At 35.4% G+C, this 57,671-nt stretch carries 47 protein-coding genes and 3 tRNA genes (2 of these 50 running past the window's edge); 30 read left to right on the top strand and 20 right to left on the bottom strand.

The features are described from left to right. The 5 genes from AAC601_RS12635 to AAC601_RS12615 form a co-directional block, all read left to right on the top strand. A protein-coding gene (locus AAC601_RS12635) for a TonB-dependent receptor (RefSeq protein ID WP_303269323.1) crosses the window boundary here: on the top strand, positions 1–1,752 show its 3' portion. Its footprint begins 699 nt before the window's first position; 1,752 of the gene's 2,451 nt are visible here — the last part of the coding sequence; its start codon lies beyond the left edge, outside the window; the stop codon is at positions 1,750–1,752. Between the two features lie 124 nt (positions 1,753–1,876). Further along, a complete protein-coding gene (locus AAC601_RS12630) occupies positions 1,877–2,788 on the top strand; it encodes an ROK family protein (RefSeq protein WP_303269322.1) in 912 nt (303 codons plus the stop codon). Between the two features lie 35 nt (positions 2,789–2,823). Next, entirely contained in the window at positions 2,824–3,480 is a 657-nt protein-coding gene (rpe, locus tag AAC601_RS12625; RefSeq protein WP_303269320.1) for a ribulose-phosphate 3-epimerase, read from the top strand. Positions 3,481–3,497: 17 nt separating this feature from the next. Then, positions 3,498–5,849 carry a TonB-dependent receptor gene (locus AAC601_RS12620; protein WP_303269319.1) on the top strand — a complete coding sequence of 784 codons (2,352 nt, stop codon included), beginning with the start codon at positions 3,498–3,500 and terminating at the stop codon, positions 5,847–5,849. Between the two features lie 4 nt (positions 5,850–5,853). Next, positions 5,854–6,342 (top strand): hypothetical protein, encoded by a 489-nt coding sequence (locus AAC601_RS12615; RefSeq protein ID WP_303269317.1) that lies wholly within the window; start codon positions 5,854–5,856, stop codon positions 6,340–6,342. 6 nt (positions 6,343–6,348) lie between these two features. Here AAC601_RS12615 and AAC601_RS12610 read toward each other — a convergent pair whose 3' ends face one another. After that, a complete protein-coding gene (locus tag AAC601_RS12610; RefSeq protein ID WP_303269315.1) occupies positions 6,349–6,702 on the bottom strand; it encodes an ArsC/Spx/MgsR family protein in 354 nt (117 codons plus the stop codon). 116 nt (positions 6,703–6,818) lie between these two features. On the opposite strand from AAC601_RS12610, the gene AAC601_RS12605 reads away from it, so the two are divergent. Further along, a complete protein-coding gene (locus tag AAC601_RS12605; RefSeq protein ID WP_340153474.1) occupies positions 6,819–7,298 on the top strand; it encodes a hypothetical protein in 480 nt (159 codons plus the stop codon). 194 nt (positions 7,299–7,492) lie between these two features. Here AAC601_RS12605 and AAC601_RS12600 read toward each other — a convergent pair whose 3' ends face one another. The 6 genes from AAC601_RS12600 to AAC601_RS12575 form a co-directional block, all read right to left on the bottom strand. Beyond that, the gene (locus AAC601_RS12600) at positions 7,493–8,851 is read right to left on the bottom strand and encodes a transglutaminase domain-containing protein (protein ID WP_340153473.1); all 1,359 of its coding nucleotides are present in this window, start codon (positions 8,849–8,851) and stop codon (positions 7,493–7,495) included. A 6-nt stretch (positions 8,852–8,857) separates the two neighbouring features. Next, a complete protein-coding gene (locus tag AAC601_RS12595; RefSeq protein ID WP_340153472.1) occupies positions 8,858–9,229 on the bottom strand; it encodes a PIN domain-containing protein in 372 nt (123 codons plus the stop codon). Continuing rightward, positions 9,226–9,441, bottom strand: a complete 216-nt coding sequence (locus AAC601_RS12590) for a DUF2191 domain-containing protein (RefSeq protein ID WP_303269307.1) — start codon at positions 9,439–9,441, stop codon at positions 9,226–9,228. The genes AAC601_RS12595 and AAC601_RS12590 overlap by 4 nt, the downstream gene beginning before the upstream one ends. Positions 9,442–9,514: 73 nt before the next feature. After that, positions 9,515–11,836 (bottom strand): PAS domain-containing protein, encoded by a 2,322-nt coding sequence (locus AAC601_RS12585; protein WP_303269305.1) that lies wholly within the window; start codon positions 11,834–11,836, stop codon positions 9,515–9,517. Positions 11,837–11,877: 41 nt separating this feature from the next. Further along, complete coding sequence (locus AAC601_RS12580) at positions 11,878–12,255, bottom strand: hypothetical protein (protein ID WP_303269303.1); 378 nt, start codon at positions 12,253–12,255, stop codon at positions 11,878–11,880. Further along, positions 12,252–13,496 (bottom strand): sterol desaturase family protein, encoded by a 1,245-nt coding sequence (locus AAC601_RS12575; RefSeq protein ID WP_303269302.1) that lies wholly within the window; start codon positions 13,494–13,496, stop codon positions 12,252–12,254. Before AAC601_RS12575 ends, AAC601_RS12580 begins: the two co-directional genes overlap by 4 nt. A gap of 132 nt (positions 13,497–13,628) precedes the next feature. Here AAC601_RS12575 and AAC601_RS12570 point away from each other — a divergent pair, with 132 nt between their 5' ends. The 5 genes from AAC601_RS12570 to AAC601_RS12550 all read left to right on the top strand — a co-directional run bounded on the left by AAC601_RS12570 (position 13,629) and on the right by AAC601_RS12550 (position 20,188). Beyond that, positions 13,629–14,090, top strand: a complete 462-nt coding sequence (locus AAC601_RS12570; protein ID WP_303269300.1) for a hypothetical protein — start codon at positions 13,629–13,631, stop codon at positions 14,088–14,090. Positions 14,091–14,314: 224 nt separating this feature from the next. Then, positions 14,315–16,174: a DNA topoisomerase IV subunit B gene (locus AAC601_RS12565; RefSeq protein WP_303269298.1), complete on the top strand. Its 1,860-nt coding sequence runs from the start codon at positions 14,315–14,317 to the stop codon at positions 16,172–16,174. 82 nt (positions 16,175–16,256) lie between these two features. After that, a complete protein-coding gene (locus AAC601_RS12560) occupies positions 16,257–18,860 on the top strand; it encodes a DNA gyrase/topoisomerase IV subunit A (RefSeq protein ID WP_303269296.1) in 2,604 nt (867 codons plus the stop codon). Between the two features lie 6 nt (positions 18,861–18,866). Next, positions 18,867–19,559: an RNA methyltransferase gene (locus AAC601_RS12555; protein WP_303269294.1), complete on the top strand. Its 693-nt coding sequence runs from the start codon at positions 18,867–18,869 to the stop codon at positions 19,557–19,559. Then, complete coding sequence (locus tag AAC601_RS12550) at positions 19,559–20,188, top strand: ElyC/SanA/YdcF family protein (protein WP_303269293.1); 630 nt, start codon at positions 19,559–19,561, stop codon at positions 20,186–20,188. Before AAC601_RS12555 ends, AAC601_RS12550 begins: the two co-directional genes overlap by 1 nt. A gap of 90 nt (positions 20,189–20,278) precedes the next feature. Here AAC601_RS12550 and AAC601_RS12545 read toward each other — a convergent pair whose 3' ends face one another. Further along, positions 20,279–21,685, bottom strand: coding sequence for an alpha-amylase (locus AAC601_RS12545; RefSeq protein ID WP_303269292.1), 1,407 nt, complete (start codon positions 21,683–21,685; stop codon positions 20,279–20,281). 234 nt (positions 21,686–21,919) lie between these two features. Between AAC601_RS12545 and AAC601_RS12540 the strand changes: the two genes are divergently transcribed. From AAC601_RS12540 to AAC601_RS12530, 3 genes are read left to right on the top strand one after another with little or no spacing between them, the layout of a single operon-like run. Then, a complete protein-coding gene (locus AAC601_RS12540) occupies positions 21,920–22,417 on the top strand; it encodes a hypothetical protein (RefSeq protein WP_303269291.1) in 498 nt (165 codons plus the stop codon). Next, entirely contained in the window at positions 22,414–22,983 is a 570-nt protein-coding gene (locus AAC601_RS12535) for a pyridoxamine 5'-phosphate oxidase family protein (protein WP_303269290.1), read from the top strand. Before AAC601_RS12540 ends, AAC601_RS12535 begins: the two co-directional genes overlap by 4 nt. Before the next feature lie 11 nt (positions 22,984–22,994). Continuing rightward, entirely contained in the window at positions 22,995–23,483 is a 489-nt protein-coding gene (locus AAC601_RS12530; RefSeq protein ID WP_303269288.1) for a DUF427 domain-containing protein, read from the top strand. A gap of 1 nt (position 23,484) precedes the next feature. On the opposite strand, the gene arfB is transcribed toward AAC601_RS12530, so the two are convergent. Continuing rightward, the gene (gene arfB / locus AAC601_RS12525) at positions 23,485–23,904 is read right to left on the bottom strand and encodes an alternative ribosome rescue aminoacyl-tRNA hydrolase ArfB (RefSeq protein ID WP_340153471.1); all 420 of its coding nucleotides are present in this window, start codon (positions 23,902–23,904) and stop codon (positions 23,485–23,487) included. Between the two features lie 197 nt (positions 23,905–24,101). Between arfB and AAC601_RS12520 the strand changes: the two genes are divergently transcribed. The 6 genes from AAC601_RS12520 to AAC601_RS12495 all read left to right on the top strand — a co-directional run bounded on the left by AAC601_RS12520 (position 24,102) and on the right by AAC601_RS12495 (position 30,719). Next, the gene (locus AAC601_RS12520; protein ID WP_340153470.1) at positions 24,102–25,436 is read left to right on the top strand and encodes a HAMP domain-containing sensor histidine kinase; all 1,335 of its coding nucleotides are present in this window, start codon (positions 24,102–24,104) and stop codon (positions 25,434–25,436) included. Positions 25,437–25,522: 86 nt separating this feature from the next. Then, positions 25,523–25,831 (top strand): helix-turn-helix transcriptional regulator, encoded by a 309-nt coding sequence (locus tag AAC601_RS12515; protein ID WP_303269285.1) that lies wholly within the window; start codon positions 25,523–25,525, stop codon positions 25,829–25,831. Between the two features lie 77 nt (positions 25,832–25,908). Further along, entirely contained in the window at positions 25,909–27,093 is a 1,185-nt protein-coding gene (locus tag AAC601_RS12510) for a hypothetical protein (RefSeq protein ID WP_303269283.1), read from the top strand. Continuing rightward, on the top strand, positions 27,093–28,268 hold the full coding sequence (locus AAC601_RS12505; protein ID WP_340153469.1) for a ChbG/HpnK family deacetylase: 1,176 nt from the start codon (positions 27,093–27,095) through the stop codon (positions 28,266–28,268). The genes AAC601_RS12510 and AAC601_RS12505 overlap by 1 nt, the downstream gene beginning before the upstream one ends. A 10-nt stretch (positions 28,269–28,278) precedes the next feature. Continuing rightward, a complete protein-coding gene (locus AAC601_RS12500; protein WP_340153468.1) occupies positions 28,279–30,129 on the top strand; it encodes a hypothetical protein in 1,851 nt (616 codons plus the stop codon). Positions 30,130–30,251: 122 nt separating this feature from the next. Further along, positions 30,252–30,719, top strand: a complete 468-nt coding sequence (locus AAC601_RS12495) for a nucleoside triphosphate pyrophosphohydrolase family protein (RefSeq protein ID WP_303269280.1) — start codon at positions 30,252–30,254, stop codon at positions 30,717–30,719. Between the two features lie 55 nt (positions 30,720–30,774). Here AAC601_RS12495 and AAC601_RS12490 read toward each other — a convergent pair whose 3' ends face one another. Then, a complete protein-coding gene (locus AAC601_RS12490) occupies positions 30,775–32,007 on the bottom strand; it encodes a glycosyltransferase (protein ID WP_340153467.1) in 1,233 nt (410 codons plus the stop codon). After that, entirely contained in the window at positions 32,008–32,649 is a 642-nt protein-coding gene (gene pdxH, locus AAC601_RS12485; RefSeq protein WP_340153466.1) for a pyridoxamine 5'-phosphate oxidase, read from the bottom strand. 109 nt (positions 32,650–32,758) lie between these two features. Between pdxH and AAC601_RS12480 the strand changes: the two genes are divergently transcribed. From AAC601_RS12480 to AAC601_RS12460, 5 genes are all read left to right on the top strand, one after another. Further along, complete coding sequence (locus tag AAC601_RS12480; protein ID WP_303269277.1) at positions 32,759–33,343, top strand: tRNA-(ms[2]io[6]A)-hydroxylase; 585 nt, start codon at positions 32,759–32,761, stop codon at positions 33,341–33,343. Between the two features lies 1 nt (position 33,344). Further along, entirely contained in the window at positions 33,345–33,923 is a 579-nt protein-coding gene (locus AAC601_RS12475) for a YqgE/AlgH family protein (protein ID WP_340153465.1), read from the top strand. A gap of 66 nt (positions 33,924–33,989) precedes the next feature. Next, complete coding sequence (locus AAC601_RS12470) at positions 33,990–36,032, top strand: DUF349 domain-containing protein (protein WP_340153464.1); 2,043 nt, start codon at positions 33,990–33,992, stop codon at positions 36,030–36,032. Positions 36,033–36,166: 134 nt separating this feature from the next. Then, positions 36,167–36,239, top strand: a tRNA-Thr gene (locus AAC601_RS12465). Between the two features lie 419 nt (positions 36,240–36,658). Continuing rightward, positions 36,659–37,495, top strand: a complete 837-nt coding sequence (locus AAC601_RS12460; RefSeq protein WP_303269273.1) for a M57 family metalloprotease — start codon at positions 36,659–36,661, stop codon at positions 37,493–37,495. A 185-nt stretch (positions 37,496–37,680) separates the two neighbouring features. On the opposite strand, the gene AAC601_RS12455 is transcribed toward AAC601_RS12460, so the two are convergent. The 3 genes from AAC601_RS12455 to AAC601_RS12445 form a co-directional block, all read right to left on the bottom strand. Beyond that, complete coding sequence (locus AAC601_RS12455) at positions 37,681–39,636, bottom strand: DUF3352 domain-containing protein (RefSeq protein WP_340153463.1); 1,956 nt, start codon at positions 39,634–39,636, stop codon at positions 37,681–37,683. 119 nt (positions 39,637–39,755) lie between these two features. Continuing rightward, positions 39,756–42,881: a DNA polymerase III subunit alpha gene (gene dnaE, locus AAC601_RS12450; RefSeq protein WP_340153462.1), complete on the bottom strand. Its 3,126-nt coding sequence runs from the start codon at positions 42,879–42,881 to the stop codon at positions 39,756–39,758. Positions 42,882–43,593: 712 nt separating this feature from the next. After that, positions 43,594–44,733 (bottom strand): DNA polymerase IV, encoded by a 1,140-nt coding sequence (locus tag AAC601_RS12445; protein ID WP_303269270.1) that lies wholly within the window; start codon positions 44,731–44,733, stop codon positions 43,594–43,596. Positions 44,734–44,884: 151 nt separating this feature from the next. On the opposite strand from AAC601_RS12445, the gene AAC601_RS12440 reads away from it, so the two are divergent. Continuing rightward, on the top strand, positions 44,885–46,234 hold the full coding sequence (locus AAC601_RS12440) for an NAD-dependent epimerase/dehydratase family protein (protein WP_340153461.1): 1,350 nt from the start codon (positions 44,885–44,887) through the stop codon (positions 46,232–46,234). A 27-nt stretch (positions 46,235–46,261) separates the two neighbouring features. On the opposite strand, the gene AAC601_RS12435 is transcribed toward AAC601_RS12440, so the two are convergent. Beyond that, the gene (locus tag AAC601_RS12435; RefSeq protein ID WP_340153460.1) at positions 46,262–46,939 is read right to left on the bottom strand and encodes a hypothetical protein; all 678 of its coding nucleotides are present in this window, start codon (positions 46,937–46,939) and stop codon (positions 46,262–46,264) included. Positions 46,940–47,319: 380 nt separating this feature from the next. On the opposite strand from AAC601_RS12435, the gene AAC601_RS12430 reads away from it, so the two are divergent. Then, the gene (locus AAC601_RS12430; protein WP_340153459.1) at positions 47,320–48,819 is read left to right on the top strand and encodes a lipid A-modifier LpxR family protein; all 1,500 of its coding nucleotides are present in this window, start codon (positions 47,320–47,322) and stop codon (positions 48,817–48,819) included. Positions 48,820–49,203: 384 nt separating this feature from the next. On the opposite strand, the gene AAC601_RS12425 is transcribed toward AAC601_RS12430, so the two are convergent. Beyond that, a complete protein-coding gene (locus AAC601_RS12425; RefSeq protein WP_340153458.1) occupies positions 49,204–49,587 on the bottom strand; it encodes a hypothetical protein in 384 nt (127 codons plus the stop codon). A 906-nt stretch (positions 49,588–50,493) separates the two neighbouring features. Here AAC601_RS12425 and AAC601_RS12420 point away from each other — a divergent pair. Both AAC601_RS12420 and AAC601_RS12415 read left to right on the top strand, forming a co-directional pair. Further along, positions 50,494–50,568, top strand: a tRNA-Glu gene (locus AAC601_RS12420). Positions 50,569–50,597: 29 nt separating this feature from the next. After that, positions 50,598–50,671: transfer RNA gene (locus AAC601_RS12415), tRNA-Asp, on the top strand. A 130-nt stretch (positions 50,672–50,801) separates the two neighbouring features. Here AAC601_RS12415 and AAC601_RS12410 read toward each other — a convergent pair. The 4 genes from AAC601_RS12410 to AAC601_RS12395 all read right to left on the bottom strand — a co-directional run bounded on the left by AAC601_RS12410 (position 50,802) and on the right by AAC601_RS12395 (position 54,281). After that, positions 50,802–51,230: a hypothetical protein gene (locus tag AAC601_RS12410; protein WP_340153457.1), complete on the bottom strand. Its 429-nt coding sequence runs from the start codon at positions 51,228–51,230 to the stop codon at positions 50,802–50,804. After that, on the bottom strand, positions 51,181–51,657 hold the full coding sequence (locus AAC601_RS12405) for a hypothetical protein (protein ID WP_340153456.1): 477 nt from the start codon (positions 51,655–51,657) through the stop codon (positions 51,181–51,183). Before AAC601_RS12405 ends, AAC601_RS12410 begins: the two co-directional genes overlap by 50 nt. Positions 51,658–51,808: 151 nt before the next feature. Next, complete coding sequence (locus AAC601_RS12400) at positions 51,809–52,393, bottom strand: hypothetical protein (RefSeq protein ID WP_340153455.1); 585 nt, start codon at positions 52,391–52,393, stop codon at positions 51,809–51,811. A 10-nt stretch (positions 52,394–52,403) separates the two neighbouring features. Continuing rightward, the gene (locus AAC601_RS12395) at positions 52,404–54,281 is read right to left on the bottom strand and encodes a hypothetical protein (protein ID WP_340153454.1); all 1,878 of its coding nucleotides are present in this window, start codon (positions 54,279–54,281) and stop codon (positions 52,404–52,406) included. Between the two features lie 430 nt (positions 54,282–54,711). On the opposite strand from AAC601_RS12395, the gene AAC601_RS12390 reads away from it, so the two are divergent. Beyond that, positions 54,712–57,671: the 5' portion of a type I restriction endonuclease gene (locus tag AAC601_RS12390; RefSeq protein ID WP_340153453.1), read on the top strand. Its footprint extends 103 nt past the window's final position; the window shows 2,960 of its 3,063 coding nt (coding positions 1–2,960); its start codon is at positions 54,712–54,714; its stop codon lies off the right edge, out of view.

Raw genomic sequence — 57,671 nt, 5'->3', positions numbered from 1 at the left:
AAGAAGGGTGGTTTTAATGGGAGTGTAAGTACTAATCTGGGATATCCATATATAGGTGGAATAAATAGTAATCTTAATTATAGAAAGGGTAGCCTTAATCTCTTTGGAGCTTATGGAATAACTTACAGAGAAAATTTTGGCGGTGGTTACATTGATCAAGAATTTACTCCTGAAGATACTACCTATTCTACTTACGTGGATCGTCAAAGAGAAAGAAGTGGGATATCACAAAATGCTAGATTTGGTTTAGATTATAGTTTTGATGAGAGCACAACAGTTACTGGATCATTCTTGTATAGAATTTCAGATGAAAATAATTTAAGTAACAATTTTTATGACGATTATGATGGAATTGACCGCAGCACTCGTGAGTTGGTAAGGCGCTCTGTTCGAATTCAGGATGAAAAAGAAGATGAAGAGGTTCTGGAATATGAGCTGAATTTCACTAAAACCTTTGGTGGTAACGATGAACATAAATTGACAGCTGATATTCAGTACAGGAACAATACGGAAACCGAAGACTCAGATTTGAGAAATGAAAGGTTTGTAATTTCTCAAAATCAATTTGTAGACAGCATTCAGCAAAGGTCATTGATCAATGAATTTTCCGAAAATATTCTACTACAAGCTAATTACGTTAAACCAATTGGTGAAAATAGGTCATTCGAAGCAGGGTGGAGAAGTACTTTAAGAACTATTACTAATGAATATGAGGTTACTCAAGAAGTAGAAGGGCAAGAAGCAGATAGTATTTTAAGTGATTTTACTAACGATTTCATTTATAATGAAGATGTACATGCTTTGTACGCAATTTATAATAGTGAACTTAATAAGTTTACGTATCAAATAGGCTTGCGAGCAGAGTTAACAGACATTAGTACACGCTTAAAATCTCCTGTCGATACCACAAACGCAAGAGATTATTTAAACTTGTTCCCGAGCGTTTTTATGACTTATGAATTCAATAAATTACATTCATTGCAAGCCAGCTACAGCAGACGGTTTGACCGTCCGGGATTTAGGTCTTTGAATCCTTTTTCAAACTTTAACGATGATAGAAATATAAGAATAGGGAATCCAAACTTAAACCCGGAATTCACGGATTCCTATGAGGTAGGTTTAGTGAATAATTTTAGTGATGCTACACTATACAGCGGATTGTACTACAGAAGGACTACTGGAGTAACAGAACGAATAAACACTGTGATTGATGGTATTACTTATGCACAGCCACAGAATTTGGCAGAACGCAATTCCATTGGGATAGAAAATAATTATTCTCATGATTTAAATGATTGGTGGAGATTGAATGGAAACTTAAATGTTTTTTATTCAGAAACCTATGGTGTAGTAAACGAGCAAGTTTTCTCTGCTGAAACCTTTACTGCATCAGGTAGAGCTACTTCTCAAATGTCGTTCAGTAATGATTTTAATATGCAATTAAGTGCATTTTATAGAGCTCCCCAACAAACTACACAAGGAACTCGAAAAGCATTCTATATGGTTGATTTAGGCTTTAGCAAAGAGGTTTTGAATAATAAGGGAACCTTAGCTCTTAATGTGAGGGATTTATTAAACTCTAGAAAATGGAGAACAACCACAGTCGGAGAAGATTTCTTTTATGATTCTGAATTTCAATGGAGAACCACGACAGTAACACTTTCTTTTGATTATAGAATTAATTCTAATAAAAAGAAAAAGGAAGGGAATAGAGAAGGTGGTGAATTCGAAGGTGGTGGAGACGAGTATTAGAAGAATTTGGTTATAATTTAGTTTTAAAAGGTGCGAAATTTGATTTCGTGCCTTTTTTATTTCATATTCTCTTCCAAAATTTAGATTATAATCCCATATTAGATTTCAACAAAAATTTGGTGAAATGACGCAGTCGAAGGCACTTTGGGGTATTGATTTAGGAGGTACAAAAATTGAAGGAGTAGTTTTAAAATCTAAAGCAGAGCCTGATGTTTTGCTGAGAAGGAGAGTGGCTACAGAAGCAGAACAGGGCTATGAACATATCAAAGAAAAGATCCGATTATTAGTTGACCAAATGGCAGAGGAAATAGGATTTAGACCATATTCGATTGGTATCGGCACTCCAGGTTCAACAGATCCTGAAACTGGGTTGTTAAAAAATAGCAACTCCACCAATCTTAATAAGCAAACTCTTCACAAAGATTTAATTGAACTTTTAGGGATTCCTGTTTTTATAGCTAATGATGCAAACTGCTTTGCAGTTGCAGAAACACAAATGGGTATCGTAAAAGAGAAATTTCCTAATGCAGAGGTAGTTTTTGGTGTTATTATGGGCTCTGGAGTGGGAGGCGGATTGGTTATAAACGGGAAAGTTTGGAATGGAAAGCATGGCATAGCAGGTGAGTGGGGCCATATATTTTTGGATGAAGATGGAGAGGACTGCTATTGCGGAAAACATGGATGTGTGGAAACCATATTGGCTGGCAAAGCTTTGGAGAGATTTTATAAAAAAAATTCCGGAGTGAATAAAAAGCTAAAGGATATTATGGCTGATCGATCAGAAGATGAATATGCACAAAAAACATATGAACGATTAATTCATTTCTTTGGAAAAGGCTTAGCAGTTATAGTAAATGTCATTGACCCTGATGTAATTATTATTGGTGGTGGCGTTGGGAATATACCTTATCTGTATGATGAAGGAATTGAGTCAGTACAAAAATTCACATTTAACCCAGACTTGAAAACACCTATTGTGAAACCGAAATTAGGTGATAGTGCTGGAGTTTTTGGGGCTGCTTTTTTAACTGCATAAGTGGTGGGTAAATTCAATTTTTATATCTTTGTCAAATGAGTCATTTAATAGCCCCTTCAGTTTTAGCCGCAGACTTTGCTAATTTGCAAAGAGATGTGGAAATGTTGAATGAAAGCCAAGCAGATTATATCCATGTTGATATCATGGATGGTGTTTTCGTTCCCAATATTTCATTTGGATTGCCAGTTTGTGAAGCTATCTACAAACATGCTAAAAAGCCGTTAGACGTACATTTGATGATTGAGAAGCCTGAAAATTATATTCAAGCTTTTCATGATGCAGGTGCTGCAACCATTTCAGTTCACTACGAAGCTAGCCCTCATTTACATAGAACTCTGCAAAGCATTAGAGATTTAGGTTTAAGAGCAGGCGTGGCCATCAATCCGCATACAAATGTGTCTTTATTGGAAAATGTGATTCAGGATACGGATTTAGTCTGTATGATGTCCGTGAACCCTGGCTTTGGGGGACAAAAATTTATTGAGCAAACTTATACAAAGGTTCGCCAATTAAAAGAATTAATAGCTGATCAAAATGCTACTACCTTAATCGAAATAGATGGTGGTGTAAATATTGAGAATGCCCCTAAATTATTGCAAGCGGGTGCTGATGTGTTAGTGGCTGGAAATTTTGTATTTAAATCAGAAAATCCAATACATACTATACAAGAGCTTAAAGACGTTTCTTTCTGAAAAATAGCTGGCAGTACATGCGTCCAATCTTTATTCTAATTCTAACATTATCAATACCTATTTTAACCTACGGGCAAAGTCAGCACTTAAACGGTAGGGTAGTGGATGCAAGAAACAATGAGGGAATTGCCTCTGCAAGCATTGAATTAATTAATTCTGAATTTAATACCCAAACTGATAGTCTGGGTTTTTTTACTTTGAAAGTTCCTAATTCTAGCGAGTACAGTTTAAGAATTTCACACGTGAGCTTCATAAATCAAAGTATAAATATAGATTCAGAAGACTCTATTGTGATTCAAATGGAAGTGGATAATCTTTTACTTCAACAGGTGGACGTAAGTGGACAAACCAATAATTTGCCAAGAAACGGTTTGCAAAAAATTGAACCTCTTTCTATAAATGAAACAGCGACTCCCTTTAATGAATTTAATCAATTACTTACAACTTTGCCTGGGGTTGTTTCCAATAATGAATTGAGTAGTTCCTATGCTGTTAGAGGCGGAAATTTCGATGAAAATCTAGTATATGTAAATGGAATGGAAATCTACAGACCTTTCCTTGTGCGAGCTGGGCAACAGGAAGGTCTAAGTTTCATTAATCCTGACCTTGTGGGCAATGTAGAGTTTTCAGCTGGTGGATGGGAGGCAAAATATGGAGATAAATTATCTAGTAATCTTCTAATTGATTACAAACAAACCGAAGAAACAGAAGGTAATATTAATTTAGGATTACTGGGTGCCTCAGGCTATGTATCCACTCAATTTAACGAAAATGATAATTTATTACTTGGGTTAAGATATAAGAATGCCAAATATCTGTTTAATACCTTTGAAACTGCAGGAGAATACTTGCCAAGGTTTTTGGATTTTCAAGCATTCTACAATTACCGTTTTTCTGATAAAACAACTCTGGATTTATTGGCAGTTATTGCTCAAAATGATTATCGTATTGAACCTGCCTCAAGGGAAACCGATTTTGGCTCATTTCAGCAAAAGTTAAGATTTTTTGTAGCTTATGAAGGAGCAGAGTCCTTAAGCTATAGTAGCTTTCAGGGAGGTGCAAGATTACGCCATTTATTTACGGACAATTTCAGGACTTCGGTAATTTTATCTGCTTTTTCCACATCAGAGTACGAATATATTAATACGGAAGGCTTTTATAGGTTGTGCGATGTAGATAGAGATTTTTCTTCCGATACTTTTGATGAATGTATAAGTCTTAGGGGGATTGGAGCTAACTATAATTATGCTCGGAATTTTCTATATGCCCAAGTTGCACAAGCTATAATTCGCAATGACTGGCAGATTCAGAAAGAGCACCTACTTGCATTTGGGGTCGAATATAAGAGACAGTTTGTAAATGACTATTTAGATGAGTTTGAATTCAGGGATTCTGCTGATTTTGCACATGTTAATAGAGTGGTAAAGCAAGAAAATAACTTAGTGGCTGATTTTGCTAATGTTTATGTGCAACATGAGTGGGAAATAACTAGCCGACAATCCTTAAATTCAGGCTTACGATTGAACTATGGATCAAACACTGGGGAATGGCTAGTTAGTCCACGAGTTCAATATCAATTGATTTTACATCCTGATAAAAGTGGTCAGTTCAATTTTTCCATGGGGCTTTACCGCCAGTATCCGTTTTATAGGGAATTAAGAGATTTTTTTGGAAATATCACACCAGATGTTAGGGCGCAATCTGCTTTGCATTTTGTAGGTACCTATTCAAAAAATTTGAAAATTTGGGAAAGACCCTTCCAAATAAATTCAGCTGTTTACTATAAATACTTATACAATATTATTCCATTTGATGTAGATAATATCAGGTTACGATACAGACCTGAACTTTCTGCTGATGGCTATGCCTATGGGGCAGATTTTAGATTTAGTGGGAATTTTATTCCAGATATGGAATCTTGGTTTAGTCTTGGTTTTTTGTCTACTAAGGAGAATGTTGATGAAGACAGTCGAGGATATATCAGAAGACCAACTGATCAAAGAGTGACTGCATCAGTCTTTTTTCAAGACAACTTCATCAATGATCCAACTTTAAAAGTAAATTTAAAATTGCAAATAGGCTCAGGACTTCCATTTGGCCCACCCAATAGCTTAGACAGCAGAAATATCTTTACAGGGGAATGGTACAGAAGGATGGATGTAGGTTTTTCAAAGCAGTTTATGGGGGGTAAACTTAAAGATCTGCAGTATATTGATTCTTTCTGGTTAGGCTTAGATGTTTTGAATGTGCTGGGGGTTAGTAACACAATTTCCTATTCATGGATAGAGGATGTGAATGCTCAAACATTTGCTGTACCTAATTCGTTATCGGCAAGGTTTTTGAACCTAAAAGGTATTGTTAAATTCTAAAAATATGAAATATACATTCTTTCTTCTATCCTTTGTGATTCTTTCCTCATGCAGTACACAAAAAGTATTGAAAACAGACAGTCAGGATGATATTGACTTAAGTGGGAGATGGAATGATACAGATGCGGAGATCGCTACAAATGAATTGTATAATAATCTATTAGCATCGACTTGGTTAAAAAATCATAAAGCTCAATTTGATTTAATTCCACGAGTAGAAATAGACTCCTTCGAAAGCAATTTTAAAGGGGGTGGAGAATCACTAGAAAAGTTTTTCTCAAAGTATATACATGATGATCCTTCGCTAAATCTCATTGAAAAAGGTGATCGCAAATCTGCAGAGTTTCAAGTAACTGGGGCAATTACAGCTGAGGAATTTATAAATGCAGACCAGAATTATATTGATTATGTTTTACAAGTACAGCTCAAAGATTTAAATGGAATAACCTTATGGGAGGATACCACCACAATAAAAAAATACATCAAAAATTGAGTTGATCTATTTCCCTAGTCTCTCTACGAGTTGCTCCACAGTTTTTTTAGCATTCCCAAGAAAAAGTTCACCATTAATTAAAAATACGGGTCTTTTAAGAAAAGTATATTCTTCCAGTAAAAGCTTTTTGTATTTATTTTCAGTCAATTCCTCTTTATTTAAGCCTTGTTGACGAAATTTTATAGCCCTTTTGTTAAATAGTTCCTCGTATGATTCAGTAATCGCATATAATTCAAGTAGCTGAGGCTCAGTAAGTGGGTTGTTCTTAATGTCAATTCTATCGAAACTTTCTAAGTCCAGTTGTCCCATAATTTTCTTACAAGTGTCACAAGAGCTTAGATAATACACGACTTTTCTCATATTTGTTACTTTTTGATGATAAAATAAGCAAAAAATTTGCGTCATGCCAACAAAAAGCGTTAATTCGGGTTTCTATAATATGTAATCAATTCAAAAAATCAAATATATTAACAATTATGAAAAGAATAGTGAGACAAGGAATGTTGGCTTTAGCTGCATTAGTATTATTAAATTCTAATGTTGCAATAGCGCAAGATTCAGAAATTACGGACAAGGATTTGTATAATTTTGCATTAGTGGTGCAAGTTGTAGAACAAATGAAAGCAGAGGTTGGACCCGCTATTCAAGGTTTAATTGAAGAGCAGGAAGGCTTTGATGGTAAAAGATATAATGAATTGAAAGGTGCTGGAGATAATGAAGCTAAATTAAAGGAATTAGGAGCTAATGAATTTGAAATCAAGTTTATGGGGCTACTTGTGAAAGAGCAAGAAGAAAAAATTGATGCCATTAAAGATGCACTAAACACTTTGGTAAAAGGTATGATAGGCGTTCAAAAATACAAAACTATTAAATCTACTCTTTCTGTTGATCCAGATTTGAAAGCTAAATACGAAGAAGTACTAAATAGAATTGCACCTGTTGGAGCAGATGCTTAATTATATAGATTAAGACTTTTTATAGAGCCACTTTATTAATTTAAAGTGGCTTTTTTGTTTTTGAAAGTTTGAATTACAATGATGCTGCTTTTCTAAAAGCCAAATGAGAATTGATAACATTCTGAAAAATCCTTTAGCACTTGTTAGCCTCAAAAGTCTCTTTCCGTTTGCTTAGTAATTTCTTCTATCTGAATTTATTTTGTGTTCAGACGATTAAAACTAAATTTCGCATTGCTAACAATACTTTCACCGTCAACTTCAAAAATTGGGTAGGCCATGAATTTTACAGGACTCGACTGAGGTGCAGGCTCAAATTTCAAATCTCTTCCTTTCGTAAATTCAATTCTATTTGCGGGATGTCTACCAAAATAGTAGGTAGCTAGAGCGGTGTACTTATTGCCTTCGCTGATATCGACTGGCCACCATTTTTCATCTGCATAAAATTCGGCCCAACAATGATACCCGTCTATTCCACCTTCATCTCTGTCGGATGGAATCCCAGCTCCAATTGCAAATCGAGCAGGAATATTGGCTGTTCTGGCTAAAGAAATAAATAGGGAGTGAAATTCAGTGCAATTCCCTGTTTTTGAATCGCATGCATATACGGCATCACCGGTCCCGTACTTCTCGTTTTTTGCGTAGCGCATATTGTCAATTATGTAATCATAGATAGCTCTAGCGTGGACAAGCTTGCTTTGGTTTTCTTTCCCTGCTAGTGCTTCTGCTACTATCTCATTAAACCTAGTATTTCCAACGGGCATTAGAATATTTTCACTTAAATATCTATTTAAATCTGGATTTTTTTCTGAGTAGGCACCTTTCTCTTTTCTCTTTACATGGTAAGTAATCTTTAGCTGTTGATTACTATGGTCAGAATTGAGGCTTAAGAACAAGATTTTATTACCGTATGCTGTTTCCGTCAAAATTTCATTCTCATCAGGGATTTGCATGTTCACAATTTCAATTTCTTGAAACTTGTCAGATTGTGCTATTGGAATCCAGACCTTGGCATCAGTTTGAATTTTGGGTAGTTGGGTCTCGTAATAAAATTCAAATTCATCTTCGCCTTCCACTATCCCTAATAATTCATTGGAGGCATTTTCCATAGGGACTCTGTGCCAAGTCTTGTCGGACTTTTGCTTCCAACTATAGAATGGCCGACCGTTTAATTTATGTACTGTTGTTTCTGTAACATCCATCGCACCTGAAGGTCCCTCCAAAAAGAAATCTACATCATATACGTCTCCGTTTTCATCAGCTAAATCCACGCAAGCGAAATGTCGGTTTGGGCCAAGATTGGAGAGATATTCTGTATGGACCCGTACCAGTTTTAACCTTAATTCCTTGTTGTCATCTCTTAAATGGAAATAACCATCCATTTCTTTGGTTTTGCTGTCAATATAGGATCTGATTCCCAATTCAATATCCGCTATATCAACTTTTGGCGTTGACGCAGATTTCTTTTCTGTGCCGGTGGATTGTTTTTCTTCACTAGTTTGGCACGAGGTGAATAACAAAGAAAAGATGAGTAGGAATGACGTAATTTTAAGCATTAAATTTTATTTGTTTTCAATAATGTCAATGGCTTCAGTTAATTTGCTATCTAAGCTCCAAAGGGCAAGATCATTATTAAGAGCCGCTGCTAATAAATAAGTATCAATTAAACCAACTACAGCAGTGTAAAGTTTATACTCATGAGAAAGTTTACCGGCTTTAATGAATAGTGCTTCTTCATTTATTTTAGGTAAACTTTCCCAGAAGCCCATGATGATCTTATGTTCCCTTGAGTTCTTGACTCCTTGGAGTAGTTCTCCAAAAACAGCACTAATGGCTATTACATGTTTTTCTATTAAATATTTGGGTAAGATATTTCTATAGTGTTCGTTTCCTTTCAAATATTCAATCCAAACGGAAGTATCCACTAAAATCATCTGCTTCTATTTATTTTACGTATTCCATCTGCCGTGTACTGATCATTCCAAACCAAAGGTTTTTCATTGACTTGATCAATAAGGTCATCAACGTTCTTTTCCTTAAGATACTCCGTGAGAGCTATAATCAAGCTTTCAGTGATGTTTTTGCCACCACTTTTTAACTTTACTTTATTGATCAGCTCGTCTGGAATTATGGCAGTTACTTTCATAATTTATAGTAATTTGATTACAACTGAAAATATACGATCACGTATCGTATACTCAAAATCTATCTGCAGCTGATTATTTTTTACTTTTTATCTTATCTAACTCTTTTTGAAGATTTTCTTTTGCTTCTTGCGCTTTTTTGAGTTCTGTAATATCTCTTGAAACAGTTGAGACGCCAATCACTGCACCTTCATCATTATAAATAGGTTCACATCGAGTTTCAATGGTTAGATTACCAGTTTTTAATTCCCTAATTTCCTCAATTCTCAATTTTTCACCTGCAAGAGCTTTGTCGTAGCGGGCTTTCCATTTTTCAAGTTGTTCTTTGGGCAAAATACTTAAAATGCTTAAACCAGCCTTCAATTCGACTCCTGATTCTTTAAATCTGTTTTTTAAGACCTCATTAACTACAAGAATTTCATAATTGGTATTGATCGCAAAGAAAGTGTCATCTGTATTATTGATCATACCATTTAATACAAATTCCCGTTGCGCTAATTTTTCAGCATTTTCTTCACGTTGCATTTCCAATTGTTTCTCTTTGGTAATATCACGCGAGAATACAGATGCACCAGTTATTGTACCATCTTTCTGTTTGATAGGGTGGATGTCATAATGACGATAGGAATCCTCACCTTGCACACTACTTTTGATAGTGAAGGAAAGAAATTCGCCTTTGAAAACCCTGTCATAGTATGCTTTCCATTCATTTCTCACCTCTCCAAGCATGTCAAGGGCATTGCTACCTTCTTTCATTTGTTCGTATTGGGTCCCTTTGTATCTGTTTTTAATCACGTCATTCATCAAAATGATTTTATAATCAGAGTCAATAAGGATTATGGAATCAGTAGTATTATTTATTAATGCATTCAGATTAGCCTCTTTTTCCGCCATTTCGGTCTGAGCTCTGCCCATTTCTTCTTGCGTTGCTTCCATTTCTTCCATGTTCTGACGCATTTCCTCTTCTTGCGAACGCATTTGTTCTGTCATCTCTTGAGATTCCATCAAGAGCTTTTTGGTACGTTCATTGGTTTTGGTATTGGCAATGGTGGAAGCAATATTTTCACCTAATTTTTCAACGAAATCAATTTTATAGGGAGGGATTTGCTGTATTGAGGCTATTTCAACTACTCCCTTGGTAACGTCATTGATTTTTAATGGTACAATTAAAACACAGCGTGGAAGAGTTTCCCCCAAACCAGATTTAATTTCGATATAATCTTCAGGGACCTCAGTTAGGTATAGCTTATCACCTTCTTGCACAGATTGTCCTACTAATCCTTCACCAATTGAAATTTCTTGTTTAATTCTCTTCCTTCTCTGATATGCGTAGGCTGATTCCAAAACGATTTTAGGTTCCTCATTTTCATCATCTGGCTCCGTTAAAACAAACAGTGCGCCTTGATTGGCTTCCATAAATTTCACCAAATTGGAGATGATTTGGTAGGATAGCTCTTCTATATTGTCATTATTATTTCTCAAAATATCAGCAAATTTTGCAAGGCCTTCATTCACCCAACTTCGTTCTTTCTCTGCTTTTGCTGATTCTTGCATTTTCTCTCGCATTTGCAGTAGAGAGGTAGCTAAAGAATTGTCGTGGTCTTCAGCTAATCCATGATATTTTGCATCTAGTTTTCCTTCACCTATTTGTGTGGTGAAATCAGTTGCGTTTTCTAGGATTTCAGCCATTGAATTAATGTTCTGGGCAATGTATCCTAACTCATTTTTGCTATTGTAATTTATTTTTTCAGTTAAATTTCCTTTTGCTAATTCTCTCGCAGACAGCGATATTTTATAAATGGGATTGAGAATCAAATATTTTATTATCCAGTAAATAAAGGAGCTCAATAATAAAATGTAAATAAATAAAAGAATAGTGTAGAAAGCTTTATCTTTTTCTTCTTCACTGTTTACTTTTTCTACTACCTTTTTAAGTTTTTGCTGCTCTTTTAGAAATGCAGCATATTTTTTTTCCAATTCCGATCGAGCCCCTTCAATAGAGTTTTCACCATCTTGAATTTTATAAAGTTCTTTTTTTAAAGGGTTCCAATATTTTATCAAATCGTCAACTGCAGACTTTACTTCAGCTTGAATTTTCACTTCTGTTTCTTCTTGGCCCAATTGACCTCCTTTTGAATAGGCAAACAAGATTTTTTCTATGGCTCTAATGTTGGACCCAATATTTTCTTTGTTCTCAGCTATATATTGAGGTGCTAAGGGTAGGCTGATATTATCTAAATTGGCCAGGGTTTTTGTTCTTAAGATACTTTGGTGATCTACTCCCGTTTTAGATATCACCAAATAAATAGCACAAACTAGAAGTATAATGCCAAAGCCCATTGAGTAGGCTAAATTTCTAATTTTCCAGTTGTACAATTTTCTTCTCCAATTTGCCATGATAAACTGTTATTGTTGAGTTTAAAAAATCAATTTATGTTTTATTTCACTTCTTGAACATTAAAATCAACTGCTTGATCTAATGAATTAAAACGAATATATAAAGCTTTTACATAACCTTCCGAGTATTTTGCACAATTTTCGTTAGGCTCTAAATAATAGATAAAAAATTTCTGGCTTCTTTCATATAGTTGATGCTTGTCAGCAGCACCTAATAAGTCAATCACTTCATTTTGTGACAGTCCTTTCAATTCTTCTTTTTGATCAAGCAAATCGCTGATCACTTCAATTCTATATTCTAGACAGCCGTCCTTATCATCTTTCCAATTTTTGAGGTCTATATTTTTTAGTTCAGGTAATTTTCCACATGCAACTATAAAAAGTAAAACAGCAAATGCGATTATGCGACTTAAGTTCATAAAATTGTTTTTGAAGTAGGTTGTTCGACAGTTGAATATGATTTCTTTATAAATATTAATGAGGCAAATGAAAGTAGTCCATAAGCTAATATTGCTATCATTATTGCCTTCCCTATTACAGGAAGAAGGACAAATACGATTACTATTGGCGTAAGTAATACTCTAAATATTTCTAAAGCGAAGGAATACTTTTTTTCCTCAAGGACTACGCCCAAACTTGTAACTCCTAAAATAATTAACGCAACGGCTAATATTTGCTCCCAAGTATTAAAATTGTCAGCAGTAAAGAGGAATAGGGCAGTGCCACCCAAAATAATGATGTATTGAACTAAAACGTATAGACTAAATGCACCAGATGCTTGCTTATCAAACTTTTGATCATGTTCAGGATCAACTGCAGGAATCGGCATTTGACCACCCATTTCTTTGGGCCGCCAACCAGGTTTGTAAAAAATATATTTAAGTTTATTTTTTATTCCTTTCATTTGCCTGATACCTTTACTCATCTCTACATAGTGCTGTAAATTTACCCAAACAGGATTCCAACTTGCAGTTTGCTTTGTTATTCCATACGTAGGCTTTTCCTCCTCTTTTTGAAAAGTCCCAAACATTTTATCCCAAATAATAAAAACTCCTGCATGATTTTTATCAATGTACTTGGGATTTCTACCATGATGGACTCGGTGGTGAGAAGGTGTGTTGAAAATTAATTCAAAAACTCCCATCTTCCTTATGGTTTCAGTATGAATCCAAAATTGATAAACGGTTACCAAGCCAGACATTAATACAAAACTTAAAGTGTCAAAACCAAGTATGGCTAATGGAAAATAGAAGAAAAATGTCCAGATAATTTGGAAAGAACCTTGCCTTAAAGCCACAGAGAAGTTGTAATCTTCGCTTTGGTGATGTACTACATGCCCACCCCAGAACAAATTGATTTCGTGACTTTTCCGATGGGCCCAATAATAAAAGAAATCAGCCAGAATAAACAGTAATATCAAATTATACCAGGTTGGGGCAATAGAGAATAATGCAAAATTTTCGAATACCCATTGATAAGCTGCTACACTAAGTACTTTGAAAAAGATGCCTGTGACTTGCTGGGTTATTCCACAGCTAATGTTGGTAATTGCATCATTTAGCCTATAAATTCTATACCTTTTCACTGCTTGAATGAGTAATTCAATCCCAATGAGGGCAAAATAGATAGGGATTGATAATATGATTGGGTTAAAATCCATTTTAGTTAATTTATACCTAAAACAATAATAAAAATTGCTTCGTTGCGAAATATAACATTTTGAATAAAAACTTCCTCGAAAAAATGCTGAAATACTCATGAATCCGATTAATTTTGCCAATAAATAATTAATATGGAAAGGATTTCAAGAGCTTTTTTGATTGGGACTAGCTTAGCCTATTTAGCGGTTTTATTTTATACTTATGCATATTTTGCTGAGTTATCTAGTGTGAAAATCAAGGTATTAGATAATCAAATTCAATTCAGCAACAATACATTGTTTTATTCAGGATTAATAATTCCTACTGTAATTGTACTTATCTGTGTTGCCCTAGCTGTAGTGATAAATAGTCAACCGATAGGCTCTAATTTCTATTTTAAGCAGGAAAAAGCTAGAAATACTTTAGCCTCATGGGCAAGAAGCTTGGCAGGTGCGTTTAATTTATTTTTTGCAAGTTTGCTTACTGTATTTATTTTCGTAAACAATGAAGATGGTTTAACCCAAACTGGGTACTTGCCTTTATTAATTGGGAGTCTTTTGCTTATTTTCTTCTGGGTACTTTGGTTGCCGTTCATCTTAAGAAGAAATAAATAATTTTTTTCAAATATTTTTCATGATGGTTAGATTGATTTAAAGATCAGTTTAAACATCTCATATTCAAATATTTTATTGGCTTTGCTTTATGTAAGGCTTTATCTGTTTAGGTGCTTTGTCATACCTAAAATCAATTGGTCTGGAAATCAAAAAGCTTTACAATTAGAAAAAGCTTTGTAATTTTAAAATTTGAGTAAGCATAAACTTTTCAATCCATAAATACGATGGCGGAATTTCAATATGATGAGGACAGTATAAAATCACTGGATTGGCGGGAACATATACGTATGCGTCCTGGAATGTATATTGGTAAATTAGGTGATGGTTCATCTCCTGATGACGGAATATACGTTTTGGTTAAAGAAGTGATTGATAACTCCATTGATGAACATATGATGGGGTTTGGAAAAACAATAGAAATTAAGATAACCGATCAGAGAGTAGAGGTGAGAGATTATGGCAGAGGCATCCCGCTCGGAAAAGTGGTAGATTGCGTCTCCAAGATCAACACCGGAGGTAAATATGATACAGGAGCATTCCAAAAGTCCGTTGGTCTGAATGGAGTTGGTACTAAAGCAGTCAATGCCTTATCTAATTATTTTAAAGTGCAAGCTTTCAGGGAAGGCCAAACAAAGATTGCTGAATTTAAGAGGGGAGTTATTGAGAATGATGCGAATGTAAGCAGTTCGAGCGGCAGGAATGGTACTTTGATTGCCTTTGAGCCAGATGAAACAGTATTTAAAAATTATCATTTTATTCCTGGTTTCTTGGAAGAACAGATGTGGAATTATGCTTTTCTTAACTCTGGTTTAACCATTAATTTTAATGGTGAGAAGTTTCATTCAGCAAATGGCTTAAAGGATTTATTGGATAGAAAATCTGACGAAGAAACTAATCGATACCCAATCATTCATTTGAAAGGAGAAGATATTGAAATGGCTATGACTCACGCCAATCAGTATGGAGAAGAGTATTATTCTTTTGTAAATGGCCAAAATACTACACAAGGAGGAACGCATTTAGTTGCTTTTAAGGAGGCTATTGTGAAAACTGTTCGTGATTTTTACGGAAAGAATTATGATCCATCAGATATCAGGCAAGCAGTAGTAGCTGCCGTGGCTGTCCGAGTTCAAGAGCCAGTTTTTGAATCTCAAACCAAAACTAAATTAGGTTCTCAAAATGTGGCGCCAGATGGACCTACAATGCGTACATTCATTAATGATTTCGTCAAGAAAGCATTAGACGATTACTTGCATAGAAATCCTAAGACTGCTGAGGCCCTTCAGAAGAGAATCATGCAATCTGAGCGGGAACGTAAGGACATGGCTGGAATAAAAAAGCTCGCCAACGAACGTGCTAAGAAGGCCAACCTTCACAATAAAAAACTACGTGACTGTCGAGTTCATTATGATGATAATAAACATGATAGAAAAGATGATACGATGATTTTCATCACCGAGGGAGATTCTGCCTCTGGTTCTATCACTAAATCGCGAGATGTCCAGACTCAAGCTGTTTTTAGTCTTAGAGGCAAGCCATTAAATTGCTATGGTAAAACCAAGAAATTAGTGTATGAAAATGAGGAATTTAACCTTTTGCAACATGCATTGAATATAGAAGAAGGATTGGAAGGGCTTAGATATAGAAAAGTGATTATTGCCACTGATGCCGATGTTGATGGAATGCATATTCGTTTACTTTTAATGACTTTCTTTTTGCAGTTTTTCCCAGATTTAGTGCGTGATGGTCATTTGTATATTTTAGATACACCTTTGTTTAGAGTAAGAAATAAAAAGGAAACGATTTACTGCTATTCTGATGAAGAAAGAAGAAGAGCAATAGAGAAAATCGGAAAAGCGGCAGAGATCACTCGATTTAAAGGTTTAGGAGAGATATCTCCAGAGGAATTTGGTGAGTTTATCAATGAGAACATCAAATTGGATCCGATTATCTTAAATAACCAAACAAAAATAAAAGACCTGTTGACTTTCTATATGGGAACAAATACCATGGAGAGACAACAGTTTATTATTGATAAATTAAGGGTGGAGAAGGATTTAGAGGAAGAATTAGCCGAAGCTTAATTTGTTGTACAATTGTTGAAGTTCAGTTCTTCAATAATTCAGTTTGTCACGGAACAAAAAATATCGTCTTTGATCAATTCAAATGGAAGAAAATAACGAGAATATAGAACCTAATAACAACCAAAACGGAGAGGATAAAGATAAATTACACAATGTGATTCCAGTTTCAGGTATGTATGAAAACTGGTTTTTAGATTATGCATCTTACGTAATCCTTGAGCGAGCTGTACCTGCTAATGAAGACGGTTTTAAGCCTGTCCAGAGACGTATCATGCATGCCATGAAGGAAATGGATGATGGGCGTTTTAATAAAGTAGCGAACATCATTGGACAAACTATGCAATATCATCCACATGGTGATGCTTCTATAGGCGATGCTATTGTAAATATGGGTCAGAAGGATATTCTAATTGAAACCCAAGGGAACTGGGGCGATATTAGAACAGGAGATAGTTCTGCTGCCCCCAGATATATTGAGGCGCGACTCTCAAAATTTGCACTAGATGTAGTTTTCAATCCTCAAACTACAGAATGGCAGTTATCCTACGATGGACGAAAAAAAGAACCGGTTACATTACCAGTAAAATTCCCACTATTATTAGCTCAAGGTGTTGAAGGGATTGCAGTCGGTCTTTCTACCAAAATACTCCCCCATAACTTCTGTGAATTAATCAATGCTTGTATTGATGTTTTAAAGAATAAAAAAGTAGAATTTTATCCGGACTTCCCGACTGGTGGAATGGCCGATTTTTCGGAATACAACCAAGGTTTAAGAGGTGGTAAAATCAGAGTTAGAGCTAAAATAGAGGAAGGAGAGAAGCGAACACTTTTAATCAAAAACATTCCTTTTGGCACAACCACAACTGGTTTAATTGAATCTATCATCAAAGCTAATGATAAAGGAAAGATTAAGGTCAAAAAAGTAGTAGATAACACGGCTAAAGATGTGGAAATTGAGGTTCAATTAGCTGCTGGTCAATCACCGGACATCACTATCGATGCACTTTATGCCTTCACAGACTGTGAAGTCTCCATTTCTCCTAATGCATGTGTTATCATTGAGGATAAACCTCATTTCTTGCCTGTCAATGAGATTCTGAAAAAGAATGTGGATGATACGCTTAATCTATTGGAGCGTGAACTGGAGATCAGGAAAGGAGAGCTAATGGAGAAAATCCTATTTTCTTCCTTAGAAAAGATATTCATAGAAAACAGGATTTATAGAAATATTGAGGAATGCGAAACTTGGGAAGCGGTTCTTGAGACTATTGATAAGGGATTAGAGCCATTCAAACCTCAATTTTACAGAGACATAACGCAAGAGGACATCATCCGATTAACGGAAATTAAGATTAAGAGAATTTCCAAATTTGATAAATTCAAGGCGGATGAATTGATGCGCAAATTGGAAGAGGAGTTGAAAGAAGTGGAACATCACCTGCAACATCTAACCGAATATGCCATAGCATATTATAAAGGATTATTAGAGAAGTATGGAAAAGGCAAAGAGCGTAAAACAGAGATAAAGAGTTTTGATAATATCCAGGCTCATACGGTTGCGGCCAATAATCAGAAACTTTATGTTAATCGTGCGGAAGGCTTCATTGGCTACGGTATGAAGAAGGATGAGTTCGTGACTGATTGCTCTGATTTGGATGATGTAATTGCATTTAAAAGGGACGGGACTTACAAAGTAGTTAGAATTGATGAAAAGGTGTTCGTTGGGAAAGACATTATACATGTTGATATTTTTAGAAAGAATGATGAACGCAGGGTTTATAACGCAGCTTATTTAGACGGGAAGACCGGTCGAACAATGGTGAAGAGATTTCAGGTTTTATCGGTTACCAGGGATCGGGATTATGATGTTTCTAAGGGTGCAAAAGGCTCAAAGGTATTGTATTTGGAAGCTCGTCCAAATGGAGAATCAGAGGTGATTAATGTTAAATTATCGAATTCTTGCAGGGCGAGAGTAAAAGTATTTGATTTTGATTTTGCTGAATTGGAAATTAAGGGCAGAGGAGCTGGAGGTAATATTCTGACTAAATATCCTGTTAAGAAGATTGAATTTAAATTGCTTGGAGAAAGTAGTTTTGGTGGCCTGAAGATCTATTATGATCAGTCAGTAGGTAAACTCAATACTGATGAAAGAGGACAGATGATCGGTTCCTTCCATGGTGACGATAATATATTGGTTATAAACAAAGATGGGTCATATGAACTAAGCAATTATGAGTTGACCAATCGTTTTGATGGGGACAAGGTCTTACTAATAGAGAAATTTGATCCTAATAAAGTGATAGCAAGCGTTTATTATGATGGGGCTTCTAAAAACTATTATGTGAAGCGTTTCCAGATTGAAACGCGAACTCTGAATAAAGCATTTGTTTTTATTTCGGAACATAAAAAGTCCGTCCTCACTTTGGTGACTACAGACAAGGATCCTCAGCTTGAAATTGAATTCAGGAAAGGTAAAGGCAGGGAAAAAGAATCAGCAATTTATGATTTTGACATGCTTATTGACGTTAAAGGCTGGAAAGCAATAGGAAATAAACTTTCTCAATATGATGTTACAAAAGTAAAATTATTGGAAAGCAAAAAAGAAGAAAAGCCTAAGGAGTTTAAATCAGGTGACTCCATTGAATTTGATGTAGATGATGATAAAGAGCAATTAGGCTTGTTTTAATCGAAAATGGACGTTGAATTAAATCATTTTCTCACTCAAAAATTTGGGGAATTTCTCTCCGAAGAACGAAAAGGCTTTATTGAATCCGTTCTTGAAAATAGAACCGAATTTATGAGAGTAGTTTTGGAAGATATAAGGGATCCACATAATGCCAATGCGATTATTAGATCTGGAGAATGTTTGGGAATTCAGCACTACCATATAATAGAAAATGAAAATGCATTCAAATTAGGTAGAGGAGTCAGCAGAGGGGCAATTAAATGGGTGGATGTCCACCAGTATCCCGAAAGTAAAACGCCTACGAAAGATGTGCTGAGTGACTTAAAATCAAAAGGCTATAAAATCGTAGTTACTAGTCCAAATGGAAATGCTTGTTCTCCAGAGGACTTGCATTTAACTCAGCCTTTTGCAGTGGTAATGGGAAATGAGAGAGATGGGGTAAGCGAAGAATCAAAAGCAATGGCAGATGATTTTGTTCGTCTGCCAATGCATGGTTTCACTGAAAGCTATAATGTTTCAGTAGCATCCGGCATTATATTTTACAGCTTAATCAGTAAAATAAGATCTCTTGTAGAAAATTGGCAATTTGACGATCAAACCAAGGCCGATTACCGTTTGCAATGGTATAAAAAATGTATGGCCAGACCTGACGATTATGAAAGATTCTTCGTTAAGGCTTTTGAACCTGATAAATTGTAATGATAAAATTTTCTATTCGCCTTGGCTTATTCCTTTTAATATCCGCAATTGTATTTGCCATATTCTCCAATGTTTTCATTATTTCAAAAACTAGCGATTATATATATGAGGATGTTGATAGCATACCAATCAAGGAAATGGCTTTAGTTCTGGGGACTAGCAAGAGAAATGTGAAAGGTGAAGCCAATAGTTTTTTTGATAATAGGATGGAGGCAGCAGCTCAACTGTATCATAAGGGTAAAGTAAAAGGGTTATTGCTCAGTGGGGATAATAGAACTAGATACTATAACGAGCCTAGTGATATGAAAAAAGCTTTAATGGAGAAAGGTGTTCCTGAAAGGGTTATTTCCATTGATACTGCTGGCCTACGAACCATAGAAAGTGTAGCTCGGTGCAAAGAAGTATTTCATCATAATGATGTTACGATTATTACACAAGAATTCCACGCCTTTAGAGCCCTTTATATCAGTCAGTATTATGAAATGGATGCTATTGCCTTTCCAGCAGCAGAAGTCCCAGTCTATTCCTCCACTCAAGTGACTATCAGAGAATTTTTTGCTCGTCCCAAAGCTTTGTTAGACCTATATATCTTAAATAATAATTATATCAATTTCAAAGGAAACAGGTGATATATAATTGTCATTTTAAATGGGCTGAGAGCTGAAATGAAAAAAGCCACCCAATTCACTTTGGATGACTTTCTAACAGCTAAAATAAAATTATTTCAAAGACCAAACTGTATAACTATTTGGCGGACATTGAATTTTTACCCATTGGTCATTTTGTGTAGTTGGCTCCCAATTGGAATTCCCTGTATAATCTTTGATGACAGCATTACCCCAGTTAGTCGGCACCCAACGCTCAAGCCACTGATTGGAATCATTTAGATAAACCACAATACCAGGATTACCATTTCTTCTGGCAACATACTCATCATTATCAGCATATAAAATATTAGTTCCGCCAGTCGCTAAATTTCTATGAATCCACATTAAGTTATCCAATTTGTTTTGATCTAGCCATTCCTCATAATCTTGATAGAAAAGAGTAGGATAACCTTCGTGGGTAAAGATATAGGCATATGCATGCATTTTATCCCAGATCTCATCTGTATCATGATTGGTTACGAATGTCACCGCTTTCGCAGCATCCCTTTTCCAAAGCATATCGCCTTGTAATTTTGTTAAATCATTTCCATCAAAAGCTTCATCCATTCTATAGTAGCATGCAAAATCGAATGCGGAAGAGGTTCTATTGGTACTGTTGACCCAATCTTGAAGCAGTTGTGCATTGCCATCCCAATATTCACCTACGGCAAAACCGCCTACGTTATTCATCCATTCACGGACTACCCAGCCTCCAAAACCTTTTACATAGTCAAATCTCCAACCATCGAAACCTAATTCGTCTCTGTAATATTTTCCTACTCCATCGCTTCTATTCCATAGCCAATCTTGTACATATGTGTTAGAGTGACTTAAATCTGGAAAGCCACCGAAGACACCTTCATCACTTCCTACAATAGCATTGGGATGAAAATCACTTGCAGATCTATAGAATTTACCGGAAGCTGGATTGAAATCTGTATAAGTATCTGTTCCAGTATATGGATTGGATTCTAAATCACCTCCGCTATTGTGGTTTAGGACTATATCGGCATAGACATCAATATCAAATTGATGTGCAGTATTGATTAAACTCTCCAATTCAGATCGAGATCCAAAACGAGTTTCCACAGAACCTTGTTGATTATAATCACCGAAGTCGAAGTAATCAAAAGGATCATATCCCATCGAATATCCGCCATTCATAGCTTTTGAAACAGGAGGGAGCCAAATGGCACTGACACCTGCTGCATCCCAATCTGCGATTTTACTTTCAATGGTTTGATACCAAGTTCCGCCTGCTGGCACATCCCAGTAGAAAGCCTGCATAATGATGCCACCCCCAGGTCCAGGATTTCTTTGATTGCTATTGCCATCATTTCTGGTGACGTCTGAAAATGGATCGGTCGCTTTTTTGTTCGAGTGCTTTCGCTGCTCTTCAAGCTTATTTTCATCAGAGCAGGATGCAATTATTACCATCAGTAATAATGCAATAAATCGTTGTGCAATTAATCGTTTCATAAAATATATTATTTGGTTGAAAGCTTAATTACCTTATTTAAAATATAAAATAAAAGGATTTTACGAACAAAAATTCCGAAAACGATTGCGGTTTCGATTGCAATTGGGAAAGTGATTTTGAATTATATAGGGTTTAGTTTGACAGTCTTGATAATGGAAAAGTTATATTTTAGATATGCTATTCAAAAAATATCAACAATTGTGTCTTTCTAGAGTTATCAATAAAAATTTGTCATGGATATTGAAAAAACAACAAATATAAAGCCGAAGGGATTTAAAGCTCATCTTTTTACTAAGGAATATGAAAGTAAATATTCAGAAGAGCAGATTTGGAAATGGCTAAATAATCCAAACACTTTTATTAAATCACAAGTTTGGCCATTTAAGGTTGAATTCCTGAGAAGCGCAGACCAAGCTCATGATTTTGTTACGGGTGTTTTGAACAATCATCACGGGCCAGGTTTATCGCTGGCAGGAAAAATTGGAGAAATTACTCCGCATTACAGAGATCTTGAATACTTTTACGGTAGCTATGCGCTTTCATTTCGATTAGTAAGACCATTCCGACTTGAGTTTTGGACGGATGATAAAGGAGATAAGAGAATTGTTAGGGTTCAACTTAGCTGTTTTGTCCACAACGGATTCTTTAATATCTGGTCATGGAGCCAAAACATTTTTTGGAAGAGATTTGGAAAAAAAATGAATCAGGGGATAAAAAAGCTACTTAAATGAGTTTGATTAAGCCTGGAATCAATCTTGAGGAAATTAAGACGGTACTTGTACAGGTGCTCAATAGAGCAGGGAATGACAAGCACTCCGCCTTTCGCTTCCTCACTCTTAATACCGTAACAGATGGATTTCCCAATTCTAGATATGTGGTTTTAAGGAAATTTAAGACGGGAAGTAAAGAATTATATATTTATACAGACTACCGATCAAAAAAAATTAGTGAAATAACAGAAAACAATCTGGTAAGTGTTTTGGCTTATGATAAACAAAGAAGATTTCAGATTAAATTAAGAGCTAAGGCATATATTCACCATCAAGATGAAATTGCAGATGGCCACTGGAACTCCATGAATGGAGGAAAAGAATCCTACAATACGGAATTCAGACCTGGACTGAAAATGAATTCATTACAAAACGCCCTTCAAATGAAAGCAGATATTGATGATAAATATTTTGCTGTAATCAGACTGGAAGTTGCTCAGGCTGAAATCCTTCAATTGAATTCGGAAGGGCACATTAGAGCACAATTCGATTTTGAAGCTGATAAAGCCTCCTTTTTAGTACCTTAATTAACATCAAAATGAAAAAGATTAAACCCAAGGTAGGTCAGGAATCAGTTTGGGATTATCCACGACCACCAGTAGTAGAAGCAGTAACACAGCATTTAAGAATTGTATTTAATCAGGAAGTGATAGCAGATACAAATCAATCCTATAGAGTCTTGGAAACCAGCCATCCACCTACCTACTATTTACCTATCTCTTCATTCAAAAAAGAGACTCTAGTAGAGGGAGTATTTAGTACTGCTTGCGAATTTAAAGGAATTGCGTTTTACTACGACATTAGAAATAGGAACCGATTGGTATCAAATGCTGCTTGGGGATATCCAACACCGAAAGGTGTATTCAAAGTATTGCAGGGCCATATAGCAGTTTATGCTCATAAAATGGACGCTTGCTATGTAGGGAACGAAAAAGTTCAGGCTCAGGAAGGAGATTTCTATGGAGGATGGATTACATCCAAAATTGTGGGACCGTTTAAAGGAGCCAAAGGCACTTGGGGCTGGTAAACTATTCCTTCATTGGATTTTTACGCATTTTCTTTTTCTCACCTTGAATTTTTTTCTTTTGTAAGCGTTTTTTCTGAGAAGCCTTAGTTGGTTTCGTTTTCTTTCTGATTTTTGGTTTTACAAAGGCTTTGGACAAGGTTCTTTCCATTTTTTTGTAGGCCAATTCCTTATTTTTTATTTGTGAGGAGTGATTCTCCGCTGTTATTAGTAGATCGCCAGACTTACTTAGTTTATTGGTGAGCGCTTTACAGATTGTGTCTCTTTCAAAATCGGATAATATTTGCGATTCATTTACATTAAACCGTAATATTACCTTTGTCTCGACCTTATTTACATGCTGCCCCCCAGCGCCACCACTTCTAGCTGTGGAGACTGTAATTTCTTTCCTGATTTTACTGAATTTAAATTTTACGTGACTCATACTTTTTTTAATCGATAAAGTCATCCAGAAGTTCTTAGTTCAGCAGGAAGATTCTGAATCCATTACGACTTAAAGAAAGAATATAGCTATTGATCGAATCGTAAAAATGTTTAGACAGTTTTTAATTTATTGCTGATTAAATTCCACTAATTTGCTGAGTATTAAATTATGTTGTACGTACAAATGCTGTTAACTAGATGAAAATAGAGGGGCTAATAGAATTCTTTATAACAGAGGATAGAAAAGTAAATAAGGTCAGTCTTAGAAAAACCAGACTACTGATAAAAGCATCACTTTTGACAAGCCCGTTTTCTGGAAGCTATTTTTTACTAAGCCTATTATTTAATTTTGATATGGGTGTTAAGTTAATGGCATTTAATGTCATAGGCTTTTTACTCTTACCCTTTTTATTCAGAACTAGGCTTTCAGTTAATACAATAGGAAATTTGTATGTATTTGTTGGTGCCATTGCAGTTATTGTACTCGCTATTACGTCAGGAGGTATTAATTCCGCTATATATCCATGGATAATTTCCATTCCGGTTTTGGCGCTACTGGTGGTAAATAGGTCTTCTGCATTGATTTGGGGATCTGTTAGCTTCTTGATAATGGTAGGAATAGGGCTACTAGAAATATCAGGTTTTGAATTACCAAATCAATTTAACTCGCCTGATCGGGATTTATGGATAACCTTGGTCCAACCGGGATTGTTGCTCATCATTTTTGTTATAGCTTATATTTTCCAATCCACGCAAACCTCAGCCATTAATCAATTAGCTAATCAAAACAATACTTTGATGGAGCAAAAAAGGACAATTGCTACTCAAAAGGAAGAACTTGCCACCTTAATAGATCATAAAAACTATGTGATAAGAATTTTGGCACATGATGTCAGAAGTCCTCTGAAGAATATCCAAGGCTTAATAAAACTATTGGATATGGAAGAAGATGAGGAGCGTAAACAAGAAATAAAGAAGCTATTATTTCAAACTTCTAATAATGCTGAAAATTTAGTTAATAGAGTCTTGGAAATGGATAAATCTGAGCATGGTAATGACAAAGTTAATGTTTCTAGCTTTGATGTTTTTACTCTATTACATCAATTGGTAATGAATATGCAAGAATTAGCTAATAAGAAGGACATAAACATTGATCTAATTGTTGAAGCAAAGAAAACTGTAATAGAGGGTGATCAAACCTATATTCATCTAATTTTTGAAAATCTCTTGTCAAATGCAATTAAGTTTTCTGAGGGAGGGAAAAATATTGAAGTTGGTGTCTATAATGACGATAACCAATTGCTAATAAGTGTTGCGGATGAGGGGCCCGGTATCCATCCAGGTGAAAAGGATAAATTGTTTAAGCAGTTCTCAAAACTCAGTGCTCGGCCCACAGCAGGCGAAAGTTCTACTGGATTAGGCTTGTCCTTAGTGAAACGATATGTTGAATTAAGTAATGGAAAAGTATGGTATGAAAGAAATCCTAGTGGAAAAGGGGCTGTTTTTAAAGTTGAATTTCCTTTAGTAAATTAAAAATATACCAAAATATAGGTATTGATTATTTTATAGAATCTGTTTACTTTTAACAGCAATTAGTATTACAACCAAATTATTCCATCATGTCCTCCTATGAGCCAAAACCAACAAAAATACTTTTAGATAAATCTTATTCTCTCCATAAACTTAATCGGATCGTTAAACAAGAGGATTTTAAAGTTCAAAATCTTAAAAAGTTTAATTCTTTAACTACTCGGGAATTAGAGATTTTTGAATTAGTGGTAAACAATCATAATAATCCACAAATAGCCGATAAATTATGTATTAGTCGGAATACAGTTGAACAGCATCGAAAAAACATCAATAGAAAGCTTGAAACTCATAATATTACTGAAATTTATAATTATGCGTTAGCTTTTGATGTAGTGTAAAAATGACCAAGCTTGGGTATTGATATTGAGTGTTTTTAGGAGGAACTTGTAGTCATATTTATTCAAATTGAATTATTATGACAGGTCTTTTGATACTTGATATTTGCATTAGTTTAGTTTTTCTGTATTTATTGTACAGCTTGCTTGCCTCGATCATAGTAGAAACAATAGCCTCATTCTGTGGATTAAGAGCGAGAAATCTTAGTACTGGCATTAGAAATATTTTAAATGGAAGGCCCGATGAATATCCCCCTCCAAATAAGTTTCAATCATTTCTGCTTTCTATGAAAAATGCCTTTAAAGGTTTCTCTAATAAAAAGGAAGGTCTTCATAAACTTTTTTATCAGCAATCTACAATCAGAAATATGGGTAAAAATAGTTTCCACTCTTCTCCTTCCTATATCACGTCTCAGGCTTTCAGTGATGTATTAGTACAACTATTATCACATGGGCCAAATAAAAGTGCTACTGAAAATATTCATAATCTACTAGGTAGTGGTCATTCTTCCGATCTCGCTGAAATTGAAGCTAATTTGCAATACCTCACCCATGAATTAGGTGTTTTAAATGAATTGTATTCATCATATAACCACAAAGCTACGGGTAATGGTATGCATGCAGAAATAAAATACCTGATAGATCAACAAGAACGAAAGATTCGACAATGGAAAGTGGATCATCAACAGGTGACGGGTGAAAACCTGGTGAGGCTTTCTACAGATGCTCAAGGCTTTTTAAAAAATATTTGGGAAAATTCCTCTCATAGTATTGGGGACATGAAGAGTGAAATTGCTGGATGGTATGATGAATATATGGAAAGGATTTCTGGATGGTATAAAAAGAAAATGGGCTTGCTATTGTTTGTGATCGGGCTCTTAATTGCCATTGGATTTAATGTAAATAGCATTCGAATTGCACAGGATTTAAGCACAAATCAAGAAATGCTAAATTTTATTACCAACCAAGCGATAAAATATCATGAATCCCAGGATGGTCAAACCACGAGTTTTGATTATGAAAGCATCAAATCCGAAATAAGTCAATTGAACTATGGATTAGGCTTAGGTAATACCGATCGATGGGATGAAAATTGGTTTATCAGTTTAATTGGTTACTTAATAACTGCCTTTGCTATTTCATTGGGTGCTCCTTTTTGGTATGATCTACTCAATAAGATAGTGCGCCTTAGGACATCAATCAAACCTAAAACCGAGGGAAAGAATCTGTCAAATTCCACTTCTTCAAATAATGCAGTAGGCTAATGTATTCCCTTCTATCCAAACTTAAAACTAATGTCAGAGTTGGCAGGCCTACAAAGTCAGCTCCTTTGCATTCAACTATTGAAAAAGGTAGCACTCTACAAGTACGACATGCCATTAAAGGTCAAGCCCTGGAAGGAAATGATATATGGTATGTATTAGATAATGGTAATTTGGTATGGAGTGGTGGATTTCATGCTTCAAGTGAAATCCCTATGATTCGAACTAAGTATATTTTAGCTACTGCAGACGATTATGGTATTTATGATGAAATAGATACTGGTATAGAATATGCACTTAAAAATGGTTGGATCAATTCCGTGGCGGTTTTGGTAAATAAACATAAAGCTGGAAAATTAGATCGATTGTTTAGACTGCAAAATTTTCTCGAGCAGCATGGTTTAAAAAATAAGGTGCATGTAGGCTTGCACTTTACGATAGCATCTGGCAAGCCTTTAGCTACTAATTTAAATTCAATAGTCAATAATCATGGGTTTTTCAAAGCCTTTTGGTTGATTCATGACGGCTATCAAAGAAGTCCGTACCTAAAGGAGGTTAAGGATGAATTCCAAATGCAATTGGAGAAGTTTCAAAAAGTGTTCGGCAGGCCAGACCACATTTCTTCACATTTTGATGTCTTGAGTTATAATGAAGCTTTTTTGAACCTCAGCATGCAGCATGCAGATATATTACCAAGCGCGATTCGTTCACTAAATTATCTACCTTATGGCAAGCGTATAGGAATGGATTTCATTACAACGGCAGACATCATGTCAGCAAGTGAAACAGACAAATATATTAAACAATATGAATTTGCTAATCAGACAACCATCAATGTCCCGGATTCAAGTATAGTAGATCACTACGGCCCACCGGGTTTTATGCCTGTTTGGAACTATGATAGGCAAAAAAGTAAAAAGCAACATGATTTGTCTAAATGGATAGAACATTTCAATAATGATGACTCCCGAGTAGCGGAGATCGTTTTCCATTTAATACAACATGAGCCCGTGTCTCAGCGTGCTTTTGTTAGAAAATTTAGAGCTGAACAACAGGGATATCCTGGACTTAAGCCCAACTACTTTGATGGCAGGGTGGCTGAAATGATGTCATTGAAATCTAAAAGGCCGTGGGAAAAAAGTGAATATAATATTCAATTTAAGCCAAAGAACAATTAATAGAACTATTATGAGCGAGCAAAAAACTTTTCATTTGGGATTTACAATGGCAGGAGCTGTTTCAGGTGGGTGTTATACCGCTGGGGTAATGGATTACATATTCGAAGTCCTGGATAAATGGGAAAAAGCGAAAAAAGGGGAACTAGAAACTGTTAATAGTGAAGAGGTTCCTAAACATAATGTTGTTATTGAAGTAATGGGTGGAACTTCAGCGGGCGGGATGGCGACAATCATGACCGCTTTATATGGTTTAAGGAATACAATTAATCCTGTAACTGATGAACATGTAAATAATGCAAGAGGTATCAAGAATAATATACTTTATGATAGTTGGGTGAGTATGTTAGATGACAACAAATTGAAGACTTTAGACATTGCTTTATCTACCAACGACTTAAAAGGCGGTAAAGTATCCTCTCTGCTAAATTCTCAATTTATAGATCAACTAGCGAATCGTGCCATCAGCATGCCCTCAGTAGTTACAGATTCTTCCAGACCAAACTATTTAGCTCCTGATTTGGAAATGATCATTTCTCATACAATGAATCGAGGAGTACCATTAAAAGTAAAATTTCCCAATAACACTAATGATGCTGGACTCCAAGATGCCCCTTATCATACTTCCTTTGAACACTTTATGGTTTCTCATTTTAAATTGCCTGATGGTAGCTTTCAAGATAATAAGGAGTATTTTACATTAGATATTGATACTCAAAATACAATCAATAGGTTAAAAAAGACAGCCAAAGCTACAGGTGCTTTCCCGATAGGTTTGCAATACCGTGAATTCAATAATCAAGACTTTAGTGCAGCATATTTAAAGAATGCCGTAACAAGAATCATATCTAGAAAATTTGGTGAAAGTAATCCCCAAATTGAAAATAGCGATATCGACTGGGATCAGAAAACCTTAAATCAATATCATACAACATCAGTTGATGGTGGGGCTATCAATAATGAGCCATATGGAGAAGTGCTTGAAATTCTTCGACATAGAACTAAAGATAATGTGAATGAAGATTTTGTTTGGTCAAAGGAGGAAAATTCGGACGATCCTGTTTCACGACATGAATACCAAAAAGCAGGTGTGGTAATGATCGACCCATTTCCAGACACTATCTCACCAGATGACGAATACGAGCATCCAGAGAATTTAGTAGACGTAGGCTCATCCATAATCGGAACCTTATGGGATCAATCTAAAATAAAACGCAAGGAAATGGTGGAGCAGTTCTCCAATAAAGCTTATATGGGCACTATTTTTCCTGTAAAGCATAAAGTGGAAAATAATAAAAGTTTGGGTTCCTATAAATATCCTTTATGTTCTGCATCATTGGGCGCATTTGGCGGCTTTCTAGATATTAAATTCCGCCACCACGATTTTTATTTAGGTCGGAATAATGCTCGCAATTTCCTAAGAGCATTTTTGAGTGTACCTTATGAGAAGGGTAAAAAGGTTCATCCAATTCACAGGGGTTGGACAAAAAAAATGATCGATAGATTTCTGATCACTATTGATAATAAAACCTATTTACCTATAATTCCTGATATCAATATGATATTAGATGACGAAGTGAGCAATTCTGAAATTTACAAGTATTCAGTGCCCAAATTTCCTAAGCTGACAATGAATGATATTTCAAATGCCTATTACAAACAGATCAAAGGCCGTATTAAAGCAGTTCTGCAAATTTTGAGATTGGGTATCTCTGGTGGCAATGCAGTTCTTAGATTTGTTTTATTATTAGCACCTGTGCGTTATTTCTCTAGGAAAATGGCAAAAAAAATACTGTCAATTATTGAAAATGACCTTGAAAGTAAAGGTTTTTTAGAAGGAAGTAAAAACAAATTAAATAAGTAGTTGATTTTCTTGGCTTTTGGATTATGTAATTATTTTGAAAAGATCATTTAGTGACTTATTGTTGTTTATATTATTTATTTTGCACTATTTATTATTTCATGACATATAATTAATAAACAATAATGAAAGAAGCAGAAGCACTTAATTCCGTATCCAAATTCCATAAAACATTTAATCATCCAATATTATCAGAGCCTCAAATTCCTTCTAAAAACAGAGCTGAGTTGCGACTGAATTTGCTTAGAGAAGAACTCCAAGAGCTAGAAGAAGCTGTTAAAAATCAAGATTTGGTTGAAGCAGCAGATGCTCTGTGTGATCTGCAATATGTCTTGGCAGGAGCCATTTTAGAATTCGGAATGGGAGAGCGGTTTGCCTCACTATTTGAGGAAGTCCAAAGATCTAATATGAGCAAAGTTTGTCGCTCTGAAGAAGAGGCTCAAGCGACTGTCAATCATTATATCTCACAAAATCAGGATGCTTACTATGAAAGAAAGGAGGACTTTTTCTTGGTTTATAGAAAGTCAGACAATAAAACTTTAAAGTCGATCAATTATTCAGAGGTAGATTTGAAGAGTATTTTGAATCAATGAGGGCTAGGTCTTTGCAGGACTGATTGATATAAATTAACGTTTTCTTTCTATCATACTATTGTTTGAAGCCGGTGCATTCTTTATCTAAATTTCTGTACCTTTCAAGTAATTCTAAGGCTGATAATTCCGTTTGATGTATAATGCCAATTTCTTTTAATAACTGATTAGCATCTAAAATAAGTGGTTTTTCAGGAAAATAATTGTCTCTTAGAAAATGAACCAATTTCAACATTTTAAAGCCATTAAACCATTCAAAAAATCGTTCTTTGAAATGATTCGCATTTTTGGATTGCGATTGTATTTTTTCTAATTCTGAAAGAAAGTTATTTTCCCTTAGAAATTTGATCACGGTATTGGGGAGATTTTCGGTGGTTTCTCGTTCAATTTCTTCCAAAAACGATTTTATCACGCTAAAACTACCAAAATCATAGCTCAATTCTAAGTCTTTGGTTTGATCTTGGTGTTCCTTCATGGCTCTTCCAGTTCCAAATGGCACTCGATCCGATATTCTTGCTGAAGGAATCACTTTGGTTGTGGAGATATTATGAAAATCTCCTAATGGAATAATTTTATGCAAAAAATAGAAATCCTCTCCGGCTTTTCTTTGGTTCATTCCACCTTGCTTTTGATAGACAGTGGATCTAACGGCCATGCTGGAGCCAATGGTATGAAAGGCAAAAGGATAGCCTGTATATTTCAATGCTTGGATATAATACCTTAAGTGCAATTCGTAGAGAACAATCGCATCATTTAATTTCCCATTCTCCAAATATAAGGGATGTTCATAATGAATAGAGGCCCCGTTGCAATTTGAATATTCCAAGAAATGCTTTTCAACTTCCCTTAAATAATTTGGAGTACATTGGCTGTCTGCATCAAAGCATAGAATAACCCCATCCTGATTGATTGAATTTAGTCGGAAAGCCGCCTCATCCATTCCAATTTTTCTGGCTAGACCAACTCCGGCTTTTTTAGAAGGGAGATCATAGGCCTTGATAATGTGAAAAGTAAGTTCGCTATTATGATTTTTTACGAACTCCTCAATCTGAACAACGCTGCGCAGACTTTTTTCTTTTTCTTGTGGCTTTGAATTTTCAGGGTGGTTAATAACGAAAATAATTTCCACCGGAAACTGAGTTTTTTCACATTCAATTAAAGCCCCCAAGGTTGGCAAAAGATCATTTTCTTTGTAAACCGGGATTACTACACAAATAAAAGTTTCTTCTTTTATCGGTTGAACTACAAACCTTTTATGATAGGCATATCGCTGAAAATATAAATCTGACATTTAGGGCGCTAATCTATCAATCTTCCAATTCCTAGAATCAGAGATGGTATATCGAATCCTATCATGCAATCTACTTGGTCTTCCTTGCCAAAATTCTATCATATTTGGTTTCACACGGTATCCACCCCAATGTGAGGGTCTTTCAACCACTTTATCTTGGAATTTAAGTTCAACTTTTTTTAATCTACTGTCCAATACTTCTCTCGTTTCAATTACTTCACTTTGCGGAGAAACCCAGGCTCCAATTTGACTTCCTCGCGGACGGCTATTAAAGTAATCGTCACTTGTAGCTACATCGACCTTTTGGACCATGCCATCAATTCTAACTTGTCTTTCCAATTCTGGCCAGAAAAAATTCAATGAAACATTTGGATTTTGGTCCATTTGAAATCCCTTGGAGCTCTTGTAGTTAGTGTAAAATACAAACTCCTCATTTTCCACGCCTTTTAGCAGCACAATCCGAGAAGCGGGTTTGTTACCATCGATAGTTGATAGTGTCATAGCATTTGGCTCCATTATTTCGGCTTTTAGAGCCATATCGAACCAACTTAAAAACTGACTGACAGGATTTGGGTCCACTTCGGATGCGCTTAAACTGAGTGCAGTATATTCTTTTCGGATATCAGCTATGGATTGCTTCATTTTTTTTGAGATTTCTCTTTAAATTATTAGTGGCTTAATGAATTTAAAATTATTATTGTTTCAAATTGTTTCCAATTATTGGAGGATAAATAGTAAAATTATTTTCTAAATGAAGTTAAGGATTGATTTAAAAGTTGATAGTAGTCAGGAATGGATTGATACTGTAATGAATGACTTTGATAGCTTTTTGCAAGATCATGCAAATTGCGAACGAAAAGCTTCAGGCATGGCTATGAGTTTTGTTGCTAAATTTCCAGATAGGTTGGAGATAATTCCCGAACTGATTGATACTGCTGTTGAAGAATTAGAACATTTTAGAGATGTTTATGCTATTATGCAATCTAAAGGCATTCAATTACCTCATAAAATAGAAAAAGATTATTATGTGGATGATTTGATTAAAACTTGTCGGTCTGGTAGAGAAGAGAGATTTATGGACAGGTTACTGCTGGCCTCCTTGGTCGAAACAAGAGGAGCAGAACGATTTAGAATGGTTTATGAGGCATTACCAGAAAGTGACTTAAAGAAGTTTTATCATAGATTGTGGGCATCTGAAGCTAAGCATGGAGAAATTTTTGTCGATATGGCGCTTCATTATTTTGATAAAGAAGAAGTATATAATAGATTAGATGCTATGAGCGTAGCGGAAGCTGATATTCTTAATGCCTTACCATTAAAAGCTGCACTTCATTAAAATGGAGTTTTTTGAATTTAAAAATATCGAACAACCACAAAAAGGAGATTTATTGCTCTCGGAACCTTTTTTGCCAGACAATAACTTTGATAGAACTGTAATTCTCCTTTGTGAACATAACGAAGAAGGGTCTTTTGGTTTTGTTCTCAATAAATTATCCATTTTAAAGGTAGATGAGGTCTTACAAGAAATTGGCAACTTTGAAGCAGATTTGTATGTAGGCGGACCAGTTCAACAAAATACACTTCATTTTATTCACAATATTGAAGAATTGAAAGCAGGAGGTCAAAAAATTTGTGATGGCTTATATTGGGGAGGGGATTTTAGCGTGTTGCAGAATTTAATGCAAAAAGGAGAACTTAATCATGAAAAGTCTAGATTTTTTGTTGGCTACAGCGGCTGGTCAGAAAACCAATTGCAAGAAGAAATAGATCATAATAGTTGGATAATAGCAAGAGGAGTTCATCCATCCTATATTTTTAGTAGCCCACCTGAAACACTCTGGAAAAGCATTTTGGAGAAAATGGGAGGCAGATTTAAGATTTATGCTAATTACCCATCCGATCCCAATCTTAATTGATTGAAACTTTTCACAATTTTTAATTAATATTGTACCTTATAATATATTACAGAAAGTTAAACTATTATGATAGACGAAAAAGGTACTTCTGAAAATCCAAAAGAGAATAATTCGGAATTGGGTCAAGAGAAGGAGCATGTGGAAGCCACATCAGAGAATAAGTTAGAAGATTCTGCTCAAGTAGAAAAGGGGCATGATATAGAAAGTGAAATTCCTGCAGAAGAAAATCAATTAAAAGAAGAAGCCAGTTCTGAAGCTGATCAAAAGAAGGACGGAAATTCTGCTGAGGGATCAGAAAAGAATGAACTGCAAGCAGAAGTTCAGGATCAGAAAGACAATTCTGAGTCTACTGAGGATGAAAAGCAAGAAGAGGATGATGATGAACACGATGATCATGAAGAGCTGCCTGACTATTCTGAATTTAATAAAGAACAATTGGTGGAAGCCATCAAAGAAGTTTCTAAAAGTGATAACTTCAAAAAGGCGGATCGCATTATCAATGAAATAAAGCCGATATTCGATGAAATTTATGAAGCGGAAAGAAAAGAAGCCCTTGATAAATTTCTAGCAGATGGGGGAGAAGAAGGTGATTTTGCAATGAAGCATGATGAACTGAACGATCGATTTGAAGCCAATTACCAATTATATAGAGATAGAAGAAAAAAACACTTTAGGGAACTTGAAAATCAAAAAGACGAGAACCTAAAAACTAAACAAGAAATTCTAGACCGATTACGTGAGCTTGTTGATGGGGAAGAAACCATTACTAGTTTGAATGTGATCAAGGATCTTCAAAAGGAATGGAAATCAGTTGGACCAGTTCCAGGTAATCAATCTAAAACCCTTTGGGCGAACTATAATGCCCTTTTAGATCGATACTATGATCAAAGAAGCATCCTTTTTGAATTAAAGGAACTAGACAGGAAGAAGAATCTTCAAGCTAAAGTGGAGCTTTGTGTGAAAGCAGAGGAATTAGCGCAATCCGAAGATGTCCCTTATGCGATTAAGCATTTGAACGATTTGCACGAAGAATATAAGCATATTGGTCCTGTTCCTAAGGAAGAACAAGAGCCACTTTGGCAAAGGTTTAAAGCCGCTTCAGATGCTATTTACGAAAAGCGAAAAGAATTTGTAAAGAATCTAAAAGAGATTCAAACCGAAAATCTTGAGAAAAAAGAGGTGATAATTGAAAAATTGAAGCCCTATCTTGATTTCAATTCTGATAGAATTAAAGAATGGAATGCCAAGACGAAGGAGATTCTAGCTATTCAAAAAGAATGGGAGGCCACTGGACAAGTTCCTAAGGAAAATGCAAAGGAAATTAATAAAAGCTTCTGGGGTAATTTCAAACAGTTTTTTGCTAACAAACATGAGTTCTTTAAGCGTTTGGATAGCATGCGCGAAGAGAACTTGAAGAAAAAGCAGGAATTTGTTGAAAAGGCGAAAGAACTATCCGAAAGCACCGAGTGGAATAAAACGGCAGATCAATTAAAAGGATTACAAAGGCAGTGGAAGGATGTAGGGCCAGTTCCTGAGAAGTTTAGAGAAAGTATATATAAAGAATTTAAATCTGCTTGTGATAAGTTTTTTGAAAACAAAAGAGCTGGTTCTAAAGATGCTCAGAAAGAGTTTGAGGCAAATCTGAAAGCAAAGGAAGATATCATCTCGCAAATAAATCAATTAGAGCCTGGCGACTTAGATCAACTGGAAGCGTACGAACAGGCTTACGGTAAGATTGGATTCGTCCCTAAAGAAGCTATTCAGAAGGTAAAAGAAGATTTCTCCACTGCAGTACAAAACTTTATTGATAAATCAGAAGATGTGTTATCTGACGAGCAGAGGGAGAAGGTGAAATTGATGGCTCAGATTACCAAAATTATGTCTGGTCCAAATTCTGATCGTAAATTGAATCAAAAAGAAAATTCCATCAGGAAAAAGATCGGTGACTTACAGAATGATATTGTAACCTGGAAAAATAATATGGAATTTTTTGCGTCTTCAAAAACAGCGGATAAAGTAAAACAGGAATTTGAAATTAAAATTGAAGAAGCCGAAAAGGAAATCTCCCTGTTAAAGAAGCAGTTACGTATAGTTCGTTCAATTGATTAAAAATTTCTTTAATATTTTTTAGTAAAGGGGTTTGGATTAATAAAAACAGCCTTTATATTTGCATCCGCATTCAGGGATAACAAAAGGTTAATAACTGATTGCAGCATTTAGAAAGTCTTTCTAAATGAACTAAAGCCTCCTTAGCTCAGCTGGTAGAGCAACTCACTTGTAATGAGTAGGTCGTTGGTTCGAGCCCGACAGGAGGCTCATTATCTAAAGCCATTCGCAGTTTTGCGAATGGCTTTTTTTGTGTCCTGATTTTTAATGTTGTCAAAGACAATTGCTCTGAATTATTTATCTTTTTATACACCCCAATAATTTTAACACCTAGGAATAGGTGGAGCTTCAGGTTTGAATCGAATAGGAAGTTGTCACAAACTAAGTAAAGTCATTTAATAGCTTTCAACTTCCTTGTAAGAGCCTTTTTCACCTACACAATTAACAAACTATACTTAATTAGTGTACAAAATAATAATGTGAGAAAGGTGTTAAAATAGAAATAAAGTGTGGTAATAATTAATTACATAAATATTAAAAGTTTCAAATATATATTTAAGCCAAATAATGTTTGTAAAAGCAAATAATTTTTGATAGGATTACATAACTTTTAATTAAAATCTTACAAAATGTTAAAAAAATCAAAATTACTTGCAACAGCGTTATTTGCATGCGCTACATTATTCATTTCTTGTCAGGAAGAGGAGACACTAACGGTAGATGAACTTTCCGTTGATCCTACTGTGATCCAACAATTAGAAGACTTAGGCTTCAATGTTTATGATCAGGCCCCTATGATATTTGAAGATGGTTATCTTGTGGAAGGCGATATTTACTTGACAGATAAAACCATCGCAGAAATGAAGAAGCCTAGCTTTTTGCCCAATGCTGAGCAGTATAGTACAGACAACTTGGTTTGCGGACCAAGAACAATTACTATGTATGCTGCAGAAGGAGGTAGAAAAGGTTATAGTTCTGCTATGATTGCCGGACTTGAAGAAGCTATTAACCGCTTTAATGCACAAAACCTGACCTTAACTTTTCAGAGGGTTTTTAACCAAAATCAAGCTGATATCGTGATGACAAGATTAAGTAAAAGAGATGAAAGAAGAGGTGTTTTAGGTTCTGCCGGATTTCCAACTTCATCTTGCGAACCTTTCGGTGAAATAAAAATGAGTGGTGTTTTAGAATCTTCTTATGGCTTAAGCACAGATGGCATTGCAACTATTATTGCACACGAAATGGGACATTGTATTGGTTTCCGTCATACTGATTATTTTGATAGGAGTATTAGCTGTGGTGGCTCTACTGCCAACGAAGGCAATGGTGGCGTTGGTGCTAACCACATTCCTGGCACACCAACAGGAGCCTCTTTAGCAGATGCTTCTTGGATGCTATCATGTACTGACGGCAGTAACAGACCGTTCAATGGAGATGATCAAGTAGCTTTAGATTATTTATATTAAATCCGTGTCCTATTTAAATGGTGTTGCGGTTTTATAGAAATAAAACAGTTAAATAGCATCAGGAATTTTCCTGATGCTATTTTCTTTTTGTAGGTCCTTATTGCTTCAAATGGTCATTCAGGAATCAGTCGCTTGAATTATCTTATGCTGTACAAATAATTTTTTGCTTACATTCAGGCCTTATTTTAAAATCTTTCCTTCCTAATCAGATTACCCTCTGCATCATAATAACGCCAGCTACCGGACTTCTCGTCATCTCTATATCTTCCTTTAATGATCATATTCCCCAAACTATCATACTGGAAATAGCGGCCATGCTTCAAGCCATCTTTTAGGGATACTTCAAATCTAATTTCCTTATTGTCGAAATATTCTATAAAAGTTTTACTATTGAGATCCTCAGGTAGGATTTCCTCAACAGCGATTATTTCTTCTTCTTCAGTCTTGCTTGTGTCAGCCACCTCCTCTTGCACAGTGCTACTTTCTTGAACCAAGGCTTTCCAATTGCTCATTTGTTCATGATTCAAATAATTCATTTGCATCTGATGCCTCATTAAATCTCCATCTGCTGTAAATTGCATGCCGATCATAGGAAAACTTTGAAAGTATGTGGTATGGGGTTTTAACTCCTGCCAAGATTCATTATCCAATAATTTTTTTGCATCCAGCACCAATTCCTCTGCACTGATATAAACAAACAGATTTGATTCATAAGCGAAATTCTCCATGAACAAAGCATACTCCTTCGTGTGATCAAGCGTGGTTTTTTCATTCACCGCAGTAATGATTTTACCAATCGTGCGTGGAGAATTACTAAATATTACATAATCATCCATAATTGTGTAATAAGGTTTATCAATCCCTTTGAATGCATTTCCAAACATTAACTTAAAAAAACCTTTTATGGACAGGAATTGGATGTCATAGCCTTTGTATTTAATTCCTTTAAACTTTACGGGAGTCTTCTTTTTGATCTGCTGAGCTATAAAATCGAGCCGTTCTTTGGTATCGTCTAAGTCTTTATGTTTGATAGCTACAGCTAATTCAACTTCATTTTGATTACTTTCAGAATTAAGCTGGATTAAAGAAATCTCATTATCAATCCAACTTAAGAAATCATCCTCAATTGAGATTTTAAGGTAGTCTTCAATCTTCGCCTTACTTTCTAAATATGACGGTCCGTCTTCAGCCGCTTTTAGGACTACTTCCATTTGAGTGTAAAAATCTTGCGCATTGTCAAAACCTAAACTCATGAAGTAAGAGGCATTTCCCGGCACTATAGTTCCAGCATTTACTTCTCCTTTACCAGATTTCATCAAAGCCGAAAGGAGATTAGACTTTTCATTGGTCAGGCTAGAATAGCCTTTTACCGAAAAAACATTTTCGGTAGCTTCTAATGACATACCACTATATTTTAGTGTTTTGAGAGTCTCAGTACTATTGGGTGACATCCAGATCGTTAAATAGTCTGCGAATGCTTCATAGTTAATGTACATATTGATGTCGTTTGAGCCTAATTCATTGCTTATGTCAACAAAATCAAGATCACGAATTATATCAGGTTTTTTGAGTTGATCTATTGATTGCTCAATGATAGTATGAGTGGATGAAACATTCAAAAGATTTTCATGAATGTAGAGATAATAGGTAGTTGGGGAGTCAGCAAAGCTAAATTCAATAATTTCCTGCTCATTGTAGTCTCTAGAATAAACATTTTCAATGTCTTCATCCAAGTCTTGAATGTAATTTTTAACAAAATTGAATTGTGTAGCGCGTTGTAAATCAATCACATAAAGGAAGTCGTAATCATCTGGCCTAGTTTTATGAATAGACATCACCATTGGCCGGTTCATCACCATTTCGTAGAGGCTCTTATTATTTTTCATATCAACAGTCAGGCTGTCCAGTTCCTGACCAATCTCTTTGAAATAGGGGTTGGTTTTTAAATAATTCCAAATCTGGTTGTCGGAGATTTCATTCCATTCTTCAAAAGGGTTTTCCAATTGAAAAATCATGCTGGCATCTTTCGGTACTGCCATTAAAGGATTATTCTTTTTGACTGGTTGAAGATGAAAAAAATAGACATAAGTTAAAGCTATAGCAAGGATAAAAATAATGACCGCTATGATGACTTTTTTCATGAGCTTATAGGTTTAAAAGCAGAAGTTCAAAAATAGGTAAAGATTTAAGCGATTGAAATTTAGTAAGGCCTTAATTGTAGAATTACATAAAATTTTCGGAAAACTTTATTAAATAATTACTACCTCCTGCCACCAATCGATAACTGGTTTTTAGTTTCTTTTTTCTCCTCATATTTACCTGACACCGGCTTTCTTCCATACAACTCATCCAATTCTTCCTGATTTGGGTAAGGAGACCTGGAAGTATAGCTATGAGCTACTCGCATATTATCCCAGATCTTAGTATCAGGACGCTTTTCATCGCTATAGCGTGGATCCGGGATCATTGGAAGCTTCTCCATCTTCTGAACTTCTACACTAGGGAAATCATGGTCGATGACAATCTTACCCAAAAGTAGATAGCAACCTAATCCGGTAAAAGGATGCTTTTTGAGAGAAACCGGAAAATGAACCGTATCGAAATAGCCACCATAAACATCAATCCAGGTACCGAAATTCATTTTTGTTTTACCATCTTTATTGGTAATGGGTACATCTTTTATGGAAATCAAATAGCCCACCATACGAACGGTTTTGTCTTCATTTTTAAAAAGTTCAGAGGCAAAAACAGCCCCTCGATAATTTGTTTTTAATAAGTTGAAGGGAGAAACAGAAACCGGATAGCCTAAGCCTTCCATTTCATCAAAAGCATCTTCATACATATCCCCCTCATCAATTTCGTAAGTATATTCCTTTGGTTTGATGTTGAACAGCTGCAATTCGGTTGTTTTTACAGGCTCATGAGCAAAAAAGCGTTTGGCTTCTATAATCAACTGCCCTTTGCTTCTGGAAATGCTTCTCAAAGCTCCGGCATATATCGCATAGCTAATGTCATCAAAATTCAAGTCGGCTCTTTCGAGTATGTCTGTGAGGCTTGAAAACGATCCCTTTTTTTCTCTTGCCTTGCAAATCCCTTCAATGCCCTTTTTAGAAAGATGCATGATCTGATCTAGCCCCAGGTGAATAGTTTTATCTTTCAAGCTGGCATTGGCGAAACTATAATTAATATCGGGCGCTTCTATATGAGCGCCTAACATCCGCGCTTCATTAATGTAGACTTCAGGCCGGTAAAAACCACCATTATTATTGATAACTGCAGTGATGAACTCCAAGGGATAATAAGCTTTTAGATACAAACTCTGATAGCTCTCTACCGCATAAGAGGCACTGTGACTTTTGCAAAAACTGTAGCCCGCAAAAGAAGCAATTTGGCGATATACTTCTTCCACCATCTCTTTAGGATACCCTATGGCTGCACAATTGCTGAAGAACTGGTTCTTCACCTTATCCATTTCTTGTTGAGAGCGTGACTTTCCGGACATGCCCCGTCTTAAAACATCCGCATCATTCAGATCAAGCTTCGCAAAATGATGCGCTATTTTAATAACATCCTCCTGATATACCATTACTCCATAAGTGTCTTTCAACTGCTCTTCAAATACCGGATGAAAATACTTGATCCTGGAGTGATCCCGATGCCGCTCTACATATTCTCTCATCATACCGCTTTGCGCTACTCCCGGCCGAATGATACTGCTGGCCGCCACCAGCGTTTCATAGCTATTGCATTTTAATCGCCTCAGCAAACCACGCATGGCCGGACTTTCAATATAAAAGCAGCCCAAGGTTTTACCCGTTCTCAGCAATTCATTGCACTTATCATCTTTTTTAAAGCTTTTAGTATCCGATATATTGATTTTAACACCTTTATTCTTCTCTGCAATGCTGACCGCTTCTTTTATGTGGCCCAAACCTCTCTGTGAAAGGATATCAATTTTTTCTAAGTGGAAATTTTCTGCCATGTACATATCGATCTCACAGGTAGGGACTCCTTTGGGATAAATATTCATGGCTGTATAATTCGCAATGGGCTCTTCGGTAATGTAAATACCGCAGGAATGCATGGAGAGCTGGTTAGGATAGCCCGCCAGCATTTTACCATAATGCTGAATACTTTTGACTAATTTGTCCTGTGGCTCATGATCGAATGACATACGCGAAAGCTGATCCAGTTCTTCTTTGGGTAGACCAAATACTTTTCCCAGTTCACGCACCGTAGAGCGATGCTTAAAGTCGGTTACTGTTCCGCAAAATCCGGTATGCTCCCGTCCAAACCTTTTGAAAATATAATCTATAATATCATCTCGATCCGTCCAGCTCCAGTCAATATCGAAATCGGGCGGACTTGATCTCTTATTATTTAAAAAGCGGGCAAAATAGAGGTTGAGCTCTATAGGATCTACCTCCGTAATTTTCAAGCAGTAAGCCACAATAGAGTTAGCTCCACTACCTCGGCCTACATGGAAATATCCTTTGCTTAGACTATGACGGATGATATCCCAGGTGGTGAGGAAATAACAGCCAAATTGCATTTTATGGATAATCTCCAGTTCATCATATAAGCGCTGTTTGGCTTGCTGATTAGTAGCAGCATAACGGTCTTTAAAGCCCTCTAACGCCAAGGTTTCCAGCAGAATCTTATCCTCATAATAGCTTGAGGTATAGCATTTTTTGTTTTTAGGAGATTTAAAATCAAAAGGGAAGCTACACTGATCAAATAAAAGCTCTGTATTCCGGATGATCTCAGGATAATGCTGATAAAGTGCTTTTAACTCCCGAATTGGAATCATGTATTCACCCGTGCCTGCCTGCTGTTGCTGAGTAAGATGGCTCAGGAGTATATTGTAATCAATGCATCGCAATAATTTATGTAAATTAAACTCCTGCTTGCTTGAAAAAGTAACAGGATAAAGACATACCAATTTGTTTGTTCGTTTTGCGAAAGATGGTTGATATCTTTTTAACTCTGAAGGCTTAATGCCAATGAATTCATGATTTTGGAGGATTTCCGGGACATTATGAGTAGGGTAGATGACAAAAACATTATGGAAATAAGGCGATTGAAAGGGGAGAGGCATTTCCGACAAATTTGTTTTGGTGAGTAACTCATTAATCTCCTTAAAACCCTCTAAATTTTTAGCAACAGCCACATACAACAACTTATCGTTCTTTCTTATTTCAACTCCTGCCAATGGTTTAATGCCGGCTTCCACACAATGCTTGGCAAAGTCTGTAACTCCGGTGGTGCTGTTTATATCCGTAAGTGCTAAACTTTCTACACCATTGAGTACGGCCTGCTGAACCAGGGCTTCCACCGAAAGTGTGCCGTAGCGCAATGAATAGAAAGAGTGACAATTTAAATACATAAAATTTTAACTTATAATTACTGTTATCCGATTAAATTATATTCTTAAAAGAACAGGCTTTTAAGCTCTGTTGGTGGTTTAATTTTTCACCCCTATAATCCCCTGAAGGGGATAGCCTCACTGATTGAAATCATCAGAATGCATTATGCTTTATTCTTATCTTTTATTTTTTTACAATTAGGTTTTAAAATCTACACATTATCTATTTACTATTTAAAGTTGATCAGGGCTGCTCCCCCCTTGAGGGGGGTGAAGGGGGGTGTCGTAGTGCCTAATCCCTGTTTACAATTCATTCTTTTATTTTCAGATAAAACCATTAGTCTCTATTTTAATTTCAAGCTAAAAAACACCCCTATAATCCCCTCAAGGGGATAGCTTCACGGATTTCGATTAGCTGGAAACTATACACATTGTCCTCATTGTTTTACTTTTTAGTAAAAGTAATTTAGACTCACATTTTCAAATTATACAGCAAAGTTGAATCAAGGCTGCTCTCCGCCAGCTGGCGGAGGGCGAAGGGGGGTGTCATAATTTTACCCCCCTAACAGACATCATCACAAATTCGATATTTCACATAATTCAATTTATTTCATTTCTCTATTTTAATTCCAAGCTAAAATACCCCTATAATCCCCTCAAGGGGATAGACTCACGGATTTCAGTTAGTAGAAAACAATTATTTATCACTGTTCTTTGATACACTACTTTATAATTATAGACTCAAGGCTCTGTGGACAATGGCTGGATTGTCATAGCGATTTTTCAGTTTATCCATCGCCTGATAAAGCTCAATAGTTTTTACATTATCCGTAAAAAGGTTGATCTGATGACTGCCCTGCACCAAATGAGAGAACTTTACACCTATCAGCCGAATCAGCATTCTTCTGTGATATAATTTTTTGAAAAGCTCAAAGGCTACATCCATAAGTATTTCATCATTAGCGCAATAAGGTATTTTCTTTTGCATGGTTTCCGTATCATGGTTGCTGTAGCGAATCCGTACGGAAACGCAGGCACACATTTGGTTGAGTTTGCGCAATTTGAATCCCAGAAATTCTATCAGCTTTAGTAGCGTTCCTTTCAATATTTTTAGATCCTGCGTATCCTGATCAAAAGTAAAATCTTTGCCGATTGATTTTTCAGAAGAATAGGGGACAACTGGTGTTGGGTCAATCCCATTGGCTTTCTTCCAGATGCCGATCCCTGTTTTCCCCAAAAGCTCATTCATGGCCTCGGGCGGTAAAGAACGGATGTGTTTGATGAATTTAATTCGAATTCTTCTGAGCAACTTAAACGTTTTACTGCCTACAGCCGGAAGTTGCCGGATAGAATGTGGATCTAAAAAAGGCTGCACATAATTATCCAATACTTCAAAGCCTCCGATAGGACGGGCATGGGAAGTGCAAATTTTAGCCACCGTCTTATTTACGCTAAGTCCGTACAGTAAAGGCAATCCCGTTTCTGATTTTATGGTGTTCACCAGCTCCTTCGTAAATTTAGAGGTGTTGTGAAATCGATCCATACCGGTCATATCTAAATAGAACTCATCTATGCCAGCCCTTTCATGCAAAGGCGTTCTTTCTGTCATAATTTCGTTCACGATGTCAGAATATTTAGTAAAAAGGTCAAAATCGCCTTTGAGCAATACCGCATCGGGACATCTTTGTAAAGCCACCCGAGTAGGCATACTTTTATGCACACCATACTTTTTAGCTTCAAAAGAGGCTGAGGCCACGATTCCACGGTTATTTAGTCCTCCGATGATGAGAGGTCTCCCCCTTAAATCAGGGAATTTCAGCAGCGTGCAATTGATGAAAAATGAATCTAAATCTATGTGGGCTATTTGTCGCATTAAAACTAATATATTTAGCAAAGTTAAATATAAATACTAAAATTATTAGCTATTAGTTCAGGAAAAATAAAATTTTTAGTTTGTTGAAAATAGAGATGCTAGTATTTAATAATTATTCCAACAAAATGGAATGATTTTGACTTAATAGGACATGAAAAAGAAAGTGGCCATAGCCGGTGCCACCGGTTTTATAGGGAAATGGTTTATAGATACTTATCATGAAACCTATGATATTATTGCACTCAGCAGGGGAGAAGTAAAAGACGATCAGTATCCTTCTGTTGAATGGAGGCGAGCAGATCTATATTCTCTTTCTAGCACTACGGATGCGCTTAAAGGAGCTGATTACGCACTATATTTGGTCCATAGCATGAACCCTAGCACTAGAATGAATCAGGGTTCTTTTGAGGATACTGATTTATTATTGGCCGATAATTTTGCCCGTTCTGCTGAAGCTTGCGGCCTAAAACAAATCATTTTTATTGGAGGTATTCTTCCGAAAGAAACTAATGATTACTCGAAGCATTTAAAAAGTAGATATGAGACTGAACTCACCTTAGGGTCTAGGTCAGTGCCACTGACTACGATCCGTGCGGGTATTGTGGTAGGACCAGGAGGCTCATCCTTTAGTGTGGTAGAAGAATTAGTGAGGAAATTACCAGTTATGGCCTGTCCTCAGTGGTGCAAGTCCCCATCTGAACCGGTTGATATTGCGGATATACTTAATTTCATTGAGCGGTCATTAGGGAATGAAGAAGTTTATGGGGAAGCCATTGAAGTGGCGGGTCCTGAAGTTACCTCTTACATGGAAATGTTGGAAATCACTTCACAAGAACTTAATAAAAAGCGATGGATTTTTTCCATTCCATTTTTTACTCTCGGTTTTTCTAAATTGTGGGTAGCATTATTTTCAGGCACTAGCATCACTTTTGTATCCCCTTTAATCGATAGCTTGAGGCATGATATGCGGGCCGATAAAACCCAAAAATTTCATTGGAAAGGAGAGGTGCCCATTGAAAAAAGCATTAGAAAAGCTTTATATGAAAAGTTTCCTCGCATTAAAAGAAGTTACGATGAAGAAGAAGAGCGTAATACTGTAAGAAGCGTGCAGCGATTAAGCAATCCGGGCAATAAACCAGCGGAATGGGTAGCAGATATCTATCCCAGATGGTTAGATAAATACTTTAAATTTATTTTGAAGGCCACTATGAGCGGAAATCTTATTCGATTTCATCTCTTTAATATAGTGCTGTTAGAGTTAACTTACATGCCAAGCCGAAGTGATGAAAACAGAAGACTATTTTTTATTACGGGAGGAGCACTGTGTAAAAGAACAGATATGGGATGGTTAGAATTTCGATCTGTTATGAAGAATGAACATGTAATTTCTGCTATTCACCGCTTTGTGCCCACCTTGCCCTGGTTTATCTACAAAAATACTCAAGCAATAGGGCATTTATTCATTATGAATGAATTTAATCGGTTTTTGAAGCGACAGTGAATAGTGATTTTCACTGAACATGATGCGTCATTTCATCCAAAGAGTATAGCCAATTTTTAAGCCAAGGGTTAAGTGTGTTACAATGGATTCTCCTTCAAATAAATCGGGTTTTGGAATCCATTCTACCCAAACTTCACCGCTCTCTTCTGGGTTGACTACATCATAATAAGAAATGCTCCTTTTGGCTAAACCGATGCCTCCATAAAAATCAAAATGCAGTCGATCTAATGCGATAAAGTTAACGCCTCCTTTAAGGTGAGCACCTGTTTTGCGTTTGCGAAAACTTGCACTTTCGTAAAAAATACCAACATAAGGATCTTCTTGCTGATACCTGCCTGATACAAAATTGTCCTGCACATTAATATGAAAAAATTCCACAGCAGCATACATAAAGTACTCTTTACCTTTCACAAATAGGTATTTAATTTCAGGTCTTAATTCGTAATAGCTATAATCCTTTCCCCACTTTAAGCCATCAATTCTTTTTTTATTGAGTGCACAGTTGCCATAACCGAAATCAAAGCTATAAGCCCATCTGTTTTGCGTAATGTATTCCAGCCCCACTCTGTGCCTAGGATTATATGCCAAAAGCGATACCGGCATCACATTAAAATTTAGGGTATTGTCAATAAGAGGATTTCCTTGCGAAAAGCTATTGCTAATCAATAGAAATGATAAAATGATAATGAAAAGGGTCTGTTTCATTTAAGTTGATAGTTTTGTAGGAGATAGACACTGTTTTGGGGTGGAAAGGATGGAGGCATAAGTGGTTTTTTATACTCTAACTTTTTTTAATATCCTTTCATTCATAAACAGAAGATGAATATGGGGTACATATTCATGGTTCTGGAAGGAGATATATAGTTTTGGAGTTAAAGTAATTCTCTTTTTTTGTTAATTCTTTTAATATACCGAATTATAGGTATTGACTTAGATGTACTAAAAATCTACTTTTATTGACATAAAGAAATTTCAACCAAAAATTTACTTAAATGACAAGCAAGCAATTTAAACCTAAAAGTTATATTTGTGTAAGTCTTCTCTATTCCAAAATAACCTTCTTAGTCTTATTTCAATTCTTTTTTTTGAATTATAGCCTGCTTGCGCAGACTGAAAAAGATAGTGCAGTATCTAAAAATTCAAAAGATGTATTGAAATCTTTACCAGCACCAGAGGTTAGCAGTAAAAGATTGAATTACTTAAAACTTATCAGAATTCAAAACTTGAAAGATCTTGAAGATGAAGGGGATTTGAAGGTTAAGCAGAAACCTAAACTTGAAAAAAATGAAAGTTTATTAGATTATTATAATGAATATTCAATACTTGTAGATAGTCTATTTCAGTTAGAAAAAGAAAATTTTTCTCAAAATGCTTTAAAACCATCCACTCTTGAAATTATTAGAGAATACAGTAATTTAACGCAATTGACGATAATTATTCGATATGTTCTAAACAAATTGGACATCAACTCAACTTCACACGAACAATTCATTAGGAAGAAACTTGTTCATGCAGTGGCAGAGCAAATGAAGCTTATTGCTGAAAACAACCAAGCCTGGTATAATTATAATACAGTTGAAAAACAATGGGTTAAAGGTATTCAAATTGAGTCTTCAAATGATTTATTTGCTATAGGAGGAATTCAAAAAAATAATGATGTAGATTATACTGGTTCACTTAAAGTTTCTATCAGTACGGACCTATTTAAGATGAATGGACTCTTTCCTACACAAAGCTACCAGAATATTATTTATGGGGCAGAAGTATTTACACCCTATTTTAAGGATTTTACTACAGACAGCTCATTTAACCGTAATGATAGGCCGCATGCCAATTTTAAATATTTAGGATATGAATTTAATGGTATATCGTTTAATTACATGCGAAGATGGAGTTTTAGTACCAAATTAGGTATAATAGGAAGTCGGTTTGGATATAATTTTCAATACTTTTTGCATAGAGATATATCCTTAAGCCCTTATCCCTATGGTTGGGATGCACAGATAGCTAAGGAAGGTCGCCTTGGATTGCAAGTCAACGGGAAATATGAAAGGTTACTTTTAAAAAAACAAGCTGATCTAAAATCGGATGTAGTTCGACTGGTTCCCTCCGCATCAATTGAACTTGCTGCTGGGCATTACATGACTTATTTAGAAGGTGGTATTAATTTATCATCCCACAATTTTCGACATAGAAATCAAGACAACATTTTAAGAATCGGTAAATATTTTACAGGTTATGATAAAATATGGCGTGCCAAAGGGTATATGAATCTAAATATAAACCCAAGATTAGTCATTCATAATACCATGCTAGAAGGCTTTGGCGTATTTTCTACTAATGAGGATGATGCTAATTCTTTTGCAAAACCAAGTGTCCATAAATTGAATGGAGATCAAGTCAGAGACTTTGTTTTGTTTACGAATTTTACTGCGGGAGCGCAATTCTCAAAATTTAATGTCTTTTATAAATACAGCATCAAATCACCAGAGGTCAATATAGAAAATGCAATGAAGATTGATGGAGTTAGCATAAATGATAGATGGCACCATTATGCTACCATTGGATTAAGTTTTATACTATAAAAGTCTCAACTACACAATATTTGAATTCAAGCGCTTTAATCTCCAGCATCACTTTATCATCTATATAAACGACTAAGTGCAGAATTTGTGCTAACGAGTAAGTTTTGATAGCATTCCTATACTGGTGGACCGAATGTAGCGGATAGAGCGCAATTCAAAGTCCTTCTCCCAAAGGAAGGAAAATGAAGCCTCACCAATAATCCTTCACCTTATAAAGTAAGATAAAGCGGGGTATTTTGTATTAAAATTGGTTTGGACCAAATGGCAAGTATGGTACATATTTTGGATGATGATAGGAATTGGAAGAGTTAAGTTAGCTGAAAAAAAAGAAGCTGTCACAAATTTTTAATTTAATAACAGCCTCATATTATCAGAATAGATTAATTAGAATGGAGGTAATGTCTCACAAGAGGTTACGAATTTAACTTTAAATGAATCATAGCAAAGTTGCAGGCTAAATCCATCATAAATTCCTCTCCAATAGCACTCTCTTTCTGTACCTTGGTTTTCCAAGTAAATATCTCTTACAAAATCTTTATAGGATTGGACAAATTCGTAAAAAACTTGTTTTTCTGAAGCGGTAGTATAATAGCATTGTTTATCGAATTTCGTTATTTTGAAAGCGTCATCGATTTGTACTAAATCTTCATGAACGATATCTGACCAATCATTGATTTGATTTGCTAAATCATGCCAGTCGGCCGTAATTCCTAAATTAATACAGGCTGTGCTGTAGAAAGATTGTTCAATTATAAATTTACCATCCAATCGACCAATATCAATTCCTTGATCATATAATTGTTGATTGCTACAGGTATTTCCCCATTCAGAAGGATTTGAGCCATTTCCATCATCAGGACCATCAGGATCGTCCGGACCATCAGGACCACCTGGACCATCAGGGCCGTCAGGACCACCGGTGCCTGGATCAATTGGTACGTCACCATCGTCATCGCAAATTATACAATCATCAGCTACGTCTTGATAATTGTCCTGACAAGAATTAAAGTGCTAAAGCTACTAGGGTTAAATAAATGAATAGTGATTTTTTCATCTGTTAAAGGTTTTAGTTGAAAATAATTAAATCAAAATTCAAACTAAGTTTTATTTAGTTAGCAACCAACTAAAAATTAAAAAATTGTAGGTTCTTTGTTATCAAAAGCCTCAGTAACACAATGGAGGAAAAAGAAGAGACGATTTTTATGAAATTTTTTCCTTCTAAACCGTGTGTTTTTAGGTTTCTTTTTCAGTAAATACTCGGCATGACAAAAAATCTAATTTTGAAGCAATTTGAATTAATTGCATATCTGTTTATATACAAAAATAAAAAGATTGATTGTCCTCCTTGTAGTTTTGGGAATATTTAAGAAAGCGTTACATTGACTATAAGATAGCTAAACGAATTCTCATTAAGCTATAAAGTATGATTAAGTATGTATACTGCGTAGCATTAACGAAAATAGATAATTTATTAAATTTATTTTTAACAAACTAAAGAACTGATATTCAACCTTATCTTTGTTTGTAGCCTGATTTTATGCAAAATTTTTCAAATTATTTTACCCGAAGGTTTTGCAATTAAAAATTATGCGCCTACATTTGCATCACCTTATCGGAAAGACGGTAAGAATAACACAAAATAAAGTACTTTTAAATGCTTTGTTTTTTACATTTTGGTCTGGTAGTTCAGTTGGTTAGAAAGTCCCGACTTCATCGGGAAGGTCGCCAGTTTGAGTCTCGTCCAGACATTAATAAAAACGAGACATAATTGATATATTGGTCTGGTAGTTCAGTTGGTTAGAATGCCTGCCTGTCACGCAGGAGGTCGCGAGTTCGAGTCTCGTCCAGACCGCTTTTAAGCCCTTAGATTAACTTCTAAGGGCTTTTTTTTATGTTCGGGGGACACTTTGGGGGACAGTTCTTAACGGTTTCGATTAAAATTCACCTTATTTTATCACATTTATGCTTCTCCTCCTTGACACTTAAGTATTGCTGAACTTACCAAGAATTTCATCTTCAGTATCATTTCTGGGATCTATCCAAGTAGCCTTTTTTTTTGCCCATTTAATCCAAGCTTCCGATCTTGATTGATCATTTTCAATTTGCTTAATGAAATTTGATAATTTTAAATACCTGGACAATCGATCAGCTTCATCCATTAATTCATCGAAGGCTACACGCTCTATAGCAATGATTTTATCATTGTATGCCTTCAGCTCTTTCTCACGTTCTTCAATTTGTCTTTCAATTTCCTTTTTTCTTTCCCATTCGATTTGTTTATCGGCTTTCAGTTCTAGATAAGCCAGAATAACAGCTAATTTATTTTCGATCTTCACTGATTTGGCGTCATACCATTCTTTTTCAGTACATCCATTCAGTACATCCACCTCCCCAGCTATAATAAGTTTCATAGCTAAAACATAAGTTACCTGTTGGTATTGTCGATTGCCAATCCCACGTTTTTTCTTCCGGCTCTTGAATATACCGCGCGGTTTCTCGCAAACGAATCTTTAATGACCTGTCACGAATCACAATGAACGTCCCTGTGTCTTTGATTCTAATATCATGACCTCTTGATATGCTTAATTTAATAAACGAATTAAAAAACCTTATTGACCTACTTATAGTATTTTTCGTGACATGAATGGCTAAAATACCTAAGTCCCAATCTAAATGATGGTAAAAATTTGGAGTTTTTGCAGTAGCAAAGTGCCTTTTTGCCTTAATAATTAAATGATGATGGCTTGATAAGTTGGAAGGGACAAGCAGTTCATCTGGATTTTCATCTTCAATCTGCTTGGCTAGTGCTTTAGTTTCTTGATGGCTAATATCATACATAGTTGTTATGGTTTATATCCTCTAAATACACATCAGGCTAGTAAATGAAAATTGCTGCAATAAACACTGTTTGAGATTCTAAAATTCGAGCTTTCTCTGCAAGAAGGTCTGTCCAATTAAATTTCAATAATACCAATGATTAAATTTGAAATTAACTGTTTCCTTTCTCTTTTAATGTTTTTACAGACCATTTTATAGAAAAATACAGCCATCTGACAGGATATATGATAAGCAAAAGAATAATTATTAACAGTCTGGTCTTATTATAGATTTCTGCTGTACTAATTAATTTATTTTTGTTCTCTACTATCTGTTGTTTTAGTCTATCTTTTTTCTTTAAATATTTTAATCTAAAGGCGCTTGCAAATTTGTCATATTCTGGTATTCCTTTTACATAAGGACTATTGAAAAGCTTTTGATGTAATCTATTTGAGGATTCCTTTTGTGAAAGTGAGTCAATAAATTGGTTAGCACTATAATTGTGGAACTCTGTTGCTTTTGAATTATCCTTTAGCCCTTTTAAGAGTAGCGACACTTTTGAGGTGTCGTCAACCGGATAATTTTCGTAGCTTAATTCAATAAGTGATTCTGTATAACTATCAATTTTATAGTTAATGATCAGATTATATAACAAGAAAGAGCAGTAAATTAGAACTGCTAGAATTATAATTGACAGTACAATTAGAAATTCACGAGCAATAAATTTCTTGGTCGCTTTATTAACTAATCTATTCATCTATTTTCTTCTATAAAGTGTTCAAAATATATTCAACCTTATCTTTCCAATAGGGTGTTTCAACCTTGTGGTAAGAATCGTACTCTGGATATAGCACTACAAGAAACATTTTATCTACTTCCAAATCATAATTTTTTTCTAGAATGTAACAATAGAGACTTTGCTGCAAGCAGTACTTATTATAGCTAGTATCTTCAATGGATGATAATTTCCCCACACCTGTATTACCCCATGTATCATGTTTTATAGGATTACCTGAAGATGGATCTACCACCTTTTTACTTCTCTTCCAGTCATAAATCTCGAAATTACCTCCATTCTTAGAGATAAGATCTATTGTCCCTGCAATGTTGTAATGATCATCAAATATTCTCCATTCTGTTCGATATGGTGATATATTAGGGTGGTCTTTTACAAATTCCTTGAATAAAATGAATTCGTCAGTTTCTGTGACAGGTTGCTTTAAATAGTAATTTTCTATTTGCTCATGTAAAACTGTACCAAGATTTGCAGCATCTGCTCCTCTTTTATTCCAAATTTCCACTATCTCATCTGCATCAAGCCCAAACAGGGGGTTGCTTGGACTTAGTGTCGTAGCTTTACCGTACGCATCAAATTGAGGGAAAAACTTTCCAATCACTGTGCTTGCGGAAGGTACAGGAACCTGATCTATTGTATATACATGTTCTTCGGGATAAAATGAAATTCTAGTATCTCGAGGGTGAAAATTACTTTTGTTGAATCCAATGCTTTTAATATTCTCTACAGTAGCAAGCATACTAGTCTGAACAAGTTTTTCTTCATTTACTTCTTGCTCGCTAAAACCTCGTTCTGGAGTTTCTTCGTCAGTCAAAATCTCACCGAACTCATGATTTAAATATTTCTCTCGATATCTGGCTTTCTCCCATTGCTGTGCTTGAACCATATCCCATATTTTTTCAGATATTAAATCCGGTACAGCAGCTAAATCAGCAGGAATGGTAAAGTTAGGATCAAGCTTATTGGCTAGACGAGCGATAAATTTTAAACACTCTAATTCTTTAGTATGTACTTGATGTTCTGAAAATCTTAAAACAATCCACCCTCTATCAACAAAATAAGTATCTCTCAATGTATCTTCATTCTTACAATGTGTTGGCTGTCTAGTTATTCCTGCATAGGGTTCATCTATTTCTATATCAAAGCGAATATTCTTGTTTTTCCCTTTCTCGATCAATGCAATATCTGGTTCGAATGGTCGTGTATCTACACCTGTGTTTAGCCGTACTTCTCCAGAAACTAAAAAATGCGAATTAAAATATTTCTCGATAGATTTTTGAAATGATATTTCCTTAAAACCTCGCCTCTTGGTGTTTCCAAATCTATGACTTCTTACTATGCAGCCTTTTTTCGGAATCCTTATGACTGGGAAAACATCCAACTTTCTTGATAAGCTCAAATCGTAATCAACAAATAGATTTTCCGTTAATTCTGGGGTGTTAATGCTTTTCGCTTCAGGCAGTATTTCTTTGTTCTTTGTTTTTGAAGCCGTTTTCTTATGATGAACAAGCTTTTCCTTCTTTGTCTCATATTTGATTTCTGGTTCTTTTAATTCTTCCCTGTGAATATCTACATCAATTTTTTTCTTTGTTTGCTTAGCGCTCTTTCTGGGTTTGGTCGTTTGGTCTTTACTCGCTGTATTTTTTAAATTAGATACCTTATCTTTCTTATCTACCTCTATTTTTCTATTTAATATTACCTTTTGACGTTCTTCATGTCTCTTCTTAGCCGCTTTAAAGATTTCTTGATTTCGCTTTATTTTTCTCTTTTTAGCTCTATTGTAAATCTTATAAATAATCACAATAAGCACCAAAGCACCTAAATAGTAATAATAATCTATGTTTTCCATTTTCTTGTCGTAAAATCTCTTTACTCACTTAAAAGTGTCTCAATTTACAAGTTCGAACATCTTTTGAATTTTCACACTTATCTGTGAAATATAAGAGGTGAGCCTTTGCCGTAACTTTGATTAATAACTAAAATGTATTCTCAAGAAGAATATAATTATTTACTAAATCAATATAATAATATTATTTTTATTTGATCCAATGTCACTTATCATATTATAACAGCTACTAAATCAGACTATGGAGGACATTTCACAACTGGGATTTGAATATAAATGGAGCTAAGACTATTCGGCTTGCTTAGAGATCTTCACTTTTTCGCGGTATTAGCACCTGACTTTTTCAAAACCATTAATCGAAAAGTTAGCTATTAATGGCTTAATAGAACAAATTTCCTATAAATTAGAGCAAATTTCGACAACCAGAAACTCAATGAAATACAACGAGGACTCACGAGTAAAAATACCTAGCATCCTGCACCTGATGAGTTTAGGCTATGAATACCTTTCTTTGAAAGGACAGAAACGTGATGAATCTACCAATATTTTTACTGATATTTTCTTTAAGAAGATTGCTCAATTCAATCCTGAAATGACTTTTGGTGATATTGAACGATTCTTGAGTGAGATTTCCCTTGCACTTGAAAATGAGGACTTAGGTCGATCTTTTTACGAAAAGCTGATTGATGAATCAAATGTCAAAATGATTGACTTTGATAATTTGGAAGAGAATGATTTTCATGTAGTCACTGAGTTAATCTATAAAAAGGACGATGAAGATTTTCGTCCAGACATCACACTTTTGATTAATGGCTTGCCTCTGGTTTTTATAGAGGTTAAAAAACCCAACAATCCGGAAGGAATTCAGGCAGAGCATAAACGGATTAAAACTAGATTCGAGAATAAGAAATTTAGGAAGTTCATCAATATCACTCAATTTATGGTCTTTTCTAATAATATGGAGTATGATGATGGCTCTTTGGACCAGTTACAAGGTGCATATTATGCCACTATATCCTACCAAAAACCACAGTTCAATTATTTCAGGGAAGAAGAGTTTGATTTATCTACTTTATTAAAACCTGTCAGCGATGATCTGGAAAATTTAGTTCTGAAAGACAATAATTTGTTGGGAATAAAGCAATCTGCTGAATTTTTAACCAATAAAAATCATGATACCCCTACCAATAGGATTTGTACTTCCTTATTCCAGAAAGAAAGAATCTTATTCATACTAAAATATGCTATTGCTTATGTGAAAGAAAAGCAACTGGAAAAACATATTATGCGATACCCTCAGATTTTTGCGACAAAAGCCATTGCGCAAAAACTGGAAGAGGGTGTCAAAAAAGGAATTATTTGGCACACTCAAGGGAGTGGTAAAACTGCTTTGGCTTATTTCAATGTTAAGCACTTGACCGATTATTTCAATCGTAAAGGAGTAGTACCTAAGTTTTATTTCATAGTAGATAGAATTGATTTATTGATACAGGCTAGCAGGGAATTTAGCGCTAGAGGTCTGATTGTACATAAAATCAATTCCAGAGAGGAATTTGCGAATGAAATTAAGAAGCCACAGGTAATTCATAACAGTTCCGGAAAAGCTGAAATAACCGTGGTTAATATTCAGAAATTTCAAGATGATCCTGATGTGATTCGCAATACCGATTATCAAGTCAATATTCAACGAGTCTATTTTCTGGATGAAGTGCACAGAAGCTATAATCCTAAAGGGAGTTTTTTAGCCAATTTAAAAGATTCTGACCCGAACTCTATTAAAATTGGACTAACAGGAACACCTTTGCTGGGTGATGATTATAATTCTAAAAGCCTATTTGGTGACTATATTCACAAATACTATTACAATGCCTCCATTGCCGATGGCTACACCTTACGCTTGATAAGAGAGGAAATTGAAACCAGTTACAAGCTTACTTTACAACAAGCCCTGGAAGAAATTGAAATATTAAAAGGGGACGCTGATAAAAAGCAGGTTTATGCTCATAAGAGATTTGTTGAACCTATGCTGGACTATATTGTAAAGGATTTTGAGAAAGCCCGAATTTCAATGAATGATGCTTCCATAGGTGGAATGGTGGTTTGCGATTCTTCTGATCAGGCTAAAATGATGCAGGAGATTTTTAAGAAGAAGTATGCAACAGCTCAGGACGATGATTTAATGCTTGCAGCGGACAAACCACTTACTTACGGAGAGAAAGAGCGAGAGCAGCATAAAATCACTTCCTCATCACTAATTTTACACGATATAGGCACCAAGCAAGACCGTAAGGATGAGGTAGAAAAATTTAAAGATGGTCATATTGATATATTGTTTGTTTACAATATGTTGCTCACAGGCTTTGATGCTAAAAGACTTAAGAAATTATACATAGGCCGAATAATCAAATCACATAATTTACTCCAAACCCTCACAAGGGTAAACAGAACCTATAAAGATTTTAAGTACGGTTATGTAGTTGATTTTGCAGATATAAAGAAGGAATTTGATAAGACTAATGCTGCCTATTTTAAAGAACTACAAGAAGAGCTGGGAGATGAAATGCAGCATTATTCAGACATCTTCAAATCCCAAGAGGAGATTGAAAGCGAGATACAGGATATCAAAGAGGCACTATTCCATTTTGATACTAATAATAGAGAATTATTTAGCAGACAGATAAGTGAAATAAAAGACAGAAGTGAGATATTAAAAATCACTAAAGCCTTAAACGATGCCAAAAGCTTATATAATCTAATCAGACTTTCAGGACATTATGATTTATTGGAAAAACTGGATTTCAATAAATTGAATGATTTAGCTAAAGATGCGAATAATCGACTCGCTTTAATCAATCAGAAGGAAGCCTTGGAGAAAAATGTAGATACCACGAATCTGTTGAACATTGCCCTAGAGGATGTACTTTTTGCTTTTACGAAAGTAAAAGAAGAGGAAATGATTTTGGCTGATCAGCTCAAAAATATATTGCAGCGAACCAGAGAAGCTCTGGGTGGTAACTTTGATCAGCGTGATCCTCATTTTGTAAGTTTGAAAGAGGAGCTGGAAAGATTATTCAAAAAGAAGAACCTTAATGAAGTGAGCAAGGATGAAATGAAGGATAATATTGAGGAACTGGAAAAAATATACAGTGCAGCTAAGGAGTTGGAGAGGAAAAACCAATTACTAAGTGCAAAATATGATAATGATGAGAAATACGCTCGATTACATAAACGCTTAATGGAAAAAGATCCTTTAACAGATAGTGAAAGCAAGCTTTTTGAAGCACTTCAAGGCTTGAAGCAAGCAGTAGATGAGAAGATATTGCAAAACTCCAATATGCTGGAAAATGAAAATTATATAGAGAAAATGATGGTGCGATTGGTGATTAGTGAATT

Origin of the sequence: uncultured Marivirga sp. (assembly GCF_963974845.1) — a bacterium.
Lineage (GTDB): Bacteria > Bacteroidota > Bacteroidia > Cytophagales > Cyclobacteriaceae > Marivirga > Marivirga harenae.
This window is presented reverse-complemented; position numbering and strand designations above follow the sequence as displayed.

Bases quoted from the DNA above. Each gene is read 5' to 3' on its own strand.
- AAC601_RS12400 (WP_340153455.1), bottom strand. From the start codon at position 52,393: ATGAATAGATTAGTTAATAAAGCGACCAAGAAATTTATTGCTCGTGAA.
- AAC601_RS12565 (WP_303269298.1), top strand. From the start codon at position 14,315: ATGGCGGAATTTCAATATGATGAGGACAGTATAAAATCACTGGATTGG.
- AAC601_RS12440 (WP_340153461.1), top strand. From the start codon at position 44,885: ATGAAAAAGAAAGTGGCCATAGCCGGTGCCACCGGTTTTATAGGGAAA.
- AAC601_RS12585 (WP_303269305.1), bottom strand. From the start codon at position 11,836: ATGGCAAATTGGAGAAGAAAATTGTACAACTGGAAAATTAGAAATTTA.
- AAC601_RS12470 (WP_340153464.1), top strand. From the start codon at position 33,990: ATGATAGACGAAAAAGGTACTTCTGAAAATCCAAAAGAGAATAATTCG.
- AAC601_RS12395 (WP_340153454.1), bottom strand. From the start codon at position 54,281: ATGGAAAACATAGATTATTATTACTATTTAGGTGCTTTGGTGCTTATT.
- AAC601_RS12575 (WP_303269302.1), bottom strand. From the start codon at position 13,496: ATGGATTTTAACCCAATCATATTATCAATCCCTATCTATTTTGCCCTC.
- AAC601_RS12410 (WP_340153457.1), bottom strand. From the start codon at position 51,230: ATGAAACTTATTATAGCTGGGGAGGTGGATGTACTGAATGGATGTACT.
- AAC601_RS12550 (WP_303269293.1), top strand. From the start codon at position 19,559: ATGATAAAATTTTCTATTCGCCTTGGCTTATTCCTTTTAATATCCGCA.
- AAC601_RS12515 (WP_303269285.1), top strand. From the start codon at position 25,523: ATGTCCTCCTATGAGCCAAAACCAACAAAAATACTTTTAGATAAATCT.
- AAC601_RS12630 (WP_303269322.1), top strand. From the start codon at position 1,877: ATGACGCAGTCGAAGGCACTTTGGGGTATTGATTTAGGAGGTACAAAA.
- AAC601_RS12455 (WP_340153463.1), bottom strand. From the start codon at position 39,636: ATGAAAAAAGTCATCATAGCGGTCATTATTTTTATCCTTGCTATAGCT.
- AAC601_RS12490 (WP_340153467.1), bottom strand. From the start codon at position 32,007: ATGTCAGATTTATATTTTCAGCGATATGCCTATCATAAAAGGTTTGTA.
- AAC601_RS12570 (WP_303269300.1), top strand. From the start codon at position 13,629: ATGGAAAGGATTTCAAGAGCTTTTTTGATTGGGACTAGCTTAGCCTAT.
- AAC601_RS12540 (WP_303269291.1), top strand. From the start codon at position 21,920: ATGGATATTGAAAAAACAACAAATATAAAGCCGAAGGGATTTAAAGCT.
- AAC601_RS12530 (WP_303269288.1), top strand. From the start codon at position 22,995: ATGAAAAAGATTAAACCCAAGGTAGGTCAGGAATCAGTTTGGGATTAT.
- AAC601_RS12560 (WP_303269296.1), top strand. From the start codon at position 16,257: ATGGAAGAAAATAACGAGAATATAGAACCTAATAACAACCAAAACGGA.
- AAC601_RS12595 (WP_340153472.1), bottom strand. From the start codon at position 9,229: ATGATTTTAGTGGATACTTCCGTTTGGATTGAATATTTGAAAGGAAAC.
- AAC601_RS12480 (WP_303269277.1), top strand. From the start codon at position 32,759: ATGAAGTTAAGGATTGATTTAAAAGTTGATAGTAGTCAGGAATGGATT.
- AAC601_RS12460 (WP_303269273.1), top strand. From the start codon at position 36,659: ATGTTAAAAAAATCAAAATTACTTGCAACAGCGTTATTTGCATGCGCT.
- AAC601_RS12435 (WP_340153460.1), bottom strand. From the start codon at position 46,939: ATGAAACAGACCCTTTTCATTATCATTTTATCATTTCTATTGATTAGC.
- AAC601_RS12600 (WP_340153473.1), bottom strand. From the start codon at position 8,851: ATGCTTAAAATTACGTCATTCCTACTCATCTTTTCTTTGTTATTCACC.
- rpe (WP_303269320.1), top strand. From the start codon at position 2,824: ATGAGTCATTTAATAGCCCCTTCAGTTTTAGCCGCAGACTTTGCTAAT.
- AAC601_RS12505 (WP_340153469.1), top strand. From the start codon at position 27,093: ATGTATTCCCTTCTATCCAAACTTAAAACTAATGTCAGAGTTGGCAGG.
- arfB (WP_340153471.1), bottom strand. From the start codon at position 23,904: ATGAGTCACGTAAAATTTAAATTCAGTAAAATCAGGAAAGAAATTACA.
- AAC601_RS12495 (WP_303269280.1), top strand. From the start codon at position 30,252: ATGAAAGAAGCAGAAGCACTTAATTCCGTATCCAAATTCCATAAAACA.
- AAC601_RS12500 (WP_340153468.1), top strand. From the start codon at position 28,279: ATGAGCGAGCAAAAAACTTTTCATTTGGGATTTACAATGGCAGGAGCT.
- AAC601_RS12475 (WP_340153465.1), top strand. From the start codon at position 33,345: ATGGAGTTTTTTGAATTTAAAAATATCGAACAACCACAAAAAGGAGAT.
- pdxH (WP_340153466.1), bottom strand. From the start codon at position 32,649: ATGAAGCAATCCATAGCTGATATCCGAAAAGAATATACTGCACTCAGT.
- dnaE (WP_340153462.1), bottom strand. From the start codon at position 42,881: ATGTATTTAAATTGTCACTCTTTCTATTCATTGCGCTACGGCACACTT.
- AAC601_RS12615 (WP_303269317.1), top strand. From the start codon at position 5,854: ATGAAATATACATTCTTTCTTCTATCCTTTGTGATTCTTTCCTCATGC.
- AAC601_RS12405 (WP_340153456.1), bottom strand. From the start codon at position 51,657: ATGTATGATATTAGCCATCAAGAAACTAAAGCACTAGCCAAGCAGATT.
- AAC601_RS12555 (WP_303269294.1), top strand. From the start codon at position 18,867: ATGGACGTTGAATTAAATCATTTTCTCACTCAAAAATTTGGGGAATTT.
- AAC601_RS12520 (WP_340153470.1), top strand. From the start codon at position 24,102: ATGAAAATAGAGGGGCTAATAGAATTCTTTATAACAGAGGATAGAAAA.
- AAC601_RS12605 (WP_340153474.1), top strand. From the start codon at position 6,819: ATGAAAAGAATAGTGAGACAAGGAATGTTGGCTTTAGCTGCATTAGTA.
- AAC601_RS12620 (WP_303269319.1), top strand. From the start codon at position 3,498: ATGCGTCCAATCTTTATTCTAATTCTAACATTATCAATACCTATTTTA.
- AAC601_RS12590 (WP_303269307.1), bottom strand. From the start codon at position 9,441: ATGAAAGTAACTGCCATAATTCCAGACGAGCTGATCAATAAAGTAAAG.
- AAC601_RS12545 (WP_303269292.1), bottom strand. From the start codon at position 21,685: ATGAAACGATTAATTGCACAACGATTTATTGCATTATTACTGATGGTA.
- AAC601_RS12510 (WP_303269283.1), top strand. From the start codon at position 25,909: ATGACAGGTCTTTTGATACTTGATATTTGCATTAGTTTAGTTTTTCTG.
- AAC601_RS12445 (WP_303269270.1), bottom strand. From the start codon at position 44,733: ATGCGACAAATAGCCCACATAGATTTAGATTCATTTTTCATCAATTGC.
- AAC601_RS12610 (WP_303269315.1), bottom strand. From the start codon at position 6,702: ATGAGAAAAGTCGTGTATTATCTAAGCTCTTGTGACACTTGTAAGAAA.
- AAC601_RS12535 (WP_303269290.1), top strand. From the start codon at position 22,414: ATGAGTTTGATTAAGCCTGGAATCAATCTTGAGGAAATTAAGACGGTA.
- AAC601_RS12580 (WP_303269303.1), bottom strand. From the start codon at position 12,255: ATGAACTTAAGTCGCATAATCGCATTTGCTGTTTTACTTTTTATAGTT.